The 56,937-nt window shown below is 43.1% G+C and carries 59 protein-coding genes (2 of these 59 cut by a window edge); 32 read left to right on the forward strand and 27 right to left on the reverse strand.

The genetic code is table 11. From position 1 onward, the window contains the following. A protein-coding gene (gene gntT / locus F6K46_RS11785) for a guanitoxin biosynthesis MATE family efflux transporter GntT (protein ID WP_293057679.1) crosses the window boundary here: on the reverse strand, window positions 1-162 show its 5' portion. 1,164 nt of this gene lie to the left of the window's left edge; the window shows 162 of its 1,326 coding nt (coding positions 1-162); its start codon is at window positions 160-162; its stop codon lies beyond the left edge, outside the window. Between the two features lie 296 nt (window positions 163-458). On the opposite strand from gntT, the gene F6K46_RS11790 reads away from it, so the two are divergent. Then, on the forward strand, window positions 459-1,805 hold the full coding sequence (locus tag F6K46_RS11790; RefSeq protein ID WP_293057676.1) for a citrate/2-methylcitrate synthase: 1,347 nt from the start codon (window positions 459-461) through the stop codon (window positions 1,803-1,805). A 682-nt stretch (window positions 1,806-2,487) separates the two neighbouring features. Then, the gene (locus F6K46_RS11795) at window positions 2,488-4,137 is read left to right on the forward strand and encodes a tetratricopeptide repeat protein (protein WP_293057673.1); all 1,650 of its coding nucleotides are present in this window, start codon (window positions 2,488-2,490) and stop codon (window positions 4,135-4,137) included. Window positions 4,138-4,338: 201 nt separating this feature from the next. Here the strand turns inward: F6K46_RS11795 and F6K46_RS11800 are convergent, their stop codons facing one another. The 3 genes from F6K46_RS11800 to F6K46_RS11810 are packed head-to-tail and all read right to left on the reverse strand — an operon-like array spanning window position 4,339 to window position 6,150. Next, window positions 4,339-5,790, reverse strand: coding sequence for a BCD family MFS transporter (locus tag F6K46_RS11800; RefSeq protein WP_293057670.1), 1,452 nt, complete (start codon window positions 5,788-5,790; stop codon window positions 4,339-4,341). A gap of 10 nt (window positions 5,791-5,800) precedes the next feature. Beyond that, window positions 5,801-5,941 carry a hypothetical protein gene (locus F6K46_RS11805; RefSeq protein ID WP_293057667.1) on the reverse strand — a complete coding sequence of 47 codons (141 nt, stop codon included), beginning with the start codon at window positions 5,939-5,941 and terminating at the stop codon, window positions 5,801-5,803. Window positions 5,942-6,000: 59 nt separating this feature from the next. After that, entirely contained in the window at window positions 6,001-6,150 is a 150-nt protein-coding gene (locus F6K46_RS11810) for a hypothetical protein (protein WP_293057664.1), read from the reverse strand. A 189-nt stretch (window positions 6,151-6,339) separates the two neighbouring features. On the opposite strand from F6K46_RS11810, the gene F6K46_RS11815 reads away from it, so the two are divergent. After that, window positions 6,340-6,678, forward strand: coding sequence for a hypothetical protein (locus F6K46_RS11815; protein WP_293057661.1), 339 nt, complete (start codon window positions 6,340-6,342; stop codon window positions 6,676-6,678). 97 nt (window positions 6,679-6,775) lie between these two features. On the opposite strand, the gene F6K46_RS11820 is transcribed toward F6K46_RS11815, so the two are convergent. Together F6K46_RS11820 and F6K46_RS11825 are read right to left on the reverse strand one after the other, a co-directional pair. Continuing rightward, entirely contained in the window at window positions 6,776-7,585 is an 810-nt protein-coding gene (locus tag F6K46_RS11820; RefSeq protein ID WP_293057658.1) for a hypothetical protein, read from the reverse strand. A 79-nt stretch (window positions 7,586-7,664) separates the two neighbouring features. Continuing rightward, complete coding sequence (locus tag F6K46_RS11825; protein ID WP_293057655.1) at window positions 7,665-7,820, reverse strand: hypothetical protein; 156 nt, start codon at window positions 7,818-7,820, stop codon at window positions 7,665-7,667. A gap of 15 nt (window positions 7,821-7,835) precedes the next feature. Here F6K46_RS11825 and F6K46_RS11830 point away from each other — a divergent pair, with 15 nt between their 5' ends. Next, window positions 7,836-8,090 (forward strand): hypothetical protein, encoded by a 255-nt coding sequence (locus F6K46_RS11830; RefSeq protein ID WP_293057652.1) that lies wholly within the window; start codon window positions 7,836-7,838, stop codon window positions 8,088-8,090. Window positions 8,091-8,162: 72 nt separating this feature from the next. Here F6K46_RS11830 and acsF read toward each other — a convergent pair whose 3' ends face one another. Together acsF and F6K46_RS11840 are read right to left on the reverse strand one after the other, a co-directional pair. Further along, window positions 8,163-9,239, reverse strand: coding sequence for a magnesium-protoporphyrin IX monomethyl ester (oxidative) cyclase (gene acsF / locus F6K46_RS11835; RefSeq protein WP_293057649.1), 1,077 nt, complete (start codon window positions 9,237-9,239; stop codon window positions 8,163-8,165). A gap of 888 nt (window positions 9,240-10,127) precedes the next feature. After that, the gene (locus tag F6K46_RS11840) at window positions 10,128-11,207 is read right to left on the reverse strand and encodes a pentapeptide repeat-containing protein (protein WP_293057646.1); all 1,080 of its coding nucleotides are present in this window, start codon (window positions 11,205-11,207) and stop codon (window positions 10,128-10,130) included. 286 nt (window positions 11,208-11,493) lie between these two features. Here F6K46_RS11840 and F6K46_RS11845 point away from each other — a divergent pair, with 286 nt between their 5' ends. The 3 genes from F6K46_RS11845 (at window position 11,494) to F6K46_RS11855 (ending at window position 12,502) form a co-directional block, all read left to right on the forward strand. Beyond that, on the forward strand, window positions 11,494-11,676 hold the full coding sequence (locus F6K46_RS11845) for a hypothetical protein (RefSeq protein WP_293057644.1): 183 nt from the start codon (window positions 11,494-11,496) through the stop codon (window positions 11,674-11,676). 230 nt (window positions 11,677-11,906) lie between these two features. Beyond that, complete coding sequence (locus tag F6K46_RS11850) at window positions 11,907-12,083, forward strand: hypothetical protein (RefSeq protein ID WP_293057641.1); 177 nt, start codon at window positions 11,907-11,909, stop codon at window positions 12,081-12,083. A gap of 80 nt (window positions 12,084-12,163) precedes the next feature. Next, window positions 12,164-12,502, forward strand: a complete 339-nt coding sequence (locus F6K46_RS11855) for a DUF433 domain-containing protein (RefSeq protein ID WP_293057638.1) — start codon at window positions 12,164-12,166, stop codon at window positions 12,500-12,502. Here F6K46_RS11855 and F6K46_RS11860 read toward each other — a convergent pair. The 3 genes from F6K46_RS11860 to F6K46_RS11870 all read right to left on the reverse strand — a co-directional run bounded on the left by F6K46_RS11860 (window position 12,473) and on the right by F6K46_RS11870 (window position 14,377). Next, on the reverse strand, window positions 12,473-12,835 hold the full coding sequence (locus F6K46_RS11860; protein WP_293057635.1) for a pentapeptide repeat-containing protein: 363 nt from the start codon (window positions 12,833-12,835) through the stop codon (window positions 12,473-12,475). The genes F6K46_RS11855 and F6K46_RS11860 overlap by 30 nt on opposite strands. Window positions 12,836-13,121: 286 nt before the next feature. Next, complete coding sequence (locus F6K46_RS11865; RefSeq protein WP_293057632.1) at window positions 13,122-14,132, reverse strand: DUF2996 domain-containing protein; 1,011 nt, start codon at window positions 14,130-14,132, stop codon at window positions 13,122-13,124. Between the two features lie 35 nt (window positions 14,133-14,167). Then, window positions 14,168-14,377: a hypothetical protein gene (locus tag F6K46_RS11870; protein ID WP_293057629.1), complete on the reverse strand. Its 210-nt coding sequence runs from the start codon at window positions 14,375-14,377 to the stop codon at window positions 14,168-14,170. On the opposite strand from F6K46_RS11870, the gene F6K46_RS11875 reads away from it, so the two are divergent. The 4 genes from F6K46_RS11875 to F6K46_RS11890 all read left to right on the forward strand — a co-directional run bounded on the left by F6K46_RS11875 (window position 14,363) and on the right by F6K46_RS11890 (window position 18,464). Further along, complete coding sequence (locus tag F6K46_RS11875; RefSeq protein ID WP_293057626.1) at window positions 14,363-14,494, forward strand: hypothetical protein; 132 nt, start codon at window positions 14,363-14,365, stop codon at window positions 14,492-14,494. The genes F6K46_RS11870 and F6K46_RS11875 overlap by 15 nt on opposite strands. Before the next feature lie 11 nt (window positions 14,495-14,505). Further along, a complete protein-coding gene (locus F6K46_RS11880) occupies window positions 14,506-14,667 on the forward strand; it encodes a hypothetical protein (RefSeq protein WP_293057623.1) in 162 nt (53 codons plus the stop codon). A 369-nt stretch (window positions 14,668-15,036) separates the two neighbouring features. Further along, the gene (locus tag F6K46_RS11885; protein WP_293057620.1) at window positions 15,037-16,383 is read left to right on the forward strand and encodes a serine/threonine-protein kinase; all 1,347 of its coding nucleotides are present in this window, start codon (window positions 15,037-15,039) and stop codon (window positions 16,381-16,383) included. 569 nt (window positions 16,384-16,952) lie between these two features. Then, on the forward strand, window positions 16,953-18,464 hold the full coding sequence (locus F6K46_RS11890) for a cryptochrome/photolyase family protein (protein ID WP_293057617.1): 1,512 nt from the start codon (window positions 16,953-16,955) through the stop codon (window positions 18,462-18,464). Between the two features lie 125 nt (window positions 18,465-18,589). Here F6K46_RS11890 and F6K46_RS11895 read toward each other — a convergent pair whose 3' ends face one another. Then, window positions 18,590-18,742 carry a hypothetical protein gene (locus F6K46_RS11895; RefSeq protein ID WP_158069404.1) on the reverse strand — a complete coding sequence of 51 codons (153 nt, stop codon included), beginning with the start codon at window positions 18,740-18,742 and terminating at the stop codon, window positions 18,590-18,592. A 450-nt stretch (window positions 18,743-19,192) separates the two neighbouring features. On the opposite strand from F6K46_RS11895, the gene F6K46_RS11900 reads away from it, so the two are divergent. Together F6K46_RS11900 and pth are read left to right on the forward strand one after the other, a co-directional pair. Continuing rightward, complete coding sequence (locus F6K46_RS11900) at window positions 19,193-19,417, forward strand: DUF2811 domain-containing protein (protein WP_070391159.1); 225 nt, start codon at window positions 19,193-19,195, stop codon at window positions 19,415-19,417. A 208-nt stretch (window positions 19,418-19,625) separates the two neighbouring features. After that, on the forward strand, window positions 19,626-20,270 hold the full coding sequence (gene pth / locus F6K46_RS11905; protein WP_075896664.1) for an aminoacyl-tRNA hydrolase: 645 nt from the start codon (window positions 19,626-19,628) through the stop codon (window positions 20,268-20,270). On the opposite strand, the gene F6K46_RS11910 is transcribed toward pth, so the two are convergent. Both F6K46_RS11910 and F6K46_RS11915 read right to left on the reverse strand, forming a co-directional pair. Continuing rightward, window positions 20,216-20,389 carry a hypothetical protein gene (locus tag F6K46_RS11910; protein ID WP_158069403.1) on the reverse strand — a complete coding sequence of 58 codons (174 nt, stop codon included), beginning with the start codon at window positions 20,387-20,389 and terminating at the stop codon, window positions 20,216-20,218. The genes pth and F6K46_RS11910 overlap by 55 nt on opposite strands. A gap of 84 nt (window positions 20,390-20,473) precedes the next feature. Continuing rightward, window positions 20,474-21,760: a hypothetical protein gene (locus F6K46_RS11915; protein ID WP_293057612.1), complete on the reverse strand. Its 1,287-nt coding sequence runs from the start codon at window positions 21,758-21,760 to the stop codon at window positions 20,474-20,476. A gap of 332 nt (window positions 21,761-22,092) precedes the next feature. Between F6K46_RS11915 and murF the strand changes: the two genes are divergently transcribed. Beyond that, window positions 22,093-23,466 (forward strand): UDP-N-acetylmuramoyl-tripeptide--D-alanyl-D-alanine ligase, encoded by a 1,374-nt coding sequence (gene murF / locus F6K46_RS11920; RefSeq protein WP_293057609.1) that lies wholly within the window; start codon window positions 22,093-22,095, stop codon window positions 23,464-23,466. A 22-nt stretch (window positions 23,467-23,488) separates the two neighbouring features. Here murF and dapF read toward each other — a convergent pair whose 3' ends face one another. Continuing rightward, window positions 23,489-24,340, reverse strand: coding sequence for a diaminopimelate epimerase (dapF, locus tag F6K46_RS11925; protein WP_293057606.1), 852 nt, complete (start codon window positions 24,338-24,340; stop codon window positions 23,489-23,491). Window positions 24,341-24,529: 189 nt separating this feature from the next. On the opposite strand from dapF, the gene F6K46_RS11930 reads away from it, so the two are divergent. Further along, on the forward strand, window positions 24,530-25,792 hold the full coding sequence (locus tag F6K46_RS11930; RefSeq protein ID WP_229415189.1) for a transposase: 1,263 nt from the start codon (window positions 24,530-24,532) through the stop codon (window positions 25,790-25,792). A gap of 127 nt (window positions 25,793-25,919) precedes the next feature. Further along, window positions 25,920-26,141, forward strand: coding sequence for an RNA-binding protein hfq (locus F6K46_RS11935; RefSeq protein ID WP_070391154.1), 222 nt, complete (start codon window positions 25,920-25,922; stop codon window positions 26,139-26,141). Between the two features lie 200 nt (window positions 26,142-26,341). Here the strand turns inward: F6K46_RS11935 and F6K46_RS11940 are convergent, their stop codons facing one another. After that, window positions 26,342-27,325, reverse strand: a complete 984-nt coding sequence (locus F6K46_RS11940) for a hypothetical protein (protein ID WP_293057602.1) — start codon at window positions 27,323-27,325, stop codon at window positions 26,342-26,344. Between the two features lie 289 nt (window positions 27,326-27,614). On the opposite strand from F6K46_RS11940, the gene F6K46_RS11945 reads away from it, so the two are divergent. Together F6K46_RS11945 and F6K46_RS11950 are read left to right on the forward strand one after the other, a co-directional pair. Next, window positions 27,615-28,559, forward strand: a complete 945-nt coding sequence (locus F6K46_RS11945) for a M23 family metallopeptidase (RefSeq protein ID WP_293057599.1) — start codon at window positions 27,615-27,617, stop codon at window positions 28,557-28,559. Window positions 28,560-29,382: 823 nt separating this feature from the next. Beyond that, the gene (locus F6K46_RS11950; protein WP_075896652.1) at window positions 29,383-29,952 is read left to right on the forward strand and encodes a late competence development ComFB family protein; all 570 of its coding nucleotides are present in this window, start codon (window positions 29,383-29,385) and stop codon (window positions 29,950-29,952) included. Window positions 29,953-30,016: 64 nt separating this feature from the next. On the opposite strand, the gene F6K46_RS11955 is transcribed toward F6K46_RS11950, so the two are convergent. Beyond that, the gene (locus tag F6K46_RS11955) at window positions 30,017-30,742 is read right to left on the reverse strand and encodes a L,D-transpeptidase (RefSeq protein ID WP_229415188.1); all 726 of its coding nucleotides are present in this window, start codon (window positions 30,740-30,742) and stop codon (window positions 30,017-30,019) included. Between the two features lie 185 nt (window positions 30,743-30,927). On the opposite strand from F6K46_RS11955, the gene F6K46_RS11960 reads away from it, so the two are divergent. Both F6K46_RS11960 and F6K46_RS11965 read left to right on the forward strand, forming a co-directional pair. Continuing rightward, window positions 30,928-31,581, forward strand: a complete 654-nt coding sequence (locus F6K46_RS11960) for a sigma-70 family RNA polymerase sigma factor (protein WP_070391151.1) — start codon at window positions 30,928-30,930, stop codon at window positions 31,579-31,581. A 205-nt stretch (window positions 31,582-31,786) separates the two neighbouring features. Beyond that, window positions 31,787-32,338: an anti-sigma factor gene (locus F6K46_RS11965; RefSeq protein ID WP_075896650.1), complete on the forward strand. Its 552-nt coding sequence runs from the start codon at window positions 31,787-31,789 to the stop codon at window positions 32,336-32,338. A gap of 96 nt (window positions 32,339-32,434) precedes the next feature. Here the strand turns inward: F6K46_RS11965 and F6K46_RS11970 are convergent, their stop codons facing one another. Next, window positions 32,435-33,865 (reverse strand): YdiU family protein, encoded by a 1,431-nt coding sequence (locus tag F6K46_RS11970; RefSeq protein WP_075905732.1) that lies wholly within the window; start codon window positions 33,863-33,865, stop codon window positions 32,435-32,437. Between the two features lie 137 nt (window positions 33,866-34,002). Here F6K46_RS11970 and F6K46_RS11975 point away from each other — a divergent pair, with 137 nt between their 5' ends. Then, window positions 34,003-34,254 carry a chlororespiratory reduction protein 7 gene (locus F6K46_RS11975; RefSeq protein WP_044495296.1) on the forward strand — a complete coding sequence of 84 codons (252 nt, stop codon included), beginning with the start codon at window positions 34,003-34,005 and terminating at the stop codon, window positions 34,252-34,254. 11 nt (window positions 34,255-34,265) lie between these two features. Here F6K46_RS11975 and F6K46_RS11980 read toward each other — a convergent pair whose 3' ends face one another. Together F6K46_RS11980 and F6K46_RS11985 are read right to left on the reverse strand one after the other, a co-directional pair. Then, on the reverse strand, window positions 34,266-35,477 hold the full coding sequence (locus tag F6K46_RS11980; protein ID WP_293057594.1) for a transposase: 1,212 nt from the start codon (window positions 35,475-35,477) through the stop codon (window positions 34,266-34,268). 303 nt (window positions 35,478-35,780) lie between these two features. Further along, window positions 35,781-36,344 carry a DUF2854 domain-containing protein gene (locus F6K46_RS11985; protein ID WP_293057591.1) on the reverse strand — a complete coding sequence of 188 codons (564 nt, stop codon included), beginning with the start codon at window positions 36,342-36,344 and terminating at the stop codon, window positions 35,781-35,783. Window positions 36,345-36,657: 313 nt separating this feature from the next. On the opposite strand from F6K46_RS11985, the gene F6K46_RS11990 reads away from it, so the two are divergent. After that, a complete protein-coding gene (locus F6K46_RS11990) occupies window positions 36,658-36,828 on the forward strand; it encodes a hypothetical protein (protein WP_165691818.1) in 171 nt (56 codons plus the stop codon). 136 nt (window positions 36,829-36,964) lie between these two features. Here the strand turns inward: F6K46_RS11990 and F6K46_RS11995 are convergent, their stop codons facing one another. Together F6K46_RS11995 and F6K46_RS12000 are read right to left on the reverse strand one after the other, a co-directional pair. Next, window positions 36,965-37,363, reverse strand: coding sequence for a response regulator transcription factor (locus F6K46_RS11995; RefSeq protein ID WP_229415187.1), 399 nt, complete (start codon window positions 37,361-37,363; stop codon window positions 36,965-36,967). 389 nt (window positions 37,364-37,752) lie between these two features. Beyond that, window positions 37,753-39,111, reverse strand: coding sequence for a DUF3370 domain-containing protein (locus tag F6K46_RS12000; protein ID WP_293057580.1), 1,359 nt, complete (start codon window positions 39,109-39,111; stop codon window positions 37,753-37,755). A 211-nt stretch (window positions 39,112-39,322) separates the two neighbouring features. Between F6K46_RS12000 and F6K46_RS12005 the strand changes: the two genes are divergently transcribed. Next, complete coding sequence (locus F6K46_RS12005) at window positions 39,323-39,670, forward strand: hypothetical protein (protein ID WP_293057577.1); 348 nt, start codon at window positions 39,323-39,325, stop codon at window positions 39,668-39,670. A gap of 244 nt (window positions 39,671-39,914) precedes the next feature. Here F6K46_RS12005 and hpsE read toward each other — a convergent pair whose 3' ends face one another. Together hpsE and F6K46_RS12015 are read right to left on the reverse strand one after the other, a co-directional pair. Beyond that, entirely contained in the window at window positions 39,915-40,877 is a 963-nt protein-coding gene (gene hpsE, locus F6K46_RS12010; protein ID WP_293057574.1) for a hormogonium polysaccharide biosynthesis glycosyltransferase HpsE, read from the reverse strand. A gap of 272 nt (window positions 40,878-41,149) precedes the next feature. Next, window positions 41,150-42,583, reverse strand: coding sequence for a sugar transferase (locus tag F6K46_RS12015; protein WP_229415185.1), 1,434 nt, complete (start codon window positions 42,581-42,583; stop codon window positions 41,150-41,152). Between the two features lie 939 nt (window positions 42,584-43,522). On the opposite strand from F6K46_RS12015, the gene gmd reads away from it, so the two are divergent. The 3 genes from gmd to F6K46_RS12030 all read left to right on the forward strand — a co-directional run bounded on the left by gmd (window position 43,523) and on the right by F6K46_RS12030 (window position 48,430). Then, the gene (gmd, locus tag F6K46_RS12020; RefSeq protein ID WP_075896638.1) at window positions 43,523-44,602 is read left to right on the forward strand and encodes a GDP-mannose 4,6-dehydratase; all 1,080 of its coding nucleotides are present in this window, start codon (window positions 43,523-43,525) and stop codon (window positions 44,600-44,602) included. 177 nt (window positions 44,603-44,779) lie between these two features. Then, complete coding sequence (locus tag F6K46_RS12025; protein ID WP_293057568.1) at window positions 44,780-45,724, forward strand: GDP-L-fucose synthase; 945 nt, start codon at window positions 44,780-44,782, stop codon at window positions 45,722-45,724. Window positions 45,725-46,228: 504 nt separating this feature from the next. Further along, the gene (locus F6K46_RS12030; RefSeq protein ID WP_293057565.1) at window positions 46,229-48,430 is read left to right on the forward strand and encodes a polysaccharide biosynthesis tyrosine autokinase; all 2,202 of its coding nucleotides are present in this window, start codon (window positions 46,229-46,231) and stop codon (window positions 48,428-48,430) included. Window positions 48,431-48,482: 52 nt separating this feature from the next. Here F6K46_RS12030 and F6K46_RS12035 read toward each other — a convergent pair whose 3' ends face one another. Next, window positions 48,483-49,127, reverse strand: a complete 645-nt coding sequence (locus F6K46_RS12035; protein ID WP_366510708.1) for a DUF1361 domain-containing protein — start codon at window positions 49,125-49,127, stop codon at window positions 48,483-48,485. Between the two features lie 315 nt (window positions 49,128-49,442). On the opposite strand from F6K46_RS12035, the gene F6K46_RS12040 reads away from it, so the two are divergent. The 5 genes from F6K46_RS12040 (at window position 49,443) to F6K46_RS12060 (ending at window position 52,835) form a co-directional block, all read left to right on the forward strand. After that, entirely contained in the window at window positions 49,443-50,234 is a 792-nt protein-coding gene (locus tag F6K46_RS12040; protein ID WP_293057562.1) for an SAM-dependent chlorinase/fluorinase, read from the forward strand. Window positions 50,235-50,270: 36 nt separating this feature from the next. Further along, window positions 50,271-50,924, forward strand: coding sequence for a DUF2301 domain-containing membrane protein (locus F6K46_RS12045; RefSeq protein ID WP_075896629.1), 654 nt, complete (start codon window positions 50,271-50,273; stop codon window positions 50,922-50,924). Beyond that, window positions 50,896-51,048, forward strand: a complete 153-nt coding sequence (locus F6K46_RS12050) for a hypothetical protein (RefSeq protein ID WP_293057557.1) — start codon at window positions 50,896-50,898, stop codon at window positions 51,046-51,048. The genes F6K46_RS12045 and F6K46_RS12050 overlap by 29 nt, the downstream gene beginning before the upstream one ends. Before the next feature lie 680 nt (window positions 51,049-51,728). Next, the gene (locus tag F6K46_RS12055; RefSeq protein WP_293057554.1) at window positions 51,729-52,286 is read left to right on the forward strand and encodes an ElyC/SanA/YdcF family protein; all 558 of its coding nucleotides are present in this window, start codon (window positions 51,729-51,731) and stop codon (window positions 52,284-52,286) included. A 282-nt stretch (window positions 52,287-52,568) separates the two neighbouring features. After that, window positions 52,569-52,835 carry a hypothetical protein gene (locus F6K46_RS12060; RefSeq protein WP_143727459.1) on the forward strand — a complete coding sequence of 89 codons (267 nt, stop codon included), beginning with the start codon at window positions 52,569-52,571 and terminating at the stop codon, window positions 52,833-52,835. A gap of 20 nt (window positions 52,836-52,855) precedes the next feature. On the opposite strand, the gene F6K46_RS12065 is transcribed toward F6K46_RS12060, so the two are convergent. Both F6K46_RS12065 and F6K46_RS12070 read right to left on the reverse strand, forming a co-directional pair. After that, window positions 52,856-54,247 (reverse strand): proton extrusion protein PcxA, encoded by a 1,392-nt coding sequence (locus F6K46_RS12065; RefSeq protein ID WP_293057551.1) that lies wholly within the window; start codon window positions 54,245-54,247, stop codon window positions 52,856-52,858. Window positions 54,248-54,266: 19 nt separating this feature from the next. After that, window positions 54,267-55,343: an RRXRR domain-containing protein gene (locus tag F6K46_RS12070; protein ID WP_293057548.1), complete on the reverse strand. Its 1,077-nt coding sequence runs from the start codon at window positions 55,341-55,343 to the stop codon at window positions 54,267-54,269. Window positions 55,344-55,688: 345 nt separating this feature from the next. Here F6K46_RS12070 and F6K46_RS12075 point away from each other — a divergent pair, with 345 nt between their 5' ends. Next, window positions 55,689-56,937, forward strand: partial view of a recombinase family protein gene (locus F6K46_RS12075; RefSeq protein ID WP_366510707.1) — the 5' portion only. It continues 1,007 nt past the right edge of the window; only the first 1,249 of its 2,256 coding nucleotides appear in the window; it begins with the start codon at window positions 55,689-55,691; its stop codon lies off the right edge, out of view.

The raw sequence follows: 56,937 nt of genomic DNA on the forward strand, positions 1-56,937 counted from the left end.
TGTAGCTAGAGCAACCCCAGCTAAATAGTTAATATCTGCTAAGTGTCCTAAAAATGCCGTATCTACTAACCCTGCTAAGGGAATCGCGATGTTAGAGATGATATTGACAGTAGCTAATCGCAGAAAGCGCAGATGAAACGTTTCAGTATTGTCTTTGGACATAAGGGGTGTTAATTACCAAAATCTGGCCAGAATTGTTGACTGTAAGATTTTCTTTTATTCTCACAATAAACAATTTTTTGCTGATCCTGTTGATTTTTATTTACAATATCCTATAATTGGAGTAAGTGATAATCACAAAAGTGGCTGGTTGTAGCAATAATTTGTATTTCTTGATACCAAGACTTTATAAGTTAGTATAGACCAATACTAATTTGTGGAATCTTGAAGCAATCTTGAGTTTTTATTTGATAGCTAAAAAGTTAGCTTATCCATAGAGTTGTTAGGTGATTGTAAACATGGAACATTCTCATCTCACTATCATCTTACCTGATGGTTCATCTCACCCGATTCCCATATACTTTACCAATACAGGACAAACACTAATCTGTGGTAAAACAGTAGCAAAAACTACAGGCTATCAAATTTACGATTCTGAACTCAGACACACAACTACTGAATTAGCCAGTCTAAGTTATTTAGATGCCGGAGCTCTAGAACTATACTATCGGGGGATTCCGATCCAATTAGTAGTCGAGAATTGCGATTACTTAGATACAATTATTTTGTTATATGAATCACATCTCCCCAGCCAAGAGGAAAAACAATGGTTTAAGGAGCAACTAGCCAAACACTCTATTCTGGATGAGAAAATTATTAAGGGACTCAAGAGTGTAATCTCTTCCTTTTCTACCCATGCTAATCCCGTCGCTATTTTAAGTTCGGGATTATCCTATATTTCCGGAGAATATTCTTTGCCTTTACGGAATCAAGGCGAACAGTTGGAAGCAATCTTCAAGGCTCTTGCCATAACTCCTATTATGGTAGGAATGATTGTACAACATGTTAAACAGCAGCCTTTGGTATTGCCCCAAGACGTTGGCTGTTATGGACAAAATTATGACTATATCAATAATCTCCTCGGAATGATCTGCGGTTTCGGTAACGTAACCGATGAGCAACGCTCTTTGATGGATACACTGATGGTGTTGCATGCAGACGCTGGCTTGAGTCCTTCAACATTTGCTGCTAAACAAAATATTAGCAATGGTACGGGAATGTGGAGAAGTTTAATCTCTGCCTTAAACGCCTTGTCTGGAGACAAACATGGGGGCGCTAATTTCAGGGTGTTGCAGATGTTTCAGGAAATTGCCGCTGCTGATGGAGACCTAGAAGACAATATCAGAAACTATATCCAGCAATCCCTGACTCAAAAACAGAAAATCCCTGGCTTAGGACATATTGAATTCAAAGGAATAGACCCTAGAGCCAGAATTCTCGGCAAAATCTGCCACCAAATGGTTGAAGAAGGCAAGGGAGATACCTTCATGCATATTGCTAAGGAAATGCATAAGCAAATAGATACTATTCCTTACTTCGATAAGATTAAACCAAACGTAGATTTTTATTCTGGTGTTTTATGGAAAAATCTAGGAATTCCTGATCAACTGATGATAGTTATGTTCTATTGCAGTCGTATTGCTGGTTACATCGCTAATATTTGCCTAGCTACCGAAAAATCTACAATTGTTTTCCCTAATCAAGCTTATGTAGGAAAAACAAATTTATTCTTTAATGATGTTGAGCCAAGCACTTCAGGAGTAATTCCGTTATTCCCTGCTCTTACCGCAACCCTTGACAGGTAAATGCTGCCCAATACACTGGGTGTTGAAATGGTAACTCCTGTTTGTTAATAGTTTCCAGCCAATCGAGGGACTTTTTTAGTCCCTTTTTCGGTTGAATTAAGCTTCCCCACCTGGGTTTACCGAGGTGGGGATGTCTATAGCTAATCTGGAGAAACACCTCCAGACGAGATTTCCCCTAATGTTAAGAATTAATACGGCAATAGCAACACTTAGTCATACAAATGGTATGGAAGAAAATTTAGATTTATGCTGTGACTAAACCTCAAATCGCCATTAAGATTCCTCCAAGCCTTTTCCATAACTAAATAGCTGCTAGGTTGAGCAAACTGGCAGGTCAAAGACTGATGTGATTGTTGATGCGATCGCGCTTATACCTGGCTGCACTGAAAACAATATAAAAAGAATTTTCAGGTAGTATCTGGAATTCCTTCGCAAACCCTGGTAGTAACACATAGATAACCAATGAACACTACCGATTGATGATGAAGTATGTTCGACCTCGAAGGGCTTGCGAAATCCTCGGAGTATCAGAGAAAACCCTAAGGAATTGAGAGCAAGCAGGAAAAATTAAAGCCAAATGTATCTGAAAAGATTCCCATCACTCAGATAATGCCTGAATTTGAGACAAGGTTGGTGGAACGAAAGGCTGAAATTAGAGGGAAATCAGACGTCAAGTAAGCTTATGCCAGAAGAAACTCCTAAAACTAACTCTGCTATATCAGAGTTAGAGTCTGCTATTCAAGGTTATACTCATGCACTTACTACACTTGAAGATACTAGCTCGCCATCAAAAGAAACAGTTCTAGAAGTTTTGACTGCTCGTGATACAGTTCAAGCAGAATTAACCAATCAATCACAGATTCCTACAGGAAGCTTGATTAAGGTTAACGATCTAGATCACCGATTAAAGCAAGAGACTAATAAGATTACCACAGTAGATCTAACTGAATTGCATTCTATTTTGAATCCTAACGTAGACGCTTGGTGGTGGTTTCTTGAACCTCCAAAGCATCGATGGGATTATCTGGATTGGCTATGGAAAATTCTGACAGTTGTATTTCTCACATTGTCTTTGAGCTTAACCGTAGACATTGCCTCACGCTTTCTGAGTGGTGGACCAGATAGCTTAGGGGCTTTTGTTGCTGCTACTCAGAGCGTCCTGACACTATTGGCTGGTAGAACCGCTTTCACAAAAACTGGACAGGAGTCAATCAAACGTGCTCTTACCCGTTTGAAGATTCCTCACTATTTTTGGGAAGAAGTAAGTTGTGGCATTGCCTTCAGTCTTTTACTAATTTCTGTTACCGTTCGTTTGTTGTTACCTCAGATTGCTATTGTTTATGAAAATATTGGTGATGGATACAATAACAATAACAAGAATACTCCGGAATTGGCTGCCGCCATATCAAGCAACGAACGAGCACTCCTCCTGAATCCTGACTACGTTGAACCTCATTATAACTTAGGAGAACTTTATGAGAAACTACAAGACAAGGAAAAGGCTTTAGATGAATACCAAATTGCTGTCGAAGATGACTTTGATCGTGCTTATAATAAATTAGGAAGAATGTATATTCTTGACGAAAAATATTATAAGGCTAGTTCTTTGTTACTAAGAGGTATAGAACTAAATACTGATAGCGAAAATGATAGTGATAATACTGTCACTCCAGTCATATCCAAATTATTGAAAAAACTGGGGTTGAATTCGATAAAACAAAATACGTCTACCGACGATGAGAAAGTGAAATACAATTTGCGGAAAAACCTGGGGTGGGCTCGGCTAAAACAAGAGCGCTATGCTGAGGCAAAACGATATATCAAGGATGCTATTAAGTTAGATAATAAAAAGGCACCAGCTTACTGTTTGCTAGCTAAGGTATTACAAGCTGAAAAAAACAAAGCATATGAAAAAAACACGGAAAAAAGAATTACGAAAAATTGGATATATTGCCTTGCATATGCCTCCTCTTATAATATAGATGAAGACCAATGGATTGAGGAAGCTAGACAGCACTTAGAAACTCCCTTAAATCTAGGGAATAATCAAGTTATTCCCGATGAATTACATCTAGAAACTGTGGAGATAGGAACTGTGGAGAAAGCTGAGGGAGTGGGTGAGAGCATCCTCTTACGTGGTAAAAGCGATCCCATTGCTGTATCCAAAGATGAACCGCTTTATTCTGGTGACTTACTAAGAATAGATAAGGGAGTTGATGTAGTTATTAATTGCGACTACAACAACAACAAAAAGAATCACAAATGGCATATACCTGAAGGTATTTGGGTGGGCGTCAATAATGGTTGTCGGCAACCTAAATCCATTGAGTAAATCTATGATTTAGATGTAGGGTGGGCAGTGTATCACACCGAGTCATGCGGTTGCCATGGCCAAAGTACCCACTGCCCACCCTACAATTAATCTGAGCTGACTTTTCACCTCAATAGGGAACGCGCACCAAGAAAGCGATCGCATTCAATAGACCTAATAACCTTCAACCTACTAACCTTCAACCTCCTAACCTCCTAACCTTCAACCATCCAAATCTCCTTCCATCACAGCAGCGATCGCATGTTTAGCATTATCCTGGAATTCCTTAAAATTCACTTTACCTAGGAACCAAATTGCCACTATCATCCCTGCGGATTGGAGAGCAAACACGACACCATAAGCCAAGACAGGGGTAGAAAAAATTGCTCTACCTACATCAAGGATCACACCACCGCTGGCTACTGCTATGCCTCGTGCCATAGCTTGCCCTAATCCCCATGCTCCCACAAAGGTTCCAGCCGCTTCTGCTGCGGTTAGATCTAACATCAAACTGAGAGCTCCTGTGGTAGCGATACCAGCGGATAAACCAAATAACAGTAAGGTTCCCTGGAATAGCTGAGAATTTCCGGTAAATCCTGACATAATAATCAAGATAAAGCAGATAGATACTGCTAGACAGCCTAATTGAGTCGTTTTGCGCTTACCCAAATTGGGAATTAGGAAAAACCCAGTGGCGCTCAAGCTCATCAACATCCCAATCCCCCAGAAGCTATTAAGTAGAGAGGTTTCAGGAATTGACATATTAAAGACTTCTCCCCCATAGGGTTCTAGCACCGCTTCCTGGAGAAATAGGCTGATGGTCATGATCACCAAAAAGGTGAAAAACAGTCCAGTTTGGGGACTAGCAGTTAATAGTTTTAGGGCTTGGCCCAAGGTAATCTGGTCTTCGCGATTCGCTAGGATAGAACGGGAAGAATAGCGCGAGTATTTTTTCTCGATCCCAAAGGTGGCTAATACCGCTAGCCCCAAGACGATTAAGGGTACGAACACAAACAGTCCAGTAATCGATGACCGCAATATTTCCAGGGATGCATCAATATTATCTAATCGCTTCAGCAAAATTTTGCTGCTGATGCCCCCAATCGCAATACCCACAGTCATCATTGACCAGATAATACCGATTAATTTGCCACGGTTGTCTTCATCAGAAATATCCACTAATAAGGTAAAAAACGTAGTGGAACTCATACTCAGGGCTAGACCGTATAGAGCAAAAACTAGAGCCCCAAGAGCGACCCAACTATAGGCTGGAATTGACCATGTCCAACCTCCAGCCCCTTGGACAACATTGCCCAATTGCCAAGTGATTTGTACCGCTAAGGATAGGATAATCGTAAATAACGTAGTTCCCATCCACACGTAACCAGTACGGTGATATCCCAAGACCGGTTTAGCATCCGAGAGCTGACCAAACCATACCCTGGCTGGGGCAACAAACAGCGAAATGGCTAGGATTCCCCCAGTAATTGAGGCTGGAATACCTAGCTCGTCGATCATCACTCGGTTGAGCACTCCTAGGGTCAGCACTGCCAAGATCCCTAATCCCATCTGGAATAGACCAAGCCGGAACATGGTAAATAGATTAATCTTGGGAAGTATTTGGTGCTTTGCTGAGGAGGGAAGCTCAGACTTGTCTAAATTACTGGTTTTCATCGGTAGAGTTTTAGTTTAGGGGAGAGAGGGAATCGGGAATCGGGAATCGGGAATCGGGAATCGAGAATCGGGAATCGGGAATCGGGAATCGGGAATCGGGAATAGTAGGAAAGAGATCCGAGGATTTTTTGGTGTTATCAGAAATCAGCATTGGGTTTCATGATCGATTTGGATATGCTATAGGTAAATGCTATAGCTAAATGGCTTAGATCAAATCCCTAAATGGGTTAGCTTAATGGAAGCTTGATGCGATTGGCCTTTAGCCACGCTACGCGATCGCTTTCTCGGATAGCTACATCGGATAGATATAGCACTACGCATTAAGGTTATGACGCTGTTGTAGTCAACTTTTGCATGCATGCCTTTTGCCTTTTGCCTTGCGCGTAGCGCTATAAATGCGATTGGCCTTGGCCTTTGGGCCACGCTACGCGAATGGCCACGCTACGCGATTGACCATAGGTCACGCTACGCGAACGCTTTCTTGGTTAGCTTAATAAAATAGGGATAGCAATTGATGTAATTGTGTTTACCAACTCAAGGCACTAATAATTGCTCAAACCTTTACCTGACAAGCTTTTCAATGCCCTGATCCTAAGAAACGAATTTTCTTATTCCCTGTGCCCAGCCTTATCAATGCGATTGGCCTTGGCCTTTGGGCCACGCTACGCGAATGGCCACGCTACGCGAACGCTTTCATCGGATAGGGACATCGGATCGGTAAATGCGTCCGCTCTAGACTCCCGATTCCCGATTCCCGATTCCCGATTCCCGACTCCCGATTCCCGACTCCCGACTCCCGACTCCCGATTCCCGATTCCCGACTCCCGATTCCCGACTCCCGATTCCCGATTCCCGACTCCCGACTCCCGATTCCCGAACCAGATGTAAAAAACCTACCCCTGCCAGCCACGTGGAATGGGCATCTTGCCCGTTACAATCTTCGCGCGGGCAGGATGCCCACTCTACTCCTAACCCTCTCAACATCTCAGGGCATCCATTCCAAGCCAATCCCCACCCGACTATCCTTATTTTCGATAGAATTCTGTTTCTCAATATCCGTAGCAAGCCGCAAATTGGGAGTAATGGCATAACCAAAGGAAAGCTTGCTTATCCCGACCTCATCACTACTGCCAATAGAAACAAAACTTTGAGTGAAGGAAATATCAGCGGCACCAGTGCGAGACAAAACCAATAGCAACCGTGCTCCCACATTTACCCCATCGGTAGAGTAACCATCAGTCTCCAAATTGCGATAACCCACCATCGGAGCAACATTGAAATAACTCCCTAAGGGCAGCACATAATACCGCAAATCTACCCCAAAGGTTTCTCGCTCACCATTAAACGAAGCCTGATAATCCCCACTCACCGTCAAGCCAGAATTACCAATAAACACATCTTCCACTCCCACATTCACCCCTGCGGCTTGTCCATTAGAGGGAAACTGGGAGTAACCGAACCGCAACCGAGTGCGAAAACTGGGTTGATGGCGAATATCCTGCCAAACATCCGGCACCTCCTCTAGCCAACGCTGTAGCACCGGACTGCCTTCGATTACCTCTGGACTTAAATCCAACTCCTGGGCTGCTGAATTACCAGGAGGATCAGACTGGGGGGACTCTGGTAATTGATCTGGAGTAGGCTGAGGCGGATTGCCCTGGGTTTCCTCTTGGTTGCCTGTAGTCGAGTCCGGTACTGGCACAGTTTGACTCCCAGCTCGGTAAGCAACTGTGAAGGTAAAGGTTAGTCCCAGTAATCCCGTTTTTAGATACTTAAGTCCCAAATTTTTTAACACTCAACAATAAAAAATACACTAACAGAACTGACGCACCTATACCGATAAAACTTCTGTCATTCTTGTATCATTTCCGGATCTAAGGGAATAGGGAGGTAATAGGGAATAGGGAGCAGGGAATAGGGAACAGGGAATAGGGAACAGGGAGTAGGGAGTAGGGAGTAGGGAGCAGGGAGCAGGGAGCAGGGAGCAGGGAGCAGAGGGAGAGGGTTTTACGGTTTGTTTTATAACGCAATAAAATTCAATTTAAATGCACAACAGGTTAAGTATTAGAAACGTTATATTTACCGTTACTCAAAATCTGCCCCATCTACCTATCTCCCCATCTCCCTATCTCCCTATCTCCCTATCTCCCCATCTACCTATCTCCCCATCTCCCCATCTCCCTATCTCCCCATCTCCCTATCTCCCTATCTCCCCAAACTTACAGCACTTACAACCCGATTCCCGATTCCCGATTCCCGATTCCCGATTCCCGATTCCCGATTCCCGACTCCCAGCGTAAGTCCAAAAAAAAGTGATCCTACATAAAGTAGAATCACCACAAAAACGAAGCTAACAGTTAGCGGAGCAAACTTTAGATCATAGAACCCTGTTTAGCCGTCATATCAATGGGCTTAATCAGGTACAATTTTAGGAGCTGCCAGGCATTAGACATGTAGAGAGGCAACTTCTGGAATATTTGCAAGAACTTAGGCGTATTTGAGTTAGCGATCGCTCTTAGCTTATCATTATTCCGGACACAAATCTCCAGACGCTCATAAAATTCCGGATGGTCTACATCCAGAATAACTGGGAAGACCCGTCCTGAGGTGTCGTTAGTCTTCTCAATCACATGCTTATCATATTCACGAGCATCTAAACCAATGGAGGCATAAAATCCATACCGCTGAACATCATTCAGATACATAGTGGCAAACACCGACAGCAAGAAGAATCTCGACCAAAGCTTAGCCTGCCAATCATTCAGCGTATTCGGCTGAGCTCTCATGATCGCATCAAAGAAATCCCCATGACGGTTTTCATCCTGACACCAGTTTTCAAAGAACCGGAAAATTGGATAGATTCGGTCTTCAGGATTGGCTTCTAAATGGCGATAGATAGTAATGTAGCGCCAATAGCCAATCTTCTCAGACAGATAAGTAGCGTAGAAAATAAACTTCGGCTGAAAGAAGGTGTACTTCTTGCTCTTAGTCAGGAATCCCAAATCCAGCTGTAGATTGAAATCTGACATAGCCTTGTTCAGGAATCCCGAATGACGTGCTTCATCACGAGACATCAGGGTAAAGCACTCTGCCAGCACAGGATTTTTATGCTTTAAGCGCCGTCCCAATTCCTTATAGAGCAAGAAACCCGAGAATTCCGCTGTACAGGAACGTTCCAGAAATTCAACAAATAACCGGCGTTTTTCCCCATCAATGTGATCCCAGGATTGATTAAACTCCTCATCCCGGACAAAATGGTGACGATTGTAATCAGCTCGAAACTCTTCCAGGATGGCTTCCAGTTCATCCTGATTAGGCGAGAGGTCCATCTTCGCCATTGCTTCAAAGTCAGTAGTGTAGAACCGGGGAGTTAGGATCGTGTCCTTCGCCGGTACCTTTATACCGGGTCGGATTTCATCAAAATCAGGTTTTTTAAGGGAATCTACCATCTTAAGCTCTTGCTTGCTTGTTATAGTTGCTTACCATTCTCGGTGGCCTGGTGTGGACAGATCCGGGTCACTCAACCCAAGCCCAAACCAATGACTAAGCATTCAGCGGTCAGTTATCAGCTATCAGCTCATGGGCTACGGGCAAACTACTTGAGGTACTATCAGGGGCTTTAAGTGTACGGGGTCTGATGAGTAAAACGAACAGGGATTTTAAACCAGCCGTAGCAGCACCCCCGATGCTTGTTTACTATCTCCCGTTGATTAGCTGACAGCTGATAGCTGAATGCTTAAACAGTATATTGCTATATATTGCTTTCTGAGTTTACCAGGGTATTGGTGATCTCAAACGCCTGTTTAGGTTAAGAGTTACAACGTAATTTAAAGTTTTATTACATTTTGCCCCTGCCGTAGCTTAAACCTGAATCCTTAAGCAAACCTGAAAGCTTAAGCAAACCTGAACGGTGAAAGCTGTTACATAACTTAACTAAAAGAATTATTTAATAAAGTTATTTAACAATCAAGTTATTACCTTTTTCGTTATCATCTTTATAGTTTTGACCTAAAAATCGGGATTGTCAAGGGGGAACCGTTGCGACTCTCCCTTTTTTTTAGGTAAGCATTTAGCTATTGGCTGATAGCTAAATGCTTAGGGAATAGGGAATAGGGAATCGGGAATAGGGCACAAATATTGTGTACCTCATTACTATGATAAAGGCTATATACTCTAGAATAAATGGTTGAGCATGTTGAGTATTTGTAAGCGATCGCTTTTAGCGGAAGCTTAGCTTCATCGCGTAGCGTGACCTACGGTCAATCCCATTTGTTTGATTGAAGCTTACTGGATTCCAAAAAATTATCAGCACCCCCTAATTTCCGTAATCCCTATCTTTAGCTAGGGGTGAGACTTTTATAGCGATCCCATAGAAAATCCTCAAAAATTGCGCCTCGTTTAATTAGGTCACGCTTCATCGATTCATCAATTCCTGGGTTATTTTCAAATCGGGCATTTCTTACTTCAGCACCTATCAGGTTGGCATCCCTCAGGTGGGCACCCCTCAGGTCAGCACTCCTCAGGTGGGCGCCACTCAGGTCGGCACCACTCAGGTCGGCACCACTCAGGTCGGCAGCCCTCAGGTCGGCATCATTCAGGTAGACATAACTCAGTTGGGCACCACTCAGGTCGGCACCACTCAGGTCGGCACCACTCAGGTTGCCATAAATCAGGTTGGCATCACTCAGGTCAGCATCACTCAGGTCAGCATCCTTCAAGTCTCGACCCACAGCTCTACCGGTAGCAATCTGTTCCACTAGACGCCATTTCTGATCAAACTCGTTATTTTGATCATCCTCTGACTTTTCCCTCAAAATTTCAATATCTTGAACAGGAAAACCCCTTAATTGGTGGAGTTCTCCTGATTTTATCCGAGATCTAAGCCGTTCAATATCCTCTGGAGAACCCTCTACAATTAATCGGATGCTGCCTGGTTGAATATCAATAATGTTTATACTGTCCCCTGAATAGGCTCGTAAAATAGATTGAATAAATTTTAAATTTTCAGCTGAATCTATATCCCCTTCTAAGACAATAGAAGCTTTAATGGTTTGACTTTGTTTATCGATTACAGTCACTTCGCGCCTAGGTGCTTGCCCTTGCTCCACCCCCTCCACTAGCTCTGAGCTACTGCTATTATTTGTGGTTAGCGGTTCGGATTGGTTTTCCTCTGCTATTCCCGCGATTTCTCTCCAGTCTAGTTTCAGTCCATCGCATATCCGTTTAAAGGAATCCAGCTGAATTGGCTTGGATTGAAAAAACTTTGTTACTGTACTGCGACCTATAAGTAGTGACTTGGCTAAGTTACTTTTAGACTCAATTCCTAGCCTTATTAACGCTTTTTCGGCTTTCTCTAAACCCTTTGGTGTGGCGATTATAGTTACTTTTTTTTTTATTTTTGGGCTACAATATTTCATCGTATGGTTATTTTTTTTAATTAGATAAATAGATATTATTTTGTGTCCACAACTTGAATAAGTTAAGGGATATAGCCCTATATTATCAAACTCAATAATTACCTGAATGGAAGTTTTATATTCCCTACATAGAGCGTAAAGTTTAGCGCAATCACAACTCAGTCACAAGACAATCAAACAAAACCCAAAACATATTAGCAACTAATCCATTGTCCAGTCAAGGTTTCGGTTTTTGTGGGTAACCATTAAAAGTAGCAGTCACATGTACTAGTTACCGAAAAAACCTATGGCTCACAAAACTCTGACAATCAAAGAAATGGTTCAAGCTGCTATTATATCGATATTACTTGGGGGGTCACTTACCCTAGCGGTAATTGATGAACAATACCGCCCCACCTTTATGGATATGGCAAAAATAGGACTTGGAGGCTATCTGGGACTGTCACTACCTAAGTCTAAAGAGAAATAAAACTAGGGAGTGTCTTCAAACTCGGAGATCCCCCTAAATCCCCCTTAAAAAAGGGGGACTTTGAGTATGGCTCCCCCCTTTTTTTAAGGGGGGCTGGGGGGGATCATAATCATGCGACAAACTTTGAAAACACGCCCTAGGCGTTGCTGAATTTAGGAATGAATAAGAGTAGAGTGGGCATCCTGCCCGCTCGAAAATAAGCAGGAAACTGGCAAGATGCCAGTGTCTTGATGCAGTCGCTCATGGGGGAAACCCCCAAGACCGCGCTGCATCGCTTCCACGCAAGATGCCCATTCCACGGCAAGATGCCCATTCCACGCAAGATGCCCATTCTACAGGTGCGACCCGTGGCGAATTTAATTCTTAATGGGTCATACGCTTCTCAAGCTCAAAGTCCCCCTTATTAAGGGGGATTTAGGGGGATCAATTTGTACCTTATGGAATATAGAATTGCTATATACCCCTTGGCTGAATTATTGGTTTTTAGATGATGAATTCTGAACAAATCCCTATCCAACAGATCAGCACAGAGTATATTGCTATAGATCCTGATTTTTGTGGTAGTAAACCTCGCATTATTGGCACTATAATGCCTGTGGCAACTATTGCCAAAATGTATTTGGAGATGGGAGAATCCTTAGAAGAAATTGCCTCTGAATATCATTTATCTAAGGCAGCGGTTTATGCGGCAATGGCCTATTATTATGATCATCGGGAAGAAATTGACCGCCATACCGCAGAAAGTGCAGCGTTTGTGGAACAAATGAAGCGCAATAGTCCCCCTTCTCCTTTAGAATCACGATTGAGGGCTATTCGGGGTGAGTAGTCGGATGTATGACGTATATACTCCAGAGGAAATGGTTGGGCGTATTGAGTATTTGTAAGCGTTGGCGTAGCGTGGCCTACGGCCAATCGCATTCTTTCCTTTGATCGCATTTGTTTGCGGGATTTGGCTAGGGGTAAGACTTTCCGAGCTATCCCCTGCTACATCCTCAAACATTGCCCCTCGTTTAATTAAGTCACCCTTCATGGATTCATCAATTCCTGAGTTATCTCCGAATTGGGTATTGTCCACAATAGCACGACTGAGCTGGGCATTAGTGAGGTCAGCACTCTTGAGGTTGGCATCACTTAAGTCAGCACTACTAAAAAATGGCATTGCTGAATCAAGGAATGAATATGAGTAGGGTGGGCATCCTGCCTGCCCGGGAATTGTAACGGGCAAGATGCCCGTTCCACAAAACTCTTCAAATCATTCCATTGTTAAGCAAAGCCGAATTTAATAGTTTGATATTTTACAGACTTGAAAGTCTGGGAAAAATCCCTTGGCCGTTGGCCACGCTACCCGGAACAGCTGATACGCGACACGCTGATAGTTGATAGCTGATACGCGACACGCTGATAGCTGATAGCTTAAAATCTACCTAAACATTAGCCAAGACTTACTAATTCCACATTAGCCACTTCTGAGCATTTAGCCGTTGTATGGTGTAATGAACCATTAGATCAAGAGTCACTTTCCGTTCATCAATCATAAAAGACTCGATCGTACTAGGGTTAACACCATTAGCCGACGCAGAGAAAGCCTTTTGTTTTTTAATATCTTCGTCTAGGAAATAAACGTTAAATTGACGTTGCCCATTTTGCCAACTACCCATTACTTGCCAACAGTCATCCATTTGACTCAAACTCGGAATCGGGATTTTCTGTTTAGCAAACGTCACATCTACATCATCAATACCTTGTTTGGCAAAAGCAGTCTTAAGGGCTGGCACATAATGTTGTTCCACAAATTCAGTAAAGGGTTTCTTTTCAATTGCTGGTGGTTTTTCTTTTTTAGCTTTTGCCTCTGTAGCAGCAGGCTTTTTAGCAGCAGGGGCCTTAGCCGCTGGTTTGTCTTCTGATTTGGCCGCAGGCTTTTTAGCAACAGGGGCCTTAGCCGCCGGTTTGTCTTCTGATTTAGCCGCAGGCTTTTTGGCCGCAGGGGCCTTAGCCGCCGGTTTGTCTTCTGATTTAGCCGCAGGCGGTTGGTCTACGATCGCAGCAGGTTTCGGTTCAGTTATTTCAACCGGCGGTTGGTCTACTACAGCAGCAGGCTTCGGTTCCGTATTAGCAGCAGGCTGGTCTGGTGATGGTGTAGGAGGTTTCGGTTCAGTTATTTCAACCGGCGGTTGGTCTACTACAGCAGCAGGCTTCGGTTCCGTATTAGCAGCAGGCTGGTCTGGTGATGGTGTAGGAGGTTTAGGTTCAGTTATTTCAACCGGCGGTTGGTCTACTACAGCAGCAGGCTGGTCTGGTGATGGTGTAGGAGGTTTCGGTTCAGTTATTTCAACCGGCGGTTGGTCTACTATAGCAGCAGGCTTCGGTTCCTTATTAGCAGCAGGCTGGTCTGCTGATGTATCAGAAGGAGTATTTGCGTCCTCAGGGTTAGGTAAGGGTAGGGTTTCTTCCGCCATAGCTTACGTAAGTCGTTTCTTTAGTCTGGATGATCCTATCTTACTGGCCAAGGGCTAGACAGATGGCTCGGGAGTCGGGAATCGGGAGTCGGGAATCGGGAATCGGGAATCGGGAGTCGGGAGTCAGGAGTCGGGAGTCGGGAGTCGGGAATCGGGAGTCGGGAATCGGGAGTCGGGAGTCGGGAAAAGCGGGAAATGGGAAGAATTCTTCGGACTTGAGCTAAATGCGATTGGCCTATGGCCACCCTACGCGATTGACCGTAGGTCACGCTACGCGATTGGCCTATGGCCACCCTACGCGATCGCATTTGTCAGTAGCTTTCATGAGTATAGCGGTTTCTAACCTAATGAGGTACACATAATTTTTTCTCTCTTGCCTCTTGCCTCTTGCCTCTTGCCTCTTGCCTCTTGCCTCTTGCCTGTTCCCTATTCCCTATTCCCTATTCCCTATTCCCTATTCCCTATTCCCTATTCCCTATTCCCTATTCCCTATTCCCTATTCCCTATAGCTAGCTTTTTTCTCTTCACAGAGTAATTAACGGCTAACACCTGATGCTCCAGAGGATGGCAAACCTGAATGAATTATACTAAAGTATATGAGTACTGAAAATTAATCCTCAAAAAATTAATTATCATATTTAATAGCATGTAAATAATGTAAGCCGTCAGCCGTCAGCCGTCAGCCGTGCGCGTAGCGCATAAGCTGATAGCTGATAGCTGATAGCTGATAGCTGATAGCTGATAACTGATAGCTTAATACTTACTCAATAATGCTATAGCATTATTTGTATTATCAATATTATTTGAATTGAGGGTGTCTTAAACTAGTTGATAATCCTCCTAGGAGCCAGGGTAAATCTACTAAACCTAAACACGAATCATAAACAACTAACAACTAATATATATGGTCTGGTCAGAGCAACAGCTGTTACATGGTGGTAAATACAAGATCGATAAAATTATTGGACGTGGAGCTTTTGGAATTACTTACAAAGCAGTCCATCAGTTACTTAATCAAGATGTTGTAATTAAAACACCACACGAAAGCCTGAGATTGGCTCCAGACTACCCCAACTATGGAGAACAATTTATCAAGCAAGGACAACTGCTGGCTCAACTGTCTGCTGACCTTGAATCCCTGGTCCAGGTCAGAGACTTGTTTCAAGAAGGAGATACCTACTGCCTCGTAATGGATTTTATTTCCGGGGAAAGTTTGTGGAATTTGGTACAACGCATAGGACCATTACCTGAAACTGATGCAGTAGAGTACATCACTCAAATTGGGTCAGCCTTGAATCTAATCCATGGAGTAGGGCTAGTGCATTTAGATATAAGCCCTCATAATATCGTGGTCAGTAACACTGGCAAACCGGTATTGATTGACTTTGAGATTCCTGGGGATATACTCCGAGATAGTAATGTGTCGAGCCATATTGACAATAAACCATTTCGACCCTACGAGCTATACTACCAAGGCAGTCGTCACGCCACGGTGGATGTCTACTCTCTAGCGGCTTCACTGTACCATGCCGTAACTGGGCTAAATCCTACCGAGTCAATTTACCGCAAGTATGACGGTGAAGAGCTGGTGCCACCAAAAGAACTGGTTCCTAGTATTAGCGATCGCTTAAATCAAGTAATTCTCCAAGCCATGGCCTTAGAGCCAAAAGACCGTCCTCAGTCAGTGCACGAATGGTTACAGCCCTTGACTGAAGACGATTATTTCATCTGTTTGAGTGAAGTTGATGACCTTAGTTCTGATGTAGGAGTAGATTACCGCCCATTACGGGATTTACTAATTCGTAGAAAGTGGCAAGAGGCAGATCAAGAAACTCTCGCTGTTATGCTCAAAGCAGCAGGACGAGAACAAGAAGGCTGGCTTGACATCCCAGATATCAACACCTTTCCTTGTACAGACCTCTATACTCTCAACACTCTCTGGGTAAAGTACAGCAATGGGCGCTTTGGCTTTAGTGTACAGAAACAAATCTGGCAGAGCTTAGTGACCGAGAGTGTGCAGGTAACTCCTGGTGCCGATTATGAGTATGAAACTTACTGTCGCTTTGGCGATCAACTCGGATGGCACACCAACGAAAAGTGGCTAGATTACGTTGACCTGCCCTTCACCCTCAATGCTCCCCAGGGGCATCTACCAGTCAGCTATGTCGGATTCTTTTCCGGTTGGGCATACTTTGCCTTTTTTATGGGTGGCGTATCTCTCTTCTCTCGCCTTGAGATATGTAGTATTTAGCGGTTTTTATAGCGGTTTTTAATTCGGTCTGGGTGTTAGGGAATCGGGAATCGGGAATCGGGAATCGGGAATCGGGAATCGAGAAACCAGACTGTTTACCTGATTAGGATAAAAACCGCTAAATAATAGTTATATAGAGCAGTTATAAACCAATTTATAGCTGCTCTATATAACTATTGTTTGATTTATTTTTTTCATAAAAAATATATACAGCAGTTTGCAATTAAATTAGGTACAAATTTATAGATTTTCAGGGAGCATAGAGCAGGTATTAGGGAAGAGGTAAGAGGGGAAACAATCCTGTTTACCTAATAGTTATGCCAAAGTAAAAAAAATAATAATCTCTGATTAAGTTACTTATAAATTTTAATTAATAATTGAAAAAAAAATATCTGATTTAAACTTTTTTTAGATTTCCTATTATCGATTCCCGATTCCCGATTCCCGATTCCCTACTCCCTACTCCCTACTCCCTACTCCCTACTCCCTACTCCCTACTTCCTAAAACTCAAGACAAAAATCCCTGAAGTTATTGTATGATCTCAATACAGTAAAAAGCATTAGCCATAATGACTATTGGGATTTGGGTACTAGGGGATCAACTTTGGAATGAACAATCAGCGCTACACAGTTGTCAACAAAACTATCAAAATACACCAGTAATTCTGATTGAATCCCTAAGCTACGTCCAACAAAAACGTTACCACCGCCAAAAACTGGTATTCATTTGGTCAGCCATGCGCCACTTTGCTGAGGAATTACGCCAGCAAGGTTGGCCAGTCAGCTATGAAACAGCGGACGACTTTGAAACGCCTCTCCAAGCCTGGGTCACAAAAAATACGATTACCGAACTACGGGTAATGACCCCCAATGACCGACCCTTTGCAGAAATAATTGGCAACCTAAAACTAAATTGCCAAATTACCTTTATTCCCAACAATCATTTTCTGTGGAGCGAGTCTGATTTTAAAACCTGGGCGAAATCTCAAAAACGTCTAATAATGGAAAACTTCTATCGGGTGGGGCGCAAGCGATTTAATAGTTTGATGGCAGGAAATAAGCCAATTGGTGGGAAATGGAATTTCGATAAACAAAATCGTAAACCCCCAAAACGTAATCTAAATCCACCAGACGCCCTTTGGTTTGAACCCGACCCAATCACCCAAGAGGTGATCAACTCCGTTAATGCTCAAAACTTTCCCAGCTACGGAAAAACAGAACCATTCCGTTGGGCGGTCAATCGCCATCAAGCTCTTCAAGTATTAGACTTTTTCATTCACCATCGCCTACCCAATTTTGGTCCCTATCAAGATGCCATGGTCACCAACGAAGATACCATGTGGCACTCCCTAATTTCCCCTTACCTCAATATCGGCTTACTCCAACCTGAGGAAGTAATTAAAGCAGTCGAGAATGCTTATCACCAAAACCAACTCGACTTAAGCAGCACAGAAGGATTTATTCGTCAAGTCCTGGGTTGGCGGGAATATATGCACGGTATTTATATCTATATGAACCCTGACTACTCCCAAAGCAATTGGTTCAACCACACCCAGCCCCTACCTGACTTTTACTGGCATGCCCAGAAAACAGACATGAACTGTTTACGCCAAATTTTGAGTCAGGTTGAACGCACCGGTTACGCCCATCACATTCAGCGACTGATGGTGTTGAGCAATTTTGCTCTAATTGTTGGAGTTTCGCCTCAATCTATAGAAGAATGGTTTCATGGAGCCTTTATCGATGCCCATGATTGGGTGATGCAAACCAATGTGATTGGCATGGGTCAGTTTGCCGATGGCGGCATCCTAGCATCCAAACCTTACGCTGCATCAGCTAATTACATCAATAAAATGAGCGACTACTGCAGCAGTTGTGGTTACAATCCTCGGAAGCGCACTGGCCAGGGAGCCTGTCCCTTTAATTTCTTATACTGGGATTTTCTTTGCCGCCACCGTGACCAACTCAAGGCTCAAGGCCGCATGAGTTTAGTCTTGTCTCACATCGACAAAATCTCTGATCAAGACATACAACAAATTCATGAAGAAGCTTTTAGGTGGCGTAAGAGACAATCTACCTGACAATACCACATAATTAGGTTAGAAGCAATTAGTCAGTGGTTAGATTTTTTTTCCTTGTTTTTTCCTTAAGGAGTCAAGTCAAGAGTTTGCTAATACTAGTTCAATCACACTAGTATACTAATACATCAGGATTCACAATCTACAATGACCCCATCTGTGGTCACCAGTTTTCCACCGCCAACGAAACTGTAAGAATTCTTATCGTTTCTCCCAAATTTCCCCCACAGATTCCCCACTGTTTCCACACAGAGCTTCAAGCTTTTCCACAGTTTTCCCATAGTTTTCCACAAGCCTCAACGGTGGCATTAGGTATTCCAGTTTTACTGGGGATTTTCCCGACTTAGTATTCCGCAGTAGTTAAGACCACAGTTTATGTAAAGTTATGTAACAAAAAAGCGCCTCAAACCCTGATTATTTCGTATACATTTCGGAATGTCAACAAGAGTTGTAATATTTCGCAGCATTGACAAACCCACCCCATTTCAGATGAAAATGGTGCGACCAACCTATAAAAAAATTTGCTCTCAGCTAACCTACGCCGACTAGCAGGGGTTAGCACGGACTACCCTACCTGATTTGGGGATAGTTCTGAACTAAAGCAAGGGTGACATCAAAATTCAGTGCTTCGGTGCTGGCTTGTCTTGGCTTTCTTTTGGCCAAGGCAGTTATCTGAAGTGCTTGAAATCAGGTGGCTTTTTCCAAAAATACCTTTATATGAAGAGGTGACTATGAACGCAACCGTAAGTATCCTGGCAGAAATCCCCGAAGACCTGCACGAGTCTCTCAAGCGCTACCTAGAAACCCATCCTAGCTGGGACCAAGACCGGGTCTTCGCAGCAGCACTTTCCCTGTTTTTGCTCCAAAATGGTATTGGTAAGACTCCAGAAACGTCCCAGAGTTATCGCGCTTGTGCTCGTGTCTATCTGGAATCCCTCTTTCAATATCCTGCGTAGTTAATCCGGGATGGGGAAAGGTATAACGTTTGAAATATAACGTGTGAAATATAACATGTAAAGTATGACGTGTCAAGTTCCGCACCCATGCCTGCACGGCTTCGCCCTACTCCCCACTCCCTTGTTATGATGTCCGGAAACATCTAGATCATAAAGGGTAGGTAATGGGTAACCCATTACCTACCCTTGACCCAAACGATTTTTGACCATGAGCACTATCGAAACAACCGGACAAATTATAATTCCTCAACTGATTGTGGGTTTAGGTAATCCGGAACCCAAGTACGATAAAACGCGGCACAATATCGGTTTTGAAGTGGTCGATGCGATCGCACGTCGATTACAGATTTCAGGGAGCGAAAATCGCCGCTTTCAGGGATGGTTTGGTCAAGGAATTGGACTAAAAGGAAATAAGCTAAGCTTGCTCAAGCCCCTTACATACATGAATCGCTCTGGACAAGCAATTCGGGCGGTGACTGATTGGTACAAGCTCACACCTGAGTCGGTCTTGATCATTTATGATGATATGGACTTACCAGTAGGGCGTTTGCGTCTGCGCCTTTCCGGTTCAGCGGGAGGACACAATGGCATGAAATCCGCAATTGCCCATCTGGGTACGCAAAACTTCCCTCGCCTGCGCATTGGTATTGGCAAATCCAGTCAGAAGCCAGACACGATCTCCCACGTCCTAGGAAAATTTTCACCTCAGGAAACCAAGTTAATGTCGGAAGTAGTCCAACTAGCCGTTGAGGCAGTTGAACTTTCTCTTAAGCAAGGTGTAGAAAAGGCCATGAGTCTCTACAATAATCGGAATTTGGCAACTATAGCAAAGGGAACAGGGAGTAGGGAGTAGGAAGTAGGGAGTAGGAAGTAGGAAGTAGGGAGTAGGGAGTAGGAACTAGGGAGTAGGAAGTAGGGAGTAGGGAGTAGGGAGTAGGCAGTAAGGAATTCGGAAGTCGGAAGTGGGAACAAATCCTGTGTACGTGATCGGTATTATCAACTCCACAGTTATAGCGCTATAGTTATAGCGCTAGGTTAAAATTCACAGAATCCGAATCATAAAATCTGATTAAGGCAGGAGATATCAGCTGATCCAAAGTGGACACTGAAGGCAATATTCAAGTTTTCCAGAGACGGGACTAACCAAGGTACGCTGTTTCTGGTTTGGGACTCGTAGTGGTTAAACAGAATCGAAAATCGCTTTTCTAAATAGGGCTTGACTTTAGCGCAGACCAATACAATCTTGAGCAATAGTCCAGTGGTAATGGTGGTTCCTATATTGCCAATCAAATCAACAAATGTATAGTGATGGGGGCGCTTAGGGCTTTCCACTACCAAAAAATTTAACAATTGAGTACAGGTGCGCACCACCATAAATTCATTGGGCGTTTGGTAATCCCATTCAGGCAAGGTGCTTTGCAAATGAGTATACAATCGCTGGTTAAACTGTTGCTTCCCATAGGCTGGGTCAATCGAGGCAATCAAATATTCATATAAATCGTCCTTGAAGTCTTTAAAAAAGGCTGTGTGCCGACTGTGGGTATGGAAACTACGAGCAAAATCTCGGTAGCTGTAAGACCCTTGCACTTTTCCAAAAAACTGCTTGAGAGCACTTGCCAACTCTCGTTCGGTCAGCAATGTGGGATTTGACACTGGTTGAATTATCCGTTTTGGAGTCGTGATAGCCCGATTTCGCATGACATGGGCGCATCGCACCTGATAGGTTACGTACTTAGATAAATCACAGTCAAAGCGCCGTTGAACCCTAGCTTGAACTTGCCGTACAGTTTGCTGATATTCCTGAGAGCTGTCTTCACTGAGTAAGCAATGTTCATATAAGTAGGGATACCGCTGAATCAAATTTGCCACTGGTTTAGAACCATTAGAGTATTGAGGTGTATCACTCATTACTCTAGACAGACGTTGCAGAGTTAGATATTGCTCTGTTCTTTTGAACAGCTGCATTAGTTCCCGCAGGCGTCTAGGAGCCCGAGAGTGAACCCTCAAAGAAGGCGGCACATGATCAAACAGAGCTACCAATTCTTGGACTGCTCTTCTGGTGTTTGGTTTCAGATGCCAGTGATTGATCAGAATATGGCAGCAGCGATTGACCACAAATCGGAACTCTGTCGGAGCCCGCTTATCCATTACTATCTTTTCCAAGGCCAACCAGATTTCAAAATCTTCGTATCCCACTCCATCCAGGAAGAGCCTTTGGAAGCGTTCAATTGATTGCTTTGGTGATTCTACCCTTACCCACTGGAGTAAGTGATTGTAGACTTGCTGCTCTGGCAAGCTAATATGTCGAATTTCCGATTCTTTAGAGTCTCTCCAGGTGGTCACTTTAGGTAGCTCTCCTAGGTGCTAAAGCTAGGGCTCATCAATGGTGGTTGGCTTGAGAAGATGAAAATTCAACTTTGAGTGGCTTAGCTAACACAAAGAGAGTTCGGTGTATCACAATATATCTACGGTGGTAGATATATTCTAATGATCACCTAAACTTGAGGTGAGCTATTATATTATTAGTATATCTTCATCTACTCTTTACCTAATTGTGCCAATGAGTGGAAATTGTGAAAATTAAGTAAAAACCATGTGAAAGTTATTGGCTGACCAGGAAAATAGAGCGTTTAGAGAAAACAGCACAATTAGGACACTGGGGGAACAAGAAATTTATGGTGTGTCGGCTTCTTGTAGGAAAATTAGTTGACATTCTCGCCGCCAAGACCGTAGACATTCCAGAAAAAATCCTGGAAAAGTCATTCACTGGCATTACCACTGATACCCGTCACCTTGAGCCGGGTCAACTATTTTTAGCGCTGCGGGGTGAAAAGTTTGATGGTCATGATTATGCAGCTCTGGCTGTAGAGAAGGGGGCATTAACGGTCATTGCTGAGGCGACTAAAGTTACCCAACTCGAAGGTTTGCCGCTGATTCAGGTAGAAAATACTCTCAAAGCCTACCAGCAAATTGCTCGGTGGTGGCGTGACCAGTTTGAGATTCCGGTGATTGCTGTCACTGGTTCTGTAGGCAAAACTACCACTAAGGAGCTAATCGCAGCAGTTTTGTCTACTAAAGGAACTGTACTCAAAACCCAGGCCAATTACAACAATGAAATTGGTGTACCCAAAACCTTGCTTGAGTTGTCACCAGACCATGACTATGCTGTAATCGAGATGGCAATGCGTGGTTCAGGACAGATTGCTGAATTGACCGAGATCGCCAACCCTACGGTGGGCGTGATTACTAATGTGGGTACAGCTCATATTGGTCTGTTGGGTTCTACGGAAGCGATCGCAAAAGCCAAGTGTGAGTTATTAGCACATATGTCCAACAAGGGTGTAGCGGTTCTCAATCACGACAATCAACGCCTAATTGATACCGCAGCTCAGGTTTGGCAAGGGCAAACCATAACCTATGGTTTAGAGGGTGGTGATGTCCAAGGAGAGTTGATTGCACCGGAAATCCTGAAAGTAGAGGGCATGGAGTTTCCTATCCCCCTCCCAGGTCGCCACAATGCCCTGAACTATGTAGGGGCCCTAGCCATTGGGAAATTATTGGGGGTGGATTGGGAAACCCTCAGGAATGGTTTAAAGGTTGAGCTACCCGCAGGGCGATCCCAGCGTTATGAGTTACCTAACGATGTAGTGATTCTTGATGAAACCTACAATGCTGGAGTTGAATCCATGGTAGCTGCCCTAGAAATGCTGGCTCAGACTCCTGGCAAACGCCATATAGCAGTACTTGGGGCGATGAAGGAATTGGGAACCAAATCCGGTGAACTTCATCAGCAAGTGGGTCAAAAGGTTGAGCAACTCAATCTAGATGGCTTGCGGATTTTGGTGGATGAAAGTGAGCCAGAAGCGGAAGCGATCGCAACCGGTGTTACTTCGGTGCCAGTTGAGTGTTTCTGTGACTCTAATCCTTTAGTGGAACATCTACTGGGGTTTGTCCAACCTGGGGATCGTCTATTGTTTAAAGCCTCCCATTCCGTGGGTCTCGATCAAGTAGTCAAGCAGTTTAAAGCCGGATTTTCCAAGGAAGATTGATCTCAAGCCAACAAATCTGGGCTTATCCCCAGATTTGTGATAGTTTACCCGTGAAAACTTGCTCAGCTGGCCCAGTCATGTAAACTCGCTGATCGGTTTCGGACCATTCAATGTCGAGACAACCACCAGGAAGCTCCACGGTACAAATGCGATCGCTTTTCTCAGTTAACACACCAGCCACCACAGACGCACAAGCCCCCGTTCCACAGGCGAGAGTTGCCCCAGCACCCCGCTCCCAAACCCGCATCTTGAGATAATCGGGACGCACCACTTGGATAAATTCTGTATTGGTTCGTTGGGGGAAAACTGAGTGATGCTCAAACAGTGGACCAATGGTTTCCAGAGGTATCGCATCCGCATCCTCCACAAACGTTATACAGTGAGGATTTCCCATACTGACACAGGTAACCTCCCATAATTTGTCAGCTATTTCCATGGGGATATTGATGACCTTTTGGTCAGCCTCTGCCAAAACAGTGGGAATTTGAGCTGCACTAAGCTGGGGCATCCCCATATCCACCCTGACTTTACCATCCCCCTTGAGTTCAGGAATGATCACCCCAGCCAGGGTATGGATCCGATAGTGGGTTTTGTGATTATCCCCCTCTAAATCAGCCAGAAACTTTGCTAAACAGCGAATTCCATTACCACACATCTCTGGTTCAGAACCATCAGAGTTGAAAATCCGCATCGTATAGTCAGTACCGTCTTGTCCTGGCAGGGCAAAAATAACACCATCTGCACCGATTCCAAAATTGCGATCGCATAGCTGCAGCGCTTGATCTGAGGTTATTCTGGGTTCCAGGTCATCCCGATTATCAATCAGAATAAAGTCATTCCCAAGTCCATGGTACTTTGTAAACTCCATAGTCAACTCCCTATTAATCGGCTCTGGTGCTATGGTAATTCTTTTGTAGCCTTTTGTTTAACTGGCGAGGGGGTTTGGGGGAGTCCATGTATGCCGACGGCATACATGGACTCCCCCAGTATTTTTCATCCCCATCAAGGGGATGAAAAATACATTGACTGATTTGTGTGTTTATGGTACAGTTTCTCTATGCTGATGATGAATTACTCCTACCGTATCTATCCAAGTATTGACCAACAAGCTCAAATGCTTGAATGGTTAGAGACTTGTCGGGGGGTTTACAACTATGCTTTGAGAGAGTTGAAAGACTGGTTGGCGAGTCGAAAATGTGAATCAGACAGATGTTCGTTGTCGAAAGAATATATCATCCCAGCCAATACTCCATTTCCGAGTTATCATCTTCAGCAAAACAACCTCCCGATAGCTAAAAAGGTTAATCCAAAGCTCAAGAAAGTCCATTCTCAGGTATTGCAGACAACAATTCGTAGGCTGCATGATACCTGGGATGATTTTCGTGCTCGTGGTTTTGGGTTTCCTCGATTCAAAAAATCTGGTCAATTCAAGTCATTTCTGTATCCACAGTTCAAAAAGAACCCGATACAGAATGGCGTGATAGATCTCCCCAAGATTGGGAAAGTCACAATCAACCTGCATAGACCGATTCCAGATGGATTCCAAGTCAAGCAAGTTAGGGTTTTGTCGAAAGCCAGACATACTCAATGGTACGTTGTTGTCACAATTGCTTTAGACGTAGAAATCCCAGATAATCCACCTGGCGGTCGCGCAATTGGGATTGATCTGGGACTCGAAAAGTTCTTGACAACCTCTGATGGTTTCACAGTAGAACGTCCCAAGTTTTTAAAGCACCTACAAGGCGAGTTGAAATTACTGCAACGTAGAGCAGCTAGAAAACAGAAACGTTCTAAGAACTACTCAAAAGCACAAGTACTGGTGGCAAGATTACATCATAAAATTGCCAATACTCGCAAGGATTTTCACCTGAAAACCGCACATCTTTTGTGTGACCACGCAGAGACTATCTTTGCCGAAGATCTCAACACAGTTGGACTCAATAGAGGAATGCTACGAAAAGAGTGTATTGATGCTTCTTTTGGACAGTTCCTCGACTTACTCAAATGGGTTTGTTGGAAACGAGGTGGCTACTTTGAAAGAGTAGATCCTAGTGGAACCAGTCAAACCTGTCCAGAGTGTGGGGCAACTGCACAGAAACTGCTCAGTCAACGAGAACATATCTGCCCTGAATGTGGCTATCGAACTCATAGAGATCATGCAGCGGCTCAGGTGATTAGATTGCGAGGATTGGAAAAAGTACCCGTGGGCGACGGGGAAAGGAAACTGTCTGCTGATAGCGTACTGCCGGGTGAGTGTAACTCACAGGTAAGTGCTACGCAGAAAGTCTCAGTCGTGAGGTTGAGAAGCCCGCGCCGTAATCTCTGATTCGGCGTCGGGAGAAGTCACAATACTGTTTCTGATCATGCTGCCCAAAACGCCAAAAACCCTCCTGGCCAAGTATGATTGGTTATGATTGTTAGGGTTCCCACACATCCCACGATTTTTTGTGATTATGGCCCAATTCGATACCGGCTTGCCCAGTATTAGTCAAATTCAAGGCTATATCAAAGACCAACAACTCCTAGAGCTAAAACTTCTCACTGGAGATTCCTTTAGCGGGCAATTGTGCTGGCAAGATCAAAACTGCCTGTGTCTGATCACTCAAGATCAGCAGACCATCATGATCCCTTATCATGCGATCGCTTATCTAAAGCCACAGGCACCTAAAGCCTAAAGGTAACCATTCAGCCGTCAGTGGTCAGTTTATTTTATTCAAAGGTACGCTCTTACCATTAAGAATTAAATTCGCGCTTATTGTCGCACCTAAAAGCACCGATTGCGCTACTTGAGGTGCTGCGAGAACAGTAGCGTGGCCTTTAGCTGATAGCTGATAGCTGATTGCTAAAGGTTAAAGGCTAAAGGCTGAAGTTTGATTTACAACTTATAGCTTAGTCCAGTCAGTAACAATATAGTTGCGATAATACAGCCGAAGCATCCCAGGGCAAGATTAGTCATATTCGATTGACTTGCTGATGCTAGGGCTGTATTGAGATCCGGTGAAGTTAGACGTTCATAGTTTTTTATTGCCACATTCGCTTCTGGTAAAGAAGAGATCAGACTACCAATAAAATAATGTAAACCTACAAACACTGCTGAGCCCAACCACTGACTTAATACTGAACTATATAGTTCAGTATAGGCCAAGAATAAGGCATTTAAAACATAACATAATACCGTCAGGGATATAGTCCCTAAAAAAAACTTCCACCAGTTTGACTCAAAATCTTCCTCAGTGATATCTTCAAATAATCCTGGGCGCTTCTTTTTCAAGTTATTTTCAAAATACACAAATATCCCAATCCCAATTATACAGATCAACACTCCGATTAATAACCAGTGCCATGTTCTTAATGGGATGTCTTCTGATAAATAATTAAACTGAAAGCCTCCGGTTAGGCACCAATAGGCTATACTGGCAAATCCAAACATAGTTAAGGACATAATTGAATGCCAAATTACCAACTTTTTTTCACGATTGATTAGAGTCATGAGATTTAATATCTTATTGAAATCCCTCTTGAAAAACCACTTAAATAAAACAAATAATGGAGCAACAAAAAACATAAGATAAATGTTTGCAAAATTTGACCCTAGTGGGGTAGCTATCCCTCCTAGCCTACCTAATCCCAGTGAGACAAGCATTAAAAGTAACTCAGGATTGTTGGTACTTGAGTTAATCACCAAGGTGCGTTGCTCGCGCCCTAAATAGTCACCAGCAAGACCCGCTGCACAGCTCACCATCAAATCAGTGGTGTAGGGAATTAACCAAAAGCAAAATGTTACGGCTGTAATTAAAGAAATCACCAGGAAGGGGATTTCACCAATGAAGTCATGGAGCTTGATGATCCAACTGTCCATTAATTTAAACCTCGACTTAGTTTGGCAATCGTGAGTTACCCTTAAAAAAAACTATTTCATAGTTTGGTATTGATTGATATAGAGCATCCATCGACCGAGTTAGCCTAACCGTTAGTGTGATAGACTATCGACCTTACTTAGATGTCCTTTTATGATGGCACCTGACTCAATCTTCTTTGGTCCGGTTCATCTGCAAACTAGATGGAATTGGAAACACACTGGGCTAAATGATAGTCTATGCCCCAGTAGCTAAAGAATAAAAATCTATAGTCGCGCTTTGTATAAGTCAGTGAAATTACTATCCTCTCATGGCTCACTATCAGGGCTAGAGCACTATTCTCCTTCTAGTCCCACCCCACTTCTGAGTGCAAAGCACCTTGCCAAACGCCTGATTACAACGACAGCAATAGCCCTGGCATCGGGTTTTGTAGCCCTGTGCCAACCAGTGCAAGCTTTACAGGTACAAGTTCAACCAGACAATCCCCAGTTAGGCGATACTTTGTCAGTGGTAATTCAAACCGAAACAGTTGGTTCAGCACCAACCGTTTCTATGGGTCAAAAGACCTATCCTACCTTTGCAGCAGGGACAAATCGTTATCGAGCTTTAGTACCCACTACACCATTAGATAAACCAGGAAAATTGGTTTTGCGGGTGGCTGGTGATGGTAAAGTCAACAACATAGCTGTACCACTTCAGAATCGGTCTTTCCCTGTCCAACGCATCTGGCTGTCTGGCAAAGCCTCTGCCCCAGCAACCCAGCTTGAATTAAATCGGGTTGCCCAGTTTAAAAAATTATTGACCCCAGAAAAATTCTGGAATGGTAAATTCTATAGACCCAACAATGCTCGTGTCTCCAGTGTTTTCGGTGTTCGTCGCTACTACAACGGTGTCTATGCTAAAAACTACTACCATCGTGGTGTTGACTATGCCGGTCGCTTCGGTTCACCAGTAGTAGCACCAGCAGCAGGACAGATAGCACTAGTGGGACGAGAGTCTGAAGGTTTCCGGGTTCATGGCAACACCGTAGGGATTAACCATGGTCAAGGGGTACTCAGTATCATGCTGCACTTGAGCGAAATTAAAGTTAAAGAGGGGGATTTTGTTCAAGCTGGCCAGGTCATTGGTACCATTGGTTCTACAGGTGCTTCCACTGGTCCTCATCTACATTGGGGTCTCTATGTTCACGGTCAGTCGGTTGACCCGGTACCCTGGAGATGGCAAGGTGTGAATTGACCGAAAAAGTGGGTCTCAAGCCCCGTCCTTCGGCAGACGGCTTTTGTTCACTGTGGTATAATAAAAAGGTAGCCTAGCACAGACAGGATTCGTCGGTACTGTCAACAAACTAACGACGTAAAGCGATGCTAGTACATGAGGCGCGAAAAACCTCATTAAAAACGTATGGATCAAGCGCTGATACCGACAACCAGTAAAGCAAATCTTAAAAGATGAAAGTACCGTGGGGCACACGGAAACTGAGGAAACTCAACGCTTAGGGAGATAAGCCCACTGGGGTTAGTTAAATTAAGCTCAATATTTGGTTTTTAACGGATATTTGGCTTAAACATTGCCTTTGCTGGATAACTAATTTTAAGGCATGTCGAAGAACTAAGAATCCCCGTCCTTCCAGGGCGGGGAGTGTCAACTGACCCCAGCCCATCACTTAAGTGGATCACCTATACAATAACTAAGCCAGCACATTTTTCATCATAGGTAAAGCTTAAAGGTTAAAGGGAATGGGCAAGAGGGAAAAATTTTCTTTCCTCTTGCCGGTTCCCTATGGGTTAGCTGTTCACTTGTCCTGGCCTTAGGACAAGGGTGGTTATTGACCACTACTCCATAAATTCCTCGTATTTGTAGTTAGTCATGGTATAAAGCCCTATGGCTAACTTACTTTTTTTGATTTTACTAGCAAATCCCACTAACCACTGACTCCGCTTCACGAAATCCCCCAGATTCACCCATCGGTATCAGCTTAATCAGATCAAGACGAAGCTAAATTCCTAGATTATACTATTAATTATTTTGACAATTAAATCAATAGCTATTAAATCTACTCATGAGAATTGAGCAAATTGTAGAAAAAGCGTTGAAAGATGGCTACTTAACTCCCCTGATGGAGAGTGAGGTCGGTCGCCTTTGTGACACAGCTTCGGAACTCTCCATTGAAGAATATATGGCATTAGACAAGCTGATGGGGGCGCTGCTATCTGGTGAGGTGGTTACAGTTGCTCGCAAGCAGTTTATCAATGTCATGGAAGAGTTGGTATTAAGCGAAGCAATTGATCAAGTTACCAAGATAGAAGACAAGAGCGATCGCTTTCTGGAGGTAGGAGATATTGCTGCCTATGCCCTCAATAGACTGCCCCCTCTCTATGCCACTACCGAAAAAGGTGCTCAATACCAGCGTAAAAGAGCAAAGCAAGACCTAATGGATTTAATTAACCATCAAGTCAAGGATGCCATAGCCAAATACCTAGAGCGACCTGATTTTGGCGCTGATCGCCAAGCAATCCGCAAAAAAACCAGCAAAGATCTGATGGGACAGATTAGTAGTATGTTAGAGGGCTGTGCACCAGGCTTTGAGCCCAAGCCTCAGCGCTCAAATGGATTACATGGATTACGTTGAGTCAGTGTTAACAGGTTATGGTTAAAAAAAAAATTTTAAAGTACAATTTTTGGAGTTGAGATGTTTAATTTCTCACAATTACTGGTGTTCCTAGACTGACCTGCTCATACAACTGTTTAATATCCTGGTTGAGCATCCGTAAGCAGCCGTGGGAAACCGCTTTGCCGATTAGCTCTTCTTCATCAGTGCCATGAAGCCCGATTTGATGGTGTCCGTCAGACCAAAAACCAATCCACCTTTCTCCTAAAGGATTATCAGGTCCAGGAGGTATGAGTTCACCAGTAATCGGTTCTTTCCAAATAGGGTTGGGTTGTTTGCGAATAATTTTGAAACTGCCAGTGGGTGTATCCCAACCGGGTTTACCAATAGCAATTGGGTGGCTCTGGAGCAATTGTTCTCCCCAGTACAAATAGACCGTAGTATCACTCAAATCCACAACTACCTGGTAAGTAATAGCAGCAATTGCGTCAGTAAAATAAGAAGTGGCTGGTAAAACCTTGGGAATTTTTGATTTCAGTCTCTTTAGCGTTACCTGAGGTTTTATCAGATCTGAGGCTGTTTTTTCGGATGACAACGGTTCCAGTTCTGGGTATACTGAAGAGGTTTTTGTCAGCGTCTTATCTGTATCGAGTCGTGCTATGGTCAACCGAGAGGTTGCTGGCAAGACCTGGCTAATCTCAGGTGTAAGTTGCTTCAGGTTAAGCTGTGGTAGTTTAGCTGAGATTAACAATCCTGCTGACCCAAAGCAAAATATCATTAAGCTGGTGTTAATTGAGTTGCTTATGGCCATAATTAATTTATTTAATAGTTAATTAATTGGGAATGACTAGTTAATTTAATAGTTAATTGGCTGTTTGCTGGCTCAGTCCACTACAAGCGTGAAAATGTAACATAGACTAGTGCTCGATGAGCGGGAACCAATCGCAGAAGTTGGGAGTCAATGAGAGGAAGAAAGTTTTAGAAGCTATTCCAATCATGAGTCAACCAATTTCTCTATCCTGGTCAACAGAGGTAACACTTCCTCAAGTGCCGGTGCAACCTGAGAAACTCTCTAACTATGATTTGGTTTTACGCTGTCAGGAAGGTATGAATCCTGACCGCACAGCCTTTGCTGAGCTACTACGTCGGTATCAGTCCCACGTGGATAAGATTTTGTATCACTTAGCACCAGACTGGCAAGATCGCTCCGATTTAGCCCAAGAGGTCTGGATTAGGGTTTACCGTAATATTAAACGACTTAATGAACCAGTCAAGTTCAAAGGTTGGTTAAGCCGTATTGCCACCAATCTTTTCTATGATGAGCTCCGCAAACGCAAGCGGGTAGCCCACCCCCTGTCTCTGGATGCACCACGTCATATGGATGATGGCGATATGGATTGGGAAATTGCTTCAGCAGAGCCTGGTCCAGAAGAAGATATGACGACCAGAGAGTTTTATGAGCAACTGCACAAGGCAATATCAGAGTTGCCAGAAGTGTTTCGTACTACCATCATCCTTAGGGAAATCGAAGGTATGGCTTATGAAGAAATTGCCGAAATTACTGGCGCTTCTCTCGGAACCGTTAAGTCGAGAATTGCTAGAGCAAGAGCGAGATTGCAATCTCACCTGCAAGCTTATCTAGATTCCTAAACATCAGTATAGTTACTTAATAATATCTCAAATTTTTACAAGGCTTGCTTAATCATATCTTTATCTAAAGCCCCTGATTTAACCAGACTTGCTTGATCAGATCTTTATCTATTAGCAGGATTTCCTGTATTGGTTATTCCCTTAAAATAAAAAATATGGGAGATCTAGTGTGGGGAGTTTACGATGACTCGTTGGTGATGAGAAAATGACCTCTAAATTTAACCCTAACCCTGATAACACTTATGGGCAGGAATCTGCCAAAGATATGGATTCCCTCAAACGCGATCGCTTTCAATTAATCAGTGCCTACGTTGATGGGGAAGTAACATCAGCAGAGCGCTCTGATGTGCAGCAGCTATTGGCAACTGACCCAGATGCCAAACGATTATACAATCGACTGCTGATGCTACGTCAGGCATTCCGAACCATGCCCGTCCCACAAACAGAGCAACCAGCTCAAGAACTGGCACAGCAAGTTTTCTCAAAAATTGACCGCCGCCGGAATCGCCGAAAATTTGTTTGGGGTGGTGCTGCCCTTGCTGCCATGTTTGTCGGTGCAGTTTCGATGATTGTGCCTAATGGCCCCTCACCAGTGCCACAGATAGCGAATAACGTAACTCCATCCCCGAAAGCAGAACCCCTCAGGATTGCTCTGAATCGACCGCTGCTTGAGATACCATTAGCTCCAGTGTCATCTCCTAGACCGTCTGTATTACCAGAATTTAAGGGAAATGTCAATAATCCTAATTTGAATTAAATTAAATTGGGATAAATGTAAATTGGGATAAGTAAATTGGGATAAAGGGTTCTTGCCTCAGCTTGGAACTAATCACTATTTCAGTGTTTAGCTTTTTCATTGTTTACCTTGTAGTTTCGTGATCAACTCATAAAATGGCTCCCAATTATCTTCCTGAGTAATTGGCTCCCAAACTGCTTCAATGACAGGTCTGAGTAAAGCAGTTTGCGGATTCTTATCTCGCAGAAGTGCTGACATATCCTTGAGCTGATCAACTGATAAATTTTGTAAAAGGTGGTAGTATAAATTGCGCCAATCTGCTAGGGATGAATACTGAGCCTCTGACTCCCAAAAAGATTCTCGGCTCATTATCTGAGTAACATCATCTCGCCAACTCTTATCAAACTGTTGGGCTAATTCAGCAAAGAAAGCGTGATAACCAACCTGAGTATCTTGCAGGAACTGAATCGTTAACCTCAATAACTCTGACTCTTCCGACTCTGGCAACTGTTCAAATCCCAGTTTATTCAGCATCAAGTGCCGATAATTGCGGTAATAATGTTTCCCAAACTCGGCTAAACCTGCTTCCATCTCCGATGTTGGGATTACCATCCCTAACGGTTGCTGAAGCATTTCTAAATTTAACTGACAAATTCCAGGTTGATTGCCGTAACTATAGCGCCTGTAATAGTCAAAGTAAGCAGCGGTAAACTTAGGGTCATAGGTGGGGATAAAGGCGAATGGTCCATAATCAAAACTTTCTCCAGTAATCGACATATTGTCGGTATTTAAGACAGCGTGACAAAAACCCGCTGCCATCCACTGGGCTGCTAATCGAGCCACTCGTTCCACCAACTCAGCGTAAAACTGAGCATACTGCTCATGTTTGTTATCCTCCTTTAGGGGGATTATGCTTGGGTAGTACTGCTCAATTACATGGTCTAATAGCTTTTTGATTAAATCCGGACGCTTAAAGTAATGCAGTCGCTCAAAGGTACCAAACCGGATATGGGAACGGCTAAAACGTACTATCACTGATGAGCGAGTTGGAGAAGGTTCATCACCTCGCCATAGTTGCTCACCAGTTTCAATCAGGCTCAGACAGCGGGAGGTTAAAACTCCAAGATGGTGCAACGCTTCAGCTGCAAGTACTTCCCGCACCCCTCCTTTGAGGGTCAGTCTACCATCAGCAGTTCGGGAGTAGGGTGTGGTGCCAGAGCCTTTGGTACCGAAGTCGTAAAGTTCCCCATCAATACCTCTTACTTGACCATAGAGAAAACCTCTGCCATCCCCTAGTCTAGGGTTATATTCACCAAATTGATAGCCATGGTAGCGCAGGGCTAAAAAGGGTCGAACTCCCTGAAATTTACCGAAAGCTTGGATAAAGTCTTGGTCGTTAGTGTCTTGGGGATTTAATCCAATACGGGGTAACAATTGGTCGTTACGAAACCGCAGGATATGCCTAGGAAATTCTGCTGCTGCTACTTCGTCAAAATAGTCATATCCGAGGGATTCTAAGGCTGGCTCGTAGTTGAGAGAAAGGAACATATCGATCGATCAGGGTTTTGTAGCTGTTAGGGAATAGGTTTGCAAAGGAATAGTTTTTTTATTCACCACAAAGACCCAAAGAATGATAAACCATCTAAGATTGTGAACGAAGGAAGAAAGTGGATTTGATCTAAGATATGCCTAATTCTATAATGTTCCAGGAAGATGGGTATGTAGTTCTCGAAACTAATCAGCCAGAGGTGATTCTGACTCCAATGGAGTTAAAGTCAAAGTTAATGGCAATCTTGGCAAATCGTCAGGATGATTTGCCAAGGGATTTGCAACATTTGACCTCTTTAGAGGAGCAAGGACAGTATTTGATGGAGACCAGCTGTGAATTAGATGTAGGACCTGGAGAGTATTTACAATGGTATGTAGTGCGCCTTTGACACTCCCCGGCCTAAAGGCGCGGGGATTCTTCGCTCAACGACCCGACTTGCTGAACCTGGCCGGAACCAAGAACAGTAGAGGCCAGATCTCCCGAAGAGTTCGGATCTATGATCCAGGTTCCGGTGTGCCCCACCGTACCCAAGGCTCTTTTTAAGATATTGATTGCGGCGTTGTGATCTCGGTCTAGTTCACAGCCACATTCGCAGACGTGAGTTCTGGTTGACAGTGACTTCTTTACTACCTCGCCGCATTCTGAACAATTTTGGCTTGTATAGGCAGGGTTTACCGCAACGGTGACTCTACCAAACTTCTGACCAAAATGCTCTAACCATTTTCTAAATTGATACCAACCTGCATCGTTAATAGATTTAGCTAAACAATGGTTTTTAACCAAATTTTTGACTCTTAAATCTTCATAGGCGACCAAGTCGTTAGACCGGATTACGCAACGTGCTAGTCTCTTAGCATGTTCTTCACGCTGCCTACTTATTTTAAGATGCTGTCTGCCTAATTTATTAACGGCTTTCTTGCGGTTAGATGAGCCTTTCTTTTTGCGAGATACTCGGCGTTGATAAAACTTTAGACGCTTTTCTCCTGTTCTATAAAAACGTGGATTAGGTTCGGTGTTGCCTTTAGAGTCGGTATAGAATTCTTTCAGCCCTACATCTAACCCTACAGTGGCATCAACTGGATCTAGTTGTTCTTTTACATCGACAGAGATGCAAAACTGAACATAGTAGCCATCCGCCCTTTTTACAATGCGAACCCGTTTGATTTGCTTTTTGTCGAAACGCCACAAATCCCAGGTACCTTTAAGTTTAAGCTTTCCGATTCCTTTCTTGTCACTGAAAGTGATTGACTTTGTGTCAGAAGAAAGTTTCCATCCTGATTGCTTATACTCAACCGACCTACAGTGTTTCTGAAAACGGGGATAGCCTTTCTTCCCAGGTACTTTTTTCTTGCAGTTTTCAAAGAAGCGAGAAATTGATGACCATGCTCTTTCAGCCGCAGCTTGTCGAGCAGTAGAATTTAACTCATTGGCAAAAGGGAATTCTTTAGCTAGTATCTTGCAGTACTTGCTAAGGTCGTATTTCCCTGTCCCTTTGTTATCCATCCATAAACGAATGCAGCTATTACGGATAAATTTAACCGTCCGAATTGCTTCGTCTATTGCTTGATATTTATGGGGCTTACCGTATGCTTTAAGCTCTACTATGATCATCAGAACTCGACCTCTTCTATTAGAACATTACGCTAACACGTCCAGCGAAAACTGTCAAGGTTAGATTTCAAACTTTTTCACGGCGACTAAAGTCGCTAGTCACTTTCAGCCCCGCGTCTTTAGACGCGGGGCTGAAAGTGTTTGGTTTTCTAGTAAAAACTATACCGGCAACAGAACAGCAACGCTGAGCGCCGATGTCTAGGCAACAACTCGGCGCTCAGCGTCACGGGGCGGTATATGACAGACTGTTTAAAGTGAGAATCCCCGTCTAGGTAACAGTGGGGAGCTTTAAAGGTAAGGTCTTTAGACGCTGGTGGTTTCTTCGGGTATTGCCACTAGTGCTACATCCACCTGGTCTTCTTCAAGTTCGGTTAAATCTACTCTAATACCAGGTCCAAAGAAGTTTTCCAGTTTTTCCTGCTTTTTGAGCCAAGTCTCAAAAGGAATTAGTGGGGAATCAAATTCGAGAATTAAGGCATAAGCACCATCCACCGAAGTTTCTCGTAACCCCATCAACACAGGTCTTTCTTCATCAGTAGGAGATAAACCCAGGCTTTCCAAGGAACTATCTAGATGGGCTTCTTGACCATAGCGATATCGCATTACGTCTTTGCGAATCTGGTTTTGGATTGGGGTGGCGCTTTGCTCTCGCAGCGTCAGGACTTCAGGAATTGTTGCTTGGCTTAATTCTACAGGCTTTAACTCCGCAGCTTTGAGGGCAAGACCACCTAGTAGAATCGGAATTCCATAAAAGAATCCCACTAGATTCAGGGTGGCATTATCGGTAGCGTAGGCAACAAAGCCGATTACGGTCAGTAATCCACCAATGACTAGACCTACAGTTCCTAGGGAAGTTCGGGGTAACATTATTTAGCTATATAACAGAAATAACTCCAGTTTTATTATCATAGAGTGGTGGTCAAGTCATAGAAGTTGACAAAATTACCAATATATGGTTTTGGGTGAATTTTATCCACTCCTATCTGCCCTATCCCCCATCTTCCCATCATTACATCAACCCAATACTCTGATTACTGGCTTGACCGATATTCCCGACTCCAGGCAAGTAAGAACGAATTAATAATTGCACCAAGTCTTTCTCTTAAATACCTTATTCCCCCTTTTTATGATAAAATCTGATCGTTATCATAAAATTCTTGTAAATAAGAGACAGTCAAAAATGGAGTTGGAAAAAATTAAGGAGCGAATTACCTTAATCACGAGTAAACGGGAATCCTTGTTACGGCTTCTGGAGCAACCCGATTTGGGAACCCTCAGAATTGATGTTAATCAGGCTCTGGAAGAACTCGATGATCTAATCGATGAATTTAAGCGTACTTTCCCCGAATAGAAAGGCTAACTGATTCCTAAAAAAATTGGCGTTGCTGATTAATTGAATAACTGAAGGTAATAAATAATTAGGAAATCAGCTGACTATAATTGCATAATTCCTTAGTTTAGCAGCGCCTTATTCTAGTTTTCCTTTCTCAGCTGATTTTAGCTAGTGGTTCTAGACAGTTAACTTTATCACTCCCCATTTTCCTAACTAAATTAATTAGATCTGAGGTGGCAACATCTTTCCTACAGAAGATGTCAACGGGAGCAGTTTGGCTCATCACCTCAATTTGGGGGTCTTCTACTGAAGAGTAGGCAATAATTTTAGTGTCTGGCTCTAGACTTTTGATCCGGGTGGCTGCACTGAGACCATCCATCATAGGCATTTGTAGATCAAGTACTATAACATCCGGGCGATGGCACTCTACCATATCAATGGCTTCTTTCCCGTTACTAGCAAGAGCAACTATCTCAATATTCTCCTGAGCAGAAAATGCTAACTGAAGGCTATATCGAGTTAATTCATGGTCGTCAACTACAAGAACTCGCAAGGCAGGATGCTCACAGGAAAACATAGGAAGACACTGATCATTGTTTGACTTTTTCAGTCTAGTAAGTTAGAGTATAACATTTTATCTACCTATCGAAATAATCAACTGATCATTTCATGAATTTATTACATTGACTACAATATCAATTTACATTGATACATATAACCTGATGTGACATACTCCCCACCTTGCCATCCTCACAGGGCTAGGTTTTTTACATTTGGGTTGGGAGTCGGGAGTCGGGAGTCGGGAGTCGTCAGAAGCGGGAAATGGGCAGATGGGGAGATTTTTATTGGATCTATGCGCAAAAATAAATATGAAATCAAAATCTATCGCTTTTGCCTTTTGCCTGGTCAACACCCACGGTTTATGAGACTTATGCAAGAGGTCTATTGATGATGTGTCCGAACCGTTAAAACTTGGGGGGGTGTTGAGTCTGGCGGATAGAGAAAATCGACTTGCACCAGCCGCTGGTCAAGGGGTGGCATCTGCAACCTAACTTGGGCTACCCCCTGCTCACCACGCCGTTGTACCAAATGCACATAGCGCGTCCGAGGTAAACCTTGATCATCCTTATAGCTCAATTGCACTGTCCCCCGGAAAAATATTTGCTTAGCTGGTGCCTTTAAAAACCTTAATCCTCCCTGGATTTGATCTTGTTTAATTGGTGTCTCAATAGCCAGGGTGACCGTTTGAGTATCCCCGGTGGGATTAATCAGTGGCAAGGTCAGGCTGTATTGCACCCCATAGTTACCATGGGCAAAATAGGCGGTATCTGGATAACGGACTAACATCGGCGCACTCTGAATTTGACCAGTACCTAACCTGCCGTGATGGAGGGTACTCAGTCCGTAGGAAAAGGCTTTTCCCGGTTGCGGAATAGTTAGAGATTGAGCAGTAGGATTATCCACTAACTGAGCTTGCCATCTAGAGCCTCGGGCTACTCCTGCCACTCGACCGTAGATAATTGAACCAGTAGTAGCAATCGGATCAGTCGGGGCGCGATCGCGTGGTCCAGCTAACTCCCCTTGCTCTAATAAATCCTGCCATTGAGCTATAGTAGGAGAGCGTTCATTGCCATTACTATCTAAAGGTGCATACTGAGCAAGACTAGCGGCGTATACTTTTCCATCACTGTATAACCGCATCAACGTTGAGCGACCATTAATCGGTGGTGTCAAGGTTCGCACTGGAATTGGCAGATTCAGCAACATGCGGCTTTGCTGAGCCTGAATCACCAATTGGGCAGGAAATCCGTCTTGCCTACCTCCACGGAGAATATCACTCATCACTCGGCTACCAGGCCCAGCATAAACTCTACCGGAAGAATTATCTACTTGGGAGGGTAATTCGATAAATGGTGCATCAGGCTGACTCAGGTAACTAGCTGCCTCAATAATATCTACTGTTACTGGTTCTTTGCCCGGATTGTGGAGGATAATCCCTAGATAGAGGGTGCGCAAATCATCTAGGGTGGCTGCTTTGGCAACATGGTGGGCAAAGATATCAAAGCGCCCCTGAAATGGAAAGTTTAAGTGAGCCCCTGGGTTGGCTTTGTCAAAAGGGGGAAATGTGGACAGTAAAATTCCTTCAGTCTGTACTAGTTCGGGACTGTTGCTGTTAAATACGGGTACATTATCTAATTGTCCTGGTAGAGGGCGTATTTCTTGGAGTTGCACGATTTCTAATTGAGGTGTTGGTGCTGGGGTGGCTTGAGCCAGGGTGAAATTTAGTAAAAATGGCAGCATGGATAATGGGGTTTTAGTTAAACCAAAATTGGTTAAACCACAAAGACGTGAACAGGCCAAGATTTTGATAAAGGTGCCATCTGCGTTCGTTCAGAAACTCTGTTAGTTACAGGTGTTTAGTTACAGGTGTTGGCTAGCTGGGAATTCTGAGTTTTAGTGATGCCAGCTGGGATTTTCCAGTATGGCATGGGAAAACATTGAATCTATAACTATGACTTTTCTTTACCACCAAGTTTCCCTTGCCGAACTTTCCACCAAGGCACGTTCTGATCGCACACGCTGGCAGTCAGGAACTGAATTACCTATGGTTACCTATGGGGAAGTGTCTCTTGGTTTTATTGTCCCTCTCGAAATTCTAACTGCTTTGCCCACTGAAGCGGTGGCTGGAATGCCCCTAAAAGAACTACAGCGTTGGCTGTTTAGAAATCGGCAAGGATGGCTGGAAGGGATTATGGATGCTTTGACTCTCACTTACAAGAAACAGGAGGTACTGGGGTTGCTCCACCCTCGCTACTCAGATCAGTTATCAGAGCTAGTCATAAGTAGACAATCGGCTTAAACCAGTGAGTATTTCAAGAAAATCCCACGTCAGCAGCAAAACGCGATGTTCCGTTCGCGTTCGCGTAGCGTGGCCTACGGCCAATCGCGTAGCAGCGACCGGGCCATAATCGCATTTTTAGGTATTGCCTATTTGCGGTATGATATCACAATTTATGAGCAATTTATGAGCAATTTATGAATTCCCTCTTCCAGTTCCTTCCCCCTGTTAAGCATTTTGAAGTTAAAATAACTAGTTATTTTAACTAGTTATCATAGTCAGCAAAATACCCATGTTTAAGGAGGTAAAAAGGACTCCATAGACTACTAAGAAACAACTCCATTTGGCAAGCTGCAATTAAATCCGACTGGATAGAACCACCGTGCTTGAGCCAGTGAAAGGTAATTTTGCGCAAATCGTTGCTCATGTAAGCCAGAGTAGCCAATGGTCTTAGCCAAGGTTTTACACTCAACATCCGGGTCACATGACGACTTAAACCAATGCCACGGAAAAACGGAATTAAATACTCACGTCTCAGACGCCAGCTAGGAATTTTGTGCTCAATTTCCATAGCAGGATTGTACCAGATTTCCCAGCCCTTAGCTTGGATACGAGACAACATCTCTAAATCTTCCCCAGTTAACATACTGCTCTTAGTGCGCCCAGTCAAAATAGGCCGAGAGGGCATACTCTCTAACCAAGCTTGTTTTCGCACAACCAACCCAGCTGAAGGTGGTAGTAATTTTTTGTGAGGTTCATAAAGTAATGGCTCACAACCACGTTCAGTGATTGCTAGAAATGGCGCAAGTTTATCAAAATTTGGTGGAGGAGTGACTTCAAAAACACCATGGATTTGACTACCATAAGCACCAGAAGTAGGGTGAGATTTGCCAAAGGCGTAAGCAGCAGCTATCCAAGACATTGATGGAATCGTGTCATCGTCTAGGAAACCCACTAGTTCACCTCTAGCTTCCTGAATGGCACGGCATCTGGCATAAGCTGCCCCTTGTTTCGGTTCAAAACAATACCTCAACGGATATTGCGTTGGCCAATTGGCTTGATAAGCCTCAACAAGCTTAGCAGTGCCGTCAGTACTGTTGTTGTCAATAACAATAACTTCCCAGCTCAGTTGGTCTTGCTGGCAACAGTCTCGGAGTCGATCTAAGACTTCTGGTAAACGCTTATGACCGTTGTATGTCGGGATGGCAACAGTTAACTCAATCACCATATTTTTTTTTCCACTGTAGAAAAATAACCCTAACTAATTATTGAGAATATTCCCAAGTGTTGACCAACATTATCTCTCTCTGAGGACATAAATTGTTATTGGTTTAGGAAATTTAACCGATACTTTAGTACTTTAGGTGCGACCCGTGGCGAATTTAATTCTTAATCCGGAAAGCGCACCTCAAGCGGTAAGCTTACGCACTAGGCGAGCCCATGCTACCCTTTCCCCACTCCTGACTCCTGGACAAAGTTGGTTATATCCAACTCAGGTTACTAGTAAGCGCCTTTTTTTTGGAAAAGCACTATGGCAGTTTTTAATAAAATCTTCAAATCTAGCCACAGTGACCAATTTTCCATGTACAAAGTATCTAGACGTACCACTTCTTCAAAAGACGTAATATCCGAACGACCGGACACTTGCCAAAGTCCGGTTATTCCCGGTAAAACTGCATGACGTATAAAGTGGTGTTCAGAGAATTTATTGACATCTCTGATTGGCAATGGCCTAGGACCAACTAAACTCATTTCTCCACAGAGAACGTTAAGTAATTGGGGAAGTTCATCTAAGCTATAGCGGCGGATAATTTTTCCTACTTTGGTAATCCGTGGATCATCCTTTATCTTAAAGAGAACACCATCTTTCATTTCATTACGAGCTTCTAGCTCTTTGAGACGTTGGTCAGCATCCACAAACATACTGCGAAATTTCCAAGTCTTAAATCGTTTATTATGTAAGCCAACTCTTTCCTGTTTGTAAAATATCGGTCCTGGGGAATCAAGCTTGATTAAAACGGAAATACTGATAAACAGTGGCAAAAGCACAATTATTCCTAAGACAGAAAGCACAAAATCCAAACATCTTTTTGCCAAAAAGTCAATACCAGTAATTAGAGGGGGAGAAAACCCTATGGTAGGCACACCACCTATACTAGACATCTCCACATTTTGGTAAATAGGTCCTAAGTCTGTACACAAAATTCGCAAGGTGATACCTGCGTTTCTGAGACTCCAGTAAAAGAACATATAATCTTCTACCTTGTTCCAAGAGCAAACAAATACTTCGGCTACGTCTAGAGCACGAATTTCTTTAATAAAATCGGATAGGTTCGATTGATCTAATAAATTAATATCGAAGAATTTAATAACGCCATAACAATCTTCGTTTTCCAGTATTTGAATTGCTTTTTGTTGTTGATATGGTGAACCTATGATCAGGGTTGGATAGCGAAGTAAGCCTTTTTTACGAAGCCGTCTCAGAAGAAAATCTATTCCTAAGCGTCCGATGCAGACAAGAGCGAGGCTTAATAGCCATAACAAACTATCAATTAGTTGAATCACAAATTGATCGGGTTGATACAGGCAAGCAATAACGAGTAGACTAATCTGGGCAACAGTGATTGTCTGGGCTAGAGCTAAGTAGTCACGGCGTTTGTTACCAGAATTATAAAGGTCTTGTAAAGCAATCAATAAAATTTCCCAGGGTATGACTATATAAACTAGTATTGCTTGATTGACTATTCCCCAATCATTATTTATATACTTACTAAAAAACCATGCCATCAATAGCATGAATAGATCAGTGAAAACTAATGTAACGATGCGAAGCCATACAGCATAGGTATTGCGACGAAGTTTTGCAAAAATAGGATCACGTATATCAAATCTATAGGTTTCAGTTAAGGGCAGTCCCATCCTAGACAACTCCATTGATTAATATCCGATTAAAACCAAATTATTAGACCTAATAATCAAGGGTATTTCAGGCTAAAAATTTGGATAGGATACTTATCAAATAATGCAATTAGTTAAATTTTAAATAAAAAATAAAAAGCTAATATTTTTAATTGTATAAATTATAAAGTTATTTAATAATTGAAGATGCAATTGTTTTAATTGTATTCAGAGGATTTTGGCTATCAAACTATTTACTATAAAGCGAGCCAAAAAAATCAACGGCCATCAGCTTATTTATACATAAAAATTATGCCATAACAGGATGATTTTGAAAAACTGGTATACTTCCTATATAAATATATAGCCGTACACTTAATTTTGTTTGATGCTTGACTAAACCAGTGTTTCCAAAGTCGCCCTCATCCTAAAGCATGGGGCTAAACAACCTAATTAACCTGCCCATACTCATAAAATTTGAGAACTTATCCCCTGGGAAATTATGATAATTTTGTAAAGTTTTTAACCTTCAATACACCCTCTGATGTGGTATGCTTATTACTGATAGCTAGGCAATAATACTGCCTTAGTGGCGACGCATTTATTAAACTAGTATGCTCCATATTATGGAAATAGATTTGCATAAAAAAACTCTTTAAAAAATAAAAAAAAATATCCTGATCGTTTAAAATAAAAAAATAATAGCAACTTTTTAGCCCAAAAAATAATTTGCGTCAACACTATTTGAGTCTTTCAATAATTCTATTAATCTATAATTTTAAACTTTCTGTGGAGAATATGTGAAATTTTTACTGAGAGTTTATTTACGGTAAATTCACTACAGCCACAAATAAATTTTTGAGTTAACCTGGTGATGATTAACTCCCAGGCAAACTGGGAAGTTTGCATGGGAGATTTTCTCGGGAAGCAATATCTACCAAAATTGCCCACATTACGTTACAGGAAAAGTAAAGAATGACGGAACCAAAAAGAGCGCTAATCACTGGAATTACAGGTCAAGACGGTTCCTACTTGAGTGAGTTGTTGCTAGAAAAGGGCTATGAGGTTCACGGTATTATCCGAAGGACCTCCACCTTCAACACAGATCGCATTGACCACATCTATGTAGACCCCCACAATGAAAACGCACGGTTCTTCTTACACTACGGTGACTTGACTGATGGTGTGACCCTACGCCGGATCTTAGAGGCGGTTAAGCCATCGGAAATTTATAACTTAGGGGCTCAATCCCATGTTCGGGTCAGTTTTGACTCCCCAGAATATACCGTTGACTCGGTGGGAATGGGTACTCTCCGACTCTTGGAGGCGATTCGGGACTATCGTCAGCGCACCGGTATCGACGTGCGTTTCTATCAAGCTGGTTCTTCTGAGATGTTTGGGAAGGTACAGGATATACCCCAAAAGGAAACTACTCCATTTTATCCCCGCTCTCCCTATGCCTGTGCTAAGGTGTATGCTCACTGGCAAACTATAAACTATCGTGAATCCTACGGCATGTTTGCCTGCAATGGTATACTGTTTAACCACGAGTCACCCCGTCGAGGGGAAACCTTTGTAACCCGCAAGATTACCCGAGCAATTGCCCGAATTGTCGGAGGTCAGCAGAAAAAACTCTACCTGGGTAATCTTGATTCTAAGCGAGACTGGGGTTACGCGAAGGACTATGTCAAGGCCATGTGGCTGATGCTCCAGCAAGACAAACCAGATGACTATGTGGTAGCGACTGGTGAAACCCACTCAGTTAAGGAATTTTTAGAGATTGCCTTCAAATATGTCAATCTCGATTGGAATAATTATGTCGAGTTTGACGAGCGTTATTTGCGTCCTGCCGAAGTAGATATACTAATTGGTGACCCCACCAAGGCAAAGAAGACACTAGGTTGGGAGCCATCTGTAACCTTTGAGCAGTTGGTAGGTTTAATGGTAGAAGCGGATTTACAAGCCTTGGGTCTGTCACTCCCTAATGGCAAAAGTACTCAACCGTTGAATGATCAAGCCTATATCCGTCAAGGTGTAGCTACGATGGTTGACTAATCCGTTAGTCTATGACTGACTGTGAAGGTAGCATCGCTAGTGCAAGGCAATACATCAGCAACCACAAATCCGGATCGATAGGATTTGTGTTGAATAATGACTCAGTATATTCCTGCTTGCATTGCGATGCACCAGACGGTGATAGTTCTCCAAAAGCTAGGCAAGGATGACAAATAAATGGAAAGTTTAGATCTTAGTAATAAGAGGATTCTAGTTACTGGTGGAGCTGGATTTCTAGGACGTCAGGTAGTAGATCAGTTGTGTAAAGCTGGAGCGGATGCACAGAAGATTACTATTCCGCGATCGCGTGATTATGACCTGCGTTCTTTAGAGAACTGTCAAAGAGCTGTGGATCAGCAGGATATCATCATTCATCTTGCTGCTCATGTTGGTGGCATTGGTCTTAATCGAGAAAAGCCAGCTGAGCTATTCTATGACAATTTAATGATGGGTACTCAGCTAATTCATGCCGCCTATGAAGCCGGTGTGGAAAAATTTGTCTGTGTTGGTACCATCTGTGCCTATCCCAAATTCACACCAGTACCCTTTAAAGAGGATAACCTCTGGGATGGTTATCCGGAAGAAACCAATGCCCCTTATGGGGTTGCTAAGAAAGCTCTTTTAGTCCAGCTACAAGCCTATCGGCAACAGTACGGATTCAATGGCATCTACCTGTTACCGGTGAACTTGTATGGTCCGGAAGATAATTTCGACCCCAGCAGTTCCCACGTAATCCCTGCCCTAATTCGTAAAGTCTATGAAGCCCAACAAAAGGGAGAAATGAAATTGCCTGCGTGGGGTGATGGCAGTCCTACCCGTGAGTTTCTCTACTCAACCGATGCAGCACGGGGTATTGTGATGGCTACCACGGATTACAATCAGCCAGAGCCAGTTAATTTGGGTACAGGCTATGAAATCTCAATTCGCGATTTAGTTGAGTTGATTTGCGAATTGATGGAATTTAAGGGAGAAATTGTCTGGGAAACTGATAAACCCAATGGTCAGCCTCGCCGTTGTCTGGATATTGAACGAGCCAAGGAGGAGTTTAACTTCACTGCTCAGATGGAGTTTAAGCAGGGGTTGAAGAATACTATCGACTGGTATCGACAACACGCTAGCTAAATCTACCCAAACTCATTGTCGGTAGGGGCGAAGTATTTGTACCTGGATATGTAGCTTAAACAGTAGCTCTAACCATGCCAGTTTGTATACAAATGCTTCGCCCTCTAAGGGAAAAGCCAGACAGACTTGACTAGAAGAGTAATCAAAAGACGATTTATATCATGTCTGGAAGCATTAACAGTGTAAGGTTTGGTGTGTAAGGTTTGGTAATTAGTAATGGGCAACGGAGACTTGTGATTACTCCCAAACCATTACCCATTACCGAAAACAATGGAAAATTAACACTAAAAAAAAGCTAGACACCATAGGTTTTTTTTGTGTTTTGTTTTTTTTCTAATTTAATCAAATTTAAGTAACCAATAGCATCATAATTTATTCTAATTAATATAGCATCTATCTCTAGATATATTGAGAAAATCAATACCTAGCTTCTGACGGTGAAAAAAGGGTGAGCAATCTACTAAATTTTTGTCAGTGAGTATTCAACTTTTTTAATGAAAAATTATGGAAGCTATAGATTATTCAGAAGAAATAGATTTTCATAAATACTGGCTAGTTTTCAAACGGCGTTTTTTGCCAGCAAGCCTAGCATTTGGTGGTGTTTTCGGTCTGGCCGCATGGTATGTTTTCTCTCAAAAAACTGTTTATTTAGCAGCAGCTCAACTGTTGTTAAAGACAGATAATTCTTCTTCTCTGACCGGGGTTGATAATCCAACTGGCACGATTGATAATGTTGCTCGTCAGAGCGACCCCTTATCTACGGAAGTAGAAATTATTCTTTCCAGACCAATTATAGAAAAAACAATCCAAGCTCTTAACCTCAGGGATAAAAACGGTGAATTTCTATCTCCTGAGTTCATTTTAAAAGAACTGAGTGTCAAACCAATTCCGGGGACAGATATCCTCACCATTTCCTATGAATCCTATGATCCTACTTGGGCAGAAAGGATCGTTAACACACTGATTAAGGTTTACATAGAGAATGATATCCAAACTAACCGAGCGGAAGCTGTCGCCGCTCGTGACTTTATTGAGAAACAACTTCCAAAAGTTGAAGCTACTGTCAGCCAAGCAGAAGCGGATTTGCGTAGATTCAAAGAAGCTAATAAAATATTAGACCTGCAACAAGAAGCTAGCATTGCAGTCGGGTCGATTGCCAAATTAGACGACGAAATTTCTCAACTTCAGGCTCAGTTAGCACAGATAAATGCTGAGTCTGAGGGCTTGCGCAATAAGATTGGTCTGGATACACAGCAAGCTGTGGCAGCTACGTCTTTAAGGCAGTCTACTGGGGTCCAGGAGGCACTGACACAACTCCAAGGGGTACAAGCTCAGTTAGCACTGGAGCGCACCCGCTTCAACGATGAATACCCGACAGTCGCTCAGTTGGCTCTTCAGGAAGCCGCACTATTAAAATTACTACAAGAGCGAATAGCCCAGGTTATTGGTAGCCAACAACCAGCGCCACCGGTTAAGAGTTTGTTAGAGTTTGGACCAATCCAGCAACAACTGACTGCAGAATTGGTTCAGTCCGAGGTACAGCGTTTAGGACTCACTAGCCAACTAGGTGTTCTGAGGAATACTCAGTCATCTTACAAAGAGCGCTCTAGAGTCCTACCGAAACTAGAGCAGAATCAGCGGGAACTGGAGCGACGGGTAGCTGCTGCACAAGCAACTTACCAAATTTTGTTAAGCAAACTACAAGAAACCAGAGTTGCGGAAAATCAAAATGTCGGTAATGCCCGTGTTATTTCAGAGGCGATCGTTCCTGAACAGCCGATTCCGATCCCCATCAACCTGATCCTGGCAGGGGGAGCTTTTGCTGGTATGTTAGTTGCGATCGCTACGGCTTTCTTGATCGACCTCTTAGACAGATCGGTTCATACTCTCAAAGAATTAAAAGATTTGTTCAGATATACCTTGTTAGGGGTTATTCCAGATTACGGCAAGCTGGTCAGTACGAGCTACTTTGCTGGATCGTCTCAACAGAATGTTTTTCCCATTTTTCCAAGAGATTTGCCCCGCTCTGTCGTCGGTGAAGCCTATCAAATTCTGCAAGCCAATCTGAAGTTTATCAGTTCTGATCGACCACTGCAATCGATTGTAGTAACCAGTTCTGTTCCTAAGGAAGGCAAGTCCCATGTCTGTGCTAATTTAGCTGCAGCTATGGCTCAAGTAGGACGCCGGGTGTTACTAATCGATGCTGATCTGCGTTATCCATCTCAACATCATCTGTGGGAACTAACTAACTCCTTAGGTTTAAGTAATATTCTCGTGGGTGATGCTCAATTTCATCAGGCTAAACGGGAAGTAATGACTGGTCTTGATGTTCTGATGGCTGGGGTAATTCCTCCAAATCCTGTGGCTCTTCTAGACTCTCAGAAGATGGCTTTACTGATGCAGAAGTTCTCACGAGAGTATGACTGTGTTATCTTAGATACTCCAGCATTAGCTGGTATGGCTGATGCGCCAATTTTGGGCAAAATGGCTGATGGCATTTTACTGGTAGCCCGACCTGAAAAAATCGATTCTGCCAGTGCTAATGCGGCTATGGAAATTCTCAACAGTTCAGGTCAAAATGTTCTGGGGTTAGTTACCAATGGTGTAATCTTCAAAAACGAACCTGACGGCTATATCTACCGCAACAGGGAAAACTATACTACGCCAGATTTCAGTCAAGAAAAGGCTGAATGTAATCAGCCATAAAACTTTGGAAGTTGTGAATCTGTTATCCAAGAATCTGTTATCCAGGAATCTGTTATCCAGAAGCTGCGCTGCCAGAACGTTGGTGGCGCATTCTGATCATAATTCCTAAGGTTATTTGCTTCATCATCCAGTAAAATACAGTCAGCACCACGAATGTTACGGCCATTACTAGTAGTGGACCTTTAGAGGTTAAATCATGAATCATGCCCTTGGCTAAGCTACTGGGTTGAGCAACTAAGTCCCAGCTGTTGAACCGTTGGAATCGTCCTAAATAAATACCAAAGGCGCACAGAGCATGAGTAATTAACTCAGCTGAAAATATCAACTTTCCTAACCTTCGCTGCTGCAAATACTCACCTAGGTTAATCACAGATAGAACGTAAGCTTCAAAACCGGTTAGGATAACTAGCAGATGTTGGGGAATAACAACTAGAGTAATTGTCCATACTGAGTAATTTCTGCGAATGGCTTGAATTAGATGAATTACATCGGTGAGCAAATAGGGCGCATTGGGCAAAAATAGGATAAAAACTGCTAAACCTATCCACCATAATCCGGAGTGTAAGCCAGATTTACTGCGGAATAGCCAAAAACTTAGAGCTAATGGTATTGATGCTAGAAACAAATTCCAAGCCATCCAGCCATTGTGGCTATGCCAAGCTTTCCATACCTCTGTCAGTAATGTGTCCATAGACATGATTAGTGAACCTTTGCTCTACGGTAGATTAGCCTTATTAAGTGGTATTCAATTTAATCCTTATCCTAACTCATCCGTTCAGTCTTGACCTTTCAGCTTGAGATAGCTTTCAGCTTTAGCTTTCATATCTTCATACTTCAGCCTTAATCAGCGGTTGACGGTTGACGCTTGAAAGTTGAAAGTTGAAAGTTGAAAGTTGAAAGTTTAAGGTTTAAAGTTGGAAGCCTTTGAAGCTCATAACAATTCTGGCTCATGAGCGATTACCGATTACCCGAGAAGGGATATGATCATCAGTCAACTGGATTTGAGATAACAATGCCTGACAATCGGATTATTACTCTCCTGAGTGATTTTGGCTTACAAGATGTTTATGTGGGTGTGATGAAGGGTGTCATTGCCCAAGTTAACCCAACTTTGACTATAGTAGACCTGACTCACCAAATCCCCCCTCAAAACCTAGCTGCTGCTCGGTTTAATTTGATCAATGCCTATCCCTGCTTTCCAGCTGGGACAGTTCATGTGGCGGTGGTTGATCCAGGAGTCGGCAGTCACCGAAGAGCGATCGCTATCCAACTTTCACAGGGTTTCTTGGTTGGTCCAGATAATGGGCTATTCAGTGGAGTTTTGGAGCAATACCCAGTCATGGCAGCAGTTGAGCTAAGCAACTCAGCCTACTGGCGCACTAGAAATCCTAGCACTACGTTTCATGGTCGAGATATCTTTGCTAGTGTTGCAGCTCACTTGGCTAGTGGCTTAGCAATCGAAAGCTTGGGAGAGGTAATTGACCCAAACACTTTGGTAACGCTAGATATACCAACAAAAACACTAACCGATGATGGGATTATTGGTTCTATCCAATATGTTGACCATTTTGGCAATTTAATCACCAATATCCCAGGGGCTGAGGTTGATGGCAAAACTTGGTCGGTTAAGATAAGCGATCGCATTATCCCCCATACTCAAACCTATAGCAATTGCCAACTTGGAGAGTTCGTTGCCCTAATTGGTAGTCATGGTTGGGTGGAAATCGCTGTTAACGGTGGGAGTGCTAAGTCTCAATTAGAGCTGGATTGGGGAGATACAGTGGAATTAAGCATTAAAAATTAGAATGTTAATGAGTACCGAGTTCCTTTCTAGGATATTATGACCACATCACTACAACCATCTGAACCGGTAGTTTACCAAGGTCAGTTTGGCGAATTTACCATTACCGAAAGCGATCGCATTGGCGTAGTTATCTACCGCGCTGGCTTAGTGGTAGCAGCCTTGAGCTTTGCGATCGCGAGTAATTTAATTCTATTGCGGGGAGCTAGCCCAAGTATTTTAAATGTCCTGACTCCTCTTTATGGCTTATTCTGCCTTGCCCTAGGGGTTAGCTTAGTCACCATTCATATTTATCTAGCTCCCCTGCACCGCCTACTACAAATCTTTTGGGGCATCGGTTGCATTTCCTCCATTGTACTGGCCTTTTCCAGCAATGAGCCCCTTGCTCTATACATTTATAACCATCCTATTTCTCTATTCGGAATTGGTTTTACCTTTGCAGCGTTAACCGGAATTTATTTCAAGGAAGCATTTTGCTTTAATCGCTTGGAAACTAAATTCCTAACTCCCCTAGTCCCTATGCTGCTACTAGGACATATCGTTGGATTTTGGTCTACAGATTGGGAGATGATTCTGTTAGGACTCTGGGCGGTTTTGTTTATGGTGTTTGCCCTGCGTAAAGTATTGCAACCGATTCCACCTGATATTGGTGATAAGTCGGTTTTTGAGTATCTCAAAAAGAAGCCTGTGTAAGCATTCAGCGATCAGCGATTGCGCTACGCGCACGCTACGCGAACAGCGATCAGTTATCAGCTATCAGCTATCAGTTATCAGCTATCAGCGGTCAGCGATTAGCGCTACAGATGGTGCTACTTGAGGTGCCATTGGCCGTAGGCCAAGCTACACCGAACAGCTTTTGAGTAAAATAAGCTGACCGCTGACCGCTGAACGCTGAACGCTGAGCACTGAGCACTGAGCACTGACCGCTGACTGCTGAATGCTTACTCCAATTTTCATTAATCTCGAACTATTAAATTCTCCTGTTTGCCCATTGCGCATTGGGCATAGGCACACGCTACGCGAAGGAGGTTTATTTTAACCTGACGGCTGACAGCTGACGGCTGACAGCTGACGGCTGAATGCTTACAAACCTGTAGAGAATTAATAAGCTGCTAGTCATTAGTCAATTATCAAAAAATAAGACTATAAACGAAGGAAGCAAGCGGACTGAATAGAATCCTTTTTAAAATAATCCGGACAGATGGGACTTTGATTGGTAAGTACTAGAAAAGTAAGATGCTCTAGACGTTACTAGTCATCAGTAATTCTTAGTCATCAGTGATTAGGTGACCACGGTTTTCTCTACCGTAGGCTATACCATACATTAGTGACCACAATATCATTTATTTGTGGTTACTAATGACTAGTGACTATTGACGAGATAATTTTTCATAAAAAGTCCCAATCATGCGTTTAGTATGTAGGCGAAAACAGTGGGGTTTAACGGTTAAAGGATGGTTTGTGAATATTTTTTTGATTATTACGTTTAGTCTCTTTATGTTAACTCATATCCACCCATTTTTATCCATTACTTCTCCCATTAACGCTGATGCTTTAGTAGTAGAAGGATGGCTACCGGACTATGCCTTAAAAGGTGCCATGGAAGAATTTGATCGGGGTAATTATCAAAAAATAATCACCACTGGCCTTCCTCTGCGTAAAGGATATTATCTGTCACAGTATAAAAGCTATGCTGAATTGACTGCGGCAACGTTTATTGCACTGGGTTTTGAGCCAGATAAATTAGTTGCTGTTCCAGCACCAGATGTTACTGTCAATCGTACCTTAGCATCGGTTCAGGCGTTACGGGAGTGGCTATTAACGTCTGATGAATCAATAAAATCGATTAATCTTTATTCGTTTGATGTTCATACTCGCAGAAGTTGGATGCTATTTAAGCAAGTTCTTGGTCCTGAGATTAAAGTTGGAGCAATAGCTGCTAATTCCCTTGACTATGAACCAAAACAGTGGTGGGTTTCTAGTCAAGGAGTGCGGTCAATCATGTCTGAAACAATCGCTTATCTCTATGCTCAAGTTGTAAGTTTGAAAGTTTGAATATTGCCAAAATTGCTATATTTAAATTGGGTGAGGGAGTAGGGAGTAGGGAGTAGGGAGTAGGGAGTAGGGAGTAGGGAATAGGGAATAGGGAATAGGGAAAATAAACATGTCTTAAGCTTTAGTTTTACGGCTATATTATTAGGCTTATTCAATACTGTTTATACTAAATTTCCAATTAAAAAAATTATAAAGCTGATTGTACAAGCGATACAGAGGTGCGACCCGTGGCGAATTTAATTACGGGTCAAGCGCACCTAAGCGGTCTTTAGCTAAACCCCCATGAGTGACTGTATCAAGACAGAAAAATTATGCTCTTCAAGTAACAAAATTTTTAGAATACCGCCTCTTACCACTATTCCCTGTTCCCGTCTTGATGTAGTCGCTCATGGGGGAAACCACGGCAGTCGCTCATGGGGGGAACCACGGCAGTTGCTCATGGGGGAAACCCCCAAGACCGCACTGCCTCCCCAAGACCGCGCTGCCTCCCCAAGACCGCGCTGCATCGCTGTTCCCCGTTCCCTCTTACAGACTGTTTATTTAGCCTAAAAAGTACGGTAAAGCCATTCTTATTCATTCATGGTGCGATAGGTAGCTACTGCTGAAGGAGATATCCGATTCAGATAGCGGAAAATCCAATATTTTATCACTGAATCCAAGATAACTGGAAATGTGGCAATAAACAAAAATATAAACTCTCGACTTTCTGGTATTCCTAAATGTCGGGATAGGGCTTCTAGGATTATTTCCCAACCGTGAGGAGAGTGGAATCCTACAAATATATCGGTAAACAAAATAATTATAAACGCTTTGGCACTATCACTAAGCCCATAGATAATATCATCCATAAACGATTTTAAAATAATTACATCTCGTTTGCTGTTCATGATAACTAAGGCAAAACTAACTAGAGCTATAATGTCAGCAAAAATATTTTTAATGGCATTGGATCCTTGATTATGATAGTCTTCTGCCAGTTCGTTAGCTTTATGCTTAATTTCTTCTTCCATCTCCTCCTCAGATAGTTTAGGAGTAAACCCCAGTAAGCTTCTAAAGTGGAGTTCTTCTTCAAATTTTTTTAACTCTACCAGAGCTTCTTCTTCCATTTCATAATTTAAAAAAATAGCTGATTCCTGGCTACTTCTAAAGTGATCAACTATGGGACTAACTAAAAACGTTTTAGAAATTTGCTGAGTTAAAATAGGAACAATAGTTAAAATTAGGATAAATTTAATAGAGATTACGGTTTTACGTTGAGACCGACGAAAGGTTTTGACAACTTTATCTTCAGCTCGTGGATCGAGTTCCTGCTGAATTCTTTTGACTGTTCCTACGATTGACCTAGGTAATACACCGGTTTTATCGGTGATTTTCTTGGAGTTAGCTCCTTGATTATTTCGAGATGAATTGTTGTCTGATTCCAAATAAGCAGCTTCTCGAAGATTGGAATTTTGCTTGATAACCTGTCTTGGACTGGCGTTAGTAATCTGATTATCTGGCTTTTGGTTTATGGGAATCAATGCTGCGGTGTTTGTTTCTGGTTTTGGTGGAGCATACTTGTTGATAATTTCATCAATAAAATTTAATTTTTCAATAATTATTGACTGCTGATCGCTGAGGTCGATTGACTCAGATAACTGAGAATTTTCCCTAGCTTGTTGTTGACTACTTTCAATAGGATTAGATCCGGTTAATTCAGGATTTATTATGACATAACGACTGGTTTTAAATTCTACTAGTCTAACGTTTATAGTCTTTATATATTTATTAACTTCTGCTTCAAAATAGGCAATGACGCTGTTACTATATTGACTGGTATCGGCGGAGATTTTTTGACCTCCAAAATATTCATCTTCAATCGCTTTAATTTTTAGTGCCGCTTTGTATGCCTGATCCAAGGCTCTCTCTGGTGTATTGAAGAACCATTGTCTAGCTGTGCGTAAGATTGTTTGAAGATTCATCAAATCTTCGCGCCTCCAATTAGTGGTTTACAATTAAGCCCGTCGAACGTTTTAATAGTCGGACTTTCCGGGCAGTGAATTGTCCGATTCGCTTCCAGTTGATATCGCTAACGGAAACCTGTCTTGCTGTTTCGCCGCTTACCCAACCTCGTGCTTGTTTCCCAGCCTTGACAGCTTCAACATAGTCTCCTTTACGAAAACCATGGCTAGTAGTTGTACCGCCGTATTTGCGCCGTTTTCCACCTTTATAAAACTGCAACAAATGTAATTGACGGCGGCTTATGGGGGCACGTTTTATAACATAAAAAGTAGCATCAGTCACGTCACAGTTTCTTGGGACACTTAGCTTACCGTTGCTGTGATAATAGTTTTTGCGCCGGAAGAAATGGGTAGCAGCCAAAGCAATCCCATCTACTGCATGAGTGTTAACTGAAAGCCTACTTTTGTCAGCCTTGTCCTTGACCAGTCCTAGAGCCTCCCTTTTAAGGGCAGTCTCCCAGCCTTGTTTTTGAATAACTGGAGCTATTCTCTCTAACTGAGATATTGACCAATATTGACCTACCATCACAGGAGAAAATCCTTTACTACCTCTTGCTTTGACTACTTCGTAGACAATGACTCTTAATGGATACAAAAGGCTAAGCTCTTTGATTACCCGTTGTTCTAGCTGACGATTAGCTCGAATTGAAGGAGGAACTTTTTTTTCTCTTCTGTTCGAGAATCGTTTTTGTCTATGAGACCTTTGCGAGTAACATACTTTACGGTTTATTCGACGACTTCTACGAGTTCTTCGCATCATTCGTCGAGTATCCATGCGATCACGAACTTTCTTGTAGGGCAACACTAAATGCCCTGTCCAAAGAGTAGTCTTATTTGACTGAACAGCAATACCAGAAAACCGTTTTCCAGGGTCAACACCAACAGCAATGTCCTGAGTTTCTTCTCCAGACGGTTTGTTGACTAACTGAACAGCAAAAACATTTAGGTCGTTTTGGTAAACAACAGCTAAACCTTTATTAATCCAACGTCGAGCACGAGAGGCTTTAGTTGGCATTAATGGTCTCCCATCGGGAGAAATAACTGGAACTCGTAACATGGTGATAAACCTCACGAGAAAAGTATTTGAGTTGACAACTCGTCCCCTCGACCACCGAATTTAAGATGTCCTGTCCAACAGCAACTGACAACACAATTTTAAAGAGGTTTGAACTGGGGAAGTATTCAAACGTTCGTACCAAAACTCGGCTCAAATGGTCTAGTCAAACACGCATAATTGATTGTTTATGCAAGCCCCATCCCTCTATAGGGTGGGGTTATTGACTCAATTCTTTAGGTTCATACTCTGAACATCTAAGGGGTGCATTCTTGCACCTAATTATTCCTAGAACTCTTACATCCTAGTTCATGTGGTATGATAACAAATTACCTAAAGAAAAATTTCGTGGTTCAAAATTCACTGTGGATCATTGGCTCAACTCGCACTGGCAAAACAACTCGCCTTGTCAGTCAGTTTTACCAATGGGTTGAAGGAGGACTGGATTGGTCAAACCCAAAGTCGAGTTCAAGATATCAACGAACCCCCTCAAAAGCCCCAGGAATTTTAGTGTTTGCTGCTAATGACGATAATCGGCGTCAGTTTGCAGATCGGCTGACAGAGGTAATCCGGGGACGGTATCCAGTACTTTCCAAGACACCTTTAGGTTTTTTCCAAGATGAGGTAATGCTATTTTGGCCCTTGTTAATTGGGCGATTGGATATCAAGGCACAGTTTCCGTTGCGATTGCGTCCTGAGACTGAGCAGGACTTAGCCACCCAGCACTGGCGTACTGACCTGGATAATGATCTACTACAACTGCCAGGGGGGAATGATTACACTAGAGTGCGTCGGCTCCTGGACTTGTTACAATTAGCAGCAGTGAGTGGGATACCTGTTGAAGACATTCCCCACATGTTAACGGTCGGGATTCCAGAGGAGGAAGGAAACCCGGAACTTTGGTCAACGGTGGGAAATCTGTTGCTAGAGTGGCGAAGCTGGTGTCTAGAAAGGGGATTATTAACCTACGGGATTATTGCTGAACTGTATTGGCGGTATTTGTTGCCAGACCCCACTTATCAGCAGTATTTACAGCAGCGCTATCAGGCAGTGCTGGCGGATGATGTGGATGACTATCCTGCGATCGCTCGGGATTTATTTGAGACTCTACTCAATCAAGGGGCTGTAGGAGCTTTTAGCTTTAATCCTAATGGACAGGTACGCTTGGGACTTAATGCTGACCCGAATTATCTAGCGGATTTGGCATCCCGTTGCTTGGTGGAAATCTTACCGGATTTATCTATTGATGCAATGCCGGTTGAATTGGCAAACACAGTAGTGGAATTAATTACTAATTCCATGTTTATTGAGGGTCTACCTGAGTCTATCCAATCGATTCAAACCACCTCCCGTGCTCAACTGTTGCAGCAAACGGCTGGGGTGATTAGTCAAGCGGTGAAGTCTGGGCAAGTGCAGCCTGGTGAAATAGCGATCATTGCTCCAGGTCTAGATGCGATCGCACGCTACACCTTAACAGAAATCCTGACTAACCAAGGCATTGCTGTCGAACCCCTCAATGACCAGCGCCCATTAATTAGCTCACCGATGGTTCAGGGATTACTAACCCTACTAGCGCTAGTGTATCCTGGCTTGGGAC

The organism is Moorena sp. SIO3E8 (genome assembly GCF_010692445.1).
GTDB classification, from domain to species: Bacteria; Cyanobacteriota; Cyanobacteriia; order Cyanobacteriales; family Coleofasciculaceae; genus Moorena; species Moorena bouillonii.

What these genes read in the sequence shown, in the direction of transcription:
- F6K46_RS11790 (WP_293057676.1), top strand. Translation starts at nt 459, where the DNA reads ATGGAACATTCTCATCTCACTATCATCTTACCTGATGGTTCATCTCAC.
- F6K46_RS11795 (WP_293057673.1), top strand. Translation starts at nt 2,488, where the DNA reads ATGCCAGAAGAAACTCCTAAAACTAACTCTGCTATATCAGAGTTAGAG.
- F6K46_RS11800 (WP_293057670.1), bottom strand. Translation starts at nt 5,790, where the DNA reads ATGAAAACCAGTAATTTAGACAAGTCTGAGCTTCCCTCCTCAGCAAAG.
- F6K46_RS11805 (WP_293057667.1), bottom strand. Translation starts at nt 5,941, where the DNA reads ATGCTGATTTCTGATAACACCAAAAAATCCTCGGATCTCTTTCCTACT.
- F6K46_RS11810 (WP_293057664.1), bottom strand. Translation starts at nt 6,150, where the DNA reads ATGCATGCAAAAGTTGACTACAACAGCGTCATAACCTTAATGCGTAGT.
- F6K46_RS11830 (WP_293057652.1), top strand. Translation starts at nt 7,836, where the DNA reads ATGCACAACAGGTTAAGTATTAGAAACGTTATATTTACCGTTACTCAA.
- acsF (WP_293057649.1), bottom strand. Translation starts at nt 9,239, where the DNA reads ATGGTAGATTCCCTTAAAAAACCTGATTTTGATGAAATCCGACCCGGT.
- F6K46_RS11840 (WP_293057646.1), bottom strand. Translation starts at nt 11,207, where the DNA reads ATGAAATATTGTAGCCCAAAAATAAAAAAAAAAGTAACTATAATCGCC.
- F6K46_RS11845 (WP_293057644.1), top strand. Translation starts at nt 11,494, where the DNA reads ATGGCTCACAAAACTCTGACAATCAAAGAAATGGTTCAAGCTGCTATT.
- F6K46_RS11850 (WP_293057641.1), top strand. Translation starts at nt 11,907, where the DNA reads ATGCAGTCGCTCATGGGGGAAACCCCCAAGACCGCGCTGCATCGCTTC.
- F6K46_RS11855 (WP_293057638.1), top strand. Translation starts at nt 12,164, where the DNA reads ATGATGAATTCTGAACAAATCCCTATCCAACAGATCAGCACAGAGTAT.
- F6K46_RS11860 (WP_293057635.1), bottom strand. Translation starts at nt 12,835, where the DNA reads ATGCCATTTTTTAGTAGTGCTGACTTAAGTGATGCCAACCTCAAGAGT.
- F6K46_RS11865 (WP_293057632.1), bottom strand. Translation starts at nt 14,132, where the DNA reads ATGGCGGAAGAAACCCTACCCTTACCTAACCCTGAGGACGCAAATACT.
- F6K46_RS11885 (WP_293057620.1), top strand. Translation starts at nt 15,037, where the DNA reads ATGGTCTGGTCAGAGCAACAGCTGTTACATGGTGGTAAATACAAGATC.
- F6K46_RS11890 (WP_293057617.1), top strand. Translation starts at nt 16,953, where the DNA reads ATGACTATTGGGATTTGGGTACTAGGGGATCAACTTTGGAATGAACAA.
- F6K46_RS11895 (WP_158069404.1), bottom strand. Translation starts at nt 18,742, where the DNA reads ATGGGAAAACTGTGGAAAAGCTTGAAGCTCTGTGTGGAAACAGTGGGG.
- F6K46_RS11900 (WP_070391159.1), top strand. Translation starts at nt 19,193, where the DNA reads ATGAACGCAACCGTAAGTATCCTGGCAGAAATCCCCGAAGACCTGCAC.
- pth (WP_075896664.1), top strand. Translation starts at nt 19,626, where the DNA reads ATGAGCACTATCGAAACAACCGGACAAATTATAATTCCTCAACTGATT.
- murF (WP_293057609.1), top strand. Translation starts at nt 22,093, where the DNA reads ATGGTGTGTCGGCTTCTTGTAGGAAAATTAGTTGACATTCTCGCCGCC.
- F6K46_RS11930 (WP_229415189.1), top strand. Translation starts at nt 24,530, where the DNA reads ATGATGAATTACTCCTACCGTATCTATCCAAGTATTGACCAACAAGCT.
- F6K46_RS11935 (WP_070391154.1), top strand. Translation starts at nt 25,920, where the DNA reads ATGGCCCAATTCGATACCGGCTTGCCCAGTATTAGTCAAATTCAAGGC.
- F6K46_RS11940 (WP_293057602.1), bottom strand. Translation starts at nt 27,325, where the DNA reads ATGGACAGTTGGATCATCAAGCTCCATGACTTCATTGGTGAAATCCCC.
- F6K46_RS11950 (WP_075896652.1), top strand. Translation starts at nt 29,383, where the DNA reads ATGAGAATTGAGCAAATTGTAGAAAAAGCGTTGAAAGATGGCTACTTA.
- F6K46_RS11955 (WP_229415188.1), bottom strand. Translation starts at nt 30,742, where the DNA reads ATGGCCATAAGCAACTCAATTAACACCAGCTTAATGATATTTTGCTTT.
- F6K46_RS11960 (WP_070391151.1), top strand. Translation starts at nt 30,928, where the DNA reads ATGAGTCAACCAATTTCTCTATCCTGGTCAACAGAGGTAACACTTCCT.
- F6K46_RS11965 (WP_075896650.1), top strand. Translation starts at nt 31,787, where the DNA reads ATGACCTCTAAATTTAACCCTAACCCTGATAACACTTATGGGCAGGAA.
- F6K46_RS11970 (WP_075905732.1), bottom strand. Translation starts at nt 33,865, where the DNA reads ATGTTCCTTTCTCTCAACTACGAGCCAGCCTTAGAATCCCTCGGATAT.
- F6K46_RS11975 (WP_044495296.1), top strand. Translation starts at nt 34,003, where the DNA reads ATGCCTAATTCTATAATGTTCCAGGAAGATGGGTATGTAGTTCTCGAA.
- F6K46_RS11980 (WP_293057594.1), bottom strand. Translation starts at nt 35,477, where the DNA reads ATGATCATAGTAGAGCTTAAAGCATACGGTAAGCCCCATAAATATCAA.
- F6K46_RS11985 (WP_293057591.1), bottom strand. Translation starts at nt 36,344, where the DNA reads ATGTTACCCCGAACTTCCCTAGGAACTGTAGGTCTAGTCATTGGTGGA.
- F6K46_RS11990 (WP_165691818.1), top strand. Translation starts at nt 36,658, where the DNA reads ATGGAGTTGGAAAAAATTAAGGAGCGAATTACCTTAATCACGAGTAAA.
- F6K46_RS12000 (WP_293057580.1), bottom strand. Translation starts at nt 39,111, where the DNA reads ATGCTGCCATTTTTACTAAATTTCACCCTGGCTCAAGCCACCCCAGCA.
- F6K46_RS12005 (WP_293057577.1), top strand. Translation starts at nt 39,323, where the DNA reads ATGACTTTTCTTTACCACCAAGTTTCCCTTGCCGAACTTTCCACCAAG.
- hpsE (WP_293057574.1), bottom strand. Translation starts at nt 40,877, where the DNA reads ATGGTGATTGAGTTAACTGTTGCCATCCCGACATACAACGGTCATAAG.
- F6K46_RS12015 (WP_229415185.1), bottom strand. Translation starts at nt 42,583, where the DNA reads ATGGAGTTGTCTAGGATGGGACTGCCCTTAACTGAAACCTATAGATTT.
- gmd (WP_075896638.1), top strand. Translation starts at nt 43,523, where the DNA reads ATGACGGAACCAAAAAGAGCGCTAATCACTGGAATTACAGGTCAAGAC.
- F6K46_RS12025 (WP_293057568.1), top strand. Translation starts at nt 44,780, where the DNA reads ATGGAAAGTTTAGATCTTAGTAATAAGAGGATTCTAGTTACTGGTGGA.
- F6K46_RS12030 (WP_293057565.1), top strand. Translation starts at nt 46,229, where the DNA reads ATGGAAGCTATAGATTATTCAGAAGAAATAGATTTTCATAAATACTGG.
- F6K46_RS12035 (WP_366510708.1), bottom strand. Translation starts at nt 49,127, where the DNA reads ATGTCTATGGACACATTACTGACAGAGGTATGGAAAGCTTGGCATAGC.
- F6K46_RS12040 (WP_293057562.1), top strand. Translation starts at nt 49,443, where the DNA reads ATGCCTGACAATCGGATTATTACTCTCCTGAGTGATTTTGGCTTACAA.
- F6K46_RS12045 (WP_075896629.1), top strand. Translation starts at nt 50,271, where the DNA reads ATGACCACATCACTACAACCATCTGAACCGGTAGTTTACCAAGGTCAG.
- F6K46_RS12055 (WP_293057554.1), top strand. Translation starts at nt 51,729, where the DNA reads ATGTTAACTCATATCCACCCATTTTTATCCATTACTTCTCCCATTAAC.
- F6K46_RS12060 (WP_143727459.1), top strand. Translation starts at nt 52,569, where the DNA reads ATGAGTGACTGTATCAAGACAGAAAAATTATGCTCTTCAAGTAACAAA.
- F6K46_RS12065 (WP_293057551.1), bottom strand. Translation starts at nt 54,247, where the DNA reads ATGAATCTTCAAACAATCTTACGCACAGCTAGACAATGGTTCTTCAAT.
- F6K46_RS12070 (WP_293057548.1), bottom strand. Translation starts at nt 55,343, where the DNA reads ATGTTACGAGTTCCAGTTATTTCTCCCGATGGGAGACCATTAATGCCA.